This window comes from Streptomyces sp. NPDC001406 (genome assembly GCF_042895285.1).
Taxonomy (GTDB): domain Bacteria; phylum Actinomycetota; class Actinomycetes; order Streptomycetales; family Streptomycetaceae; genus Streptomyces.
On record NZ_JBIAWG010000022.1, the window covers coordinates 1 to 57,671 of the forward strand.

Here is a 57,671-nt window from a genome sequence, read left to right on the forward strand (position 1 = left end):
CCGGGCTCGCCCGCGGTGACCTCCGCGCCCCAGCGGTCGGTGCCCGGGGCGAGTTCACGCATCGGCGTCCACGGGCCGGGGCGGCCCTCGGGGTCCCGCAGTACGACATTGGCGGCCACGGCGTCGTGACCCTCACGGAACACCGTGGCCGAAACCTCGAACGTCTCTCCAGTGACCGCCTTGGCGGGCCTGGATCCGCGCTGGACGACCGGGCGGACGTCGAGGACGGGTATGCGGCCGGTCATGGTGGTCCCGCCCGCGAAGGACCGCTCCCGCGACGGGGGGCCGGAGTCGGCCGGGCGTACGGGCGGGGGCAGGGCGGCCGCTGTGCCGGCGGCCGCGCCGGCAGTGCCCTTCGAGCTGTTTCTGCTGCTTGTCGGGGGTACTGACGAGTGGTGCTTGGCGGGCATGACCGCTCCTGTCCGCGTCAACGTGGGTGTGGGCGGATGGATGTGGGGAGGTGGGTCCTGCAGGTGTATCCGTGGTGCTTCTGCGGGGTGTACCGGAGGAGCCTTCCCACCCTATTCGGGTGAGCAATCCGGCACTTTGTTAACTACTCACGCGTATGTCGGCGCACAAGACCGGCCCCGTCCGGTGCGAACGGGGCCGGCGGCGACACTCTGCCATCACGGCGGCGGAGCTTGCAGGAGTTTGTCCGGGGAGCCGAGTCCCGCACCGGACACCTTGCCGGTCACCGCGTGCCCCACCAGGGCCCTGGCGACCTGAGCGGGGCCGGCTCTGCGGTGCTCGGCCAGATAGAGGGCGGCCGCGCCCGCGGCGTGCGGGGCCGCCATCGACGTACCGGAGTAGGTCGCCCGCCCGGTGTCGCTCGTCCGAGACGCCGAGGTGATCGAGACACCCGGCGCGAACAGGTCCAGCGCGGCACCGAAGTTGGAGAAGGCGGCCCGCGTGTCCGTCCGGTCCGTGGCGCCGACGGTGATCGCCTCCGGCACGTCCGCGGGCGAGCAGAGACCGGCCGGAAGACCGTCGTTGCCCGCCGCGACGGTGTAGGTGACGCCGGATGCGATGGAGGCGCGTACGGCGGCGTCGAGCTGGTCGCTGTGGCTGCCGCCCAGGCTGAGGTTGGCGACCGCGGGCCGGTGCGCGTGCCGGGTCACCCAGTCGATGCCGGCGATGACCCGCGCGATGGTGCCCGAGCCCGCGTCGTCCAGCACGCGTACGGCGACGACCTCGGCCTTCTTGGCGACGCCGTACCGCGTTCCGGCGATGGTCCCGGCGACATGGGTGCCGTGCCCGTTGCCGTCCCCGGCGCTCCGGTCACCGTCGACGAAGTCCCAGCCGTAGCTCGCCCGTCCGCCGAAGTCGTGGTGGGTGATCCGGATGCCGGTGTCGATCACGTACACCGTCACTCCGGCGCCTGCGGAGTCCGGCCAGGCGTAGCGCCTGTCGAGCGGCAGGTTCCGCTGGTCCATGCGGTCCAGGCCCCAGGACGGCGGACTCTTCTGGGTGCGGTCGAGTGCCACGCGGCCGTCCTGGGCGACCGAGGCGACCCGGGAGTCGGCCGCGAGCAGCCTCGCCTGTCTCTCATTGGCCTTGACGGCATAGCCGTTGAGGACACTGCCGTAGGTATGGCTTATTTCGACCCCGTACTTCGCGGCGAGGCTCTTTCCCTCGTCCGACGGGGCCTCGATCCCCTTTCTCAGGGTCACCAGATAGCTTCCGCCGACGGAGCCGGGCTCGTCGGCGCCGAGTATGTTCCCCTCCGGTGCGGCGTGCGCGGGCAGGGTGGCGGCCGAGAGCACCGCGGCCGTGACGGCCGCGGTCAGGCCTCCCGCCCGGCGCAGACGCCCGGTTCGCGTCCGTGCCATGGTCCGAGTTCCCCTCCTCAACTCCAGTGGCAGCGTCTCGTGCGCGGCGGAGCGCCACAAGGACGCCTGGGTGCGCAGAATCGGCCATATCACCGGTTCGCGCCGCTGGGTCGTTCCGGTGTTCGAGGGCCAAGTTCGAGGGTCACGTTCGAGCGTGAAGTTTGACGGCGAGTTTGACGGCGAAGGCCCCAGCGGGGCTCAGGGCAACACCGGTACCGTGCTGTGTGACCGGACGCACAGTGCCGTGCGTCCATCCAGCGAACGCGCCGAGGTGGCTTGTGAAGGCGATCCGCCGGTTCACCGTCCGTCCCGTGCTCCCCGAACCCCTCCGGCCGCTGAGCGATCTGGCGCGCAATCTGCGCTGGTCCTGGCATACGGAAACGCGCGAACTCTTCCAGTCCGTCGACCCCGAACGCTGGGCCGCCTCGGAGGGCGACCCGGTCCGCCTGCTGGGCAGTGTGCGCCCCGGGCGGCTCGCCGAGCTCGCCGAGGACCGCCGTTTCCTGCGCCGCCTGACCGCGGTCGCGGACGACCTGGCCGACTATGTGACCGGCGACCGCTGGTACCAGACCCAGTCCGCCGAACTGCCCGCCGCCGTCGCCTACTTCTCCCCGGAGTTCGGCATCACGGCCGCCCTGCCCCAGTACTCCGGCGGCCTCGGCATCCTCGCCGGTGACCATCTGAAGGCCGCCAGCGACCTCGGCGTACCGCTGATCGGGGTCGGCCTCCTCTACCGGCACGGCTACTTCCGGCAGACCCTGTCCCGGGACGGCTGGCAGCAGGAGCACTACCCGGTGCTCGACCCCAACGAGCTGCCGGTGGCGTTCCTGAAGGACGCCGACGGCACCCCCGCCCAGGTCTCCCTCGCCCTGCCCGGCGGCCGGCAACTGCATGCCCGGATCTGGCTCGCCCAGGTCGGCCGCGTGCCGCTGCTGATGCTGGACTCGGACGTCGAGGAGAACGACCTCGGCGAACGCGGCGTCACCGACCGGCTCTACGGCGGCGGCAGCGAGCACCGGCTGCTGCAGGAGATGCTGCTCGGCATAGGAGGAGTGCGGGCCGTACGGACGTACTGCCGGCTCACCGGCCACCCGGAGCCCGAGGTCTTCCACACCAACGAGGGGCACGCCGGCTTCCTCGGCCTAGAGCGCATCGCCGAACTCTGCGACCAGGGACTGGACTTCGACGCGGGACTGGAAGCCGTCCGGGCCGGAACGGTGTTCACCACGCACACGCCCGTCCCGGCCGGCATCGACCGCTTCGACCGGGAGCTGGTCGCCCGCCACTTCGGCCCCGACGCCGAACTGCCGCGCATCGACGTCGAGCACATCCTGCGGCTCGGCATGGAGACCTACCCGGGCGGCGAGCCCAACCTCTTCAACATGGCCGTGATGGGCCTCAGGCTGGCCCAGCGCGCCAACGGCGTCTCCCTGCTGCACGGGAACGTCAGCCGTGAGATGTTCTCGGGACTGTGGCCGGGATTCGACCCCGACGAAGTCCCGATCACCTCCGTCACCAACGGTGTGCACGCCCCCACCTGGGTCGCCCCGGAGGTGTTCAGCCTCGGCGCACGCCAGCTCGGTGCCGAGCGTGCCGAGGACGAGCTGTCGGCCGGTGGCGCGGAGCGCTGGGACGTGGTCGCGGGCATCCCGGACCAGGAGATCTGGGAGCTGCGGCGCAATCTGCGCGAGCAGCTGGTCGTGGAGGTACGGCAGCGGCTGCGCGCCTCCTGGCGGCAACGCGGCGCGGGGACGGCCGAGTTGGGCTGGATCGACGGCGTCCTGGACCCCGACGTGCTGACCATCGGGTTCGCCCGCCGGGTCCCGTCGTACAAGCGCCTGACGCTCATGCTGCGCGACCGCGACCGGCTGATGGACCTGCTGCTGCACCCCGAACGCCCGATCCAGATCGTGGTCGCGGGCAAGGCGCACCCCGCGGACGACGGCGGCAAGCGGCTCGTCCAGGAGCTGGTCCGCTTCGCCGACGACCCGCGGGTCCGCCACCGCATCGTCTTCCTGCCGGACTACGGCATGGCGATGGCGCAGAAGCTCTACCCCGGCTGCGACATCTGGCTGAACAACCCCCTGCGCCCGCTGGAAGCCTGCGGGACCTCCGGTATGAAGGCGGCGCTCAACGGCTGTCTCAATCTCTCCGTCCTGGACGGCTGGTGGGACGAGTGGTTCCAGCCGGACTTCGGCTGGGCGATCCCGACGGCGGACGGTGCGGGCACGGACCCCGACCACCGCGACGACATCGAGGCCGCCGCCCTGTACGACCTCCTCGAACAGCGGGTGACCCCCCGCTTCTACGAGAGCGGCCAGGCGGGCCTGCCCGACCGCTGGATCGAGATGGTCCGCCAGACGCTGACGCTGCTCGGTCCGAAGGTGCTGGCGGGCCGCATGGTCCGGGAGTACGTCGAGCGTCTCTACACCCCCGCCGCCCAGGCCAACCGGGCGCTGACCCCGGACTCGGCGGGCGAACTGGCCCGCTGGAAGTCCCGGGTGCGCGCCGCGTGGCACGGGGTGACGGTCGACCACGTGGAGACGACGGCGGCCATGGCCACGGCGGAGCTGGGCACGACGCTGGGGCTGCGGGTCCGTGTCGGCCTCGGCGAACTCGGCCCGGACGACGTCGAGGTGCAGGTGGTCTCCGGCCGCGTCGACTCGGAGGACCGCATCACCGATGCGGAGACGGTCCCGCTGAAGCCGGCGGGAGGCGCCGACCTGGAGGGCCGCTGGGTCTACGAGGGCCCGCTGTCCCTCGACCGCACCGGCCCCTACGGCTATACGGTCCGCATCCTCCCCGCTCACCAACTGCTCGCGTCCGGTGCCGAGTTGGGTCTGGTCGCGGTGCCGTCGGATGAGGTCGTGGAGGGCGCGGGAGTCCTGATGCGCTAGTGATGTGGCTCGGCGGATTCCTGGAGTCCGCCGAGTCAACATTGAACGTTCATCTGTGTCGTTAATCACCCTCTTGGCTTTGCGGCCCCATGGGAAGCCCATGATCGTTTGACCGGTTTGGCCGCTCTGGACGCCGCTGCACGCTCCCCATAGATTCCCGAGCCGTCCGTGTCGTGAGTGACACGCGAGGTAACGGGGGAGGGATCGTGAAGGGGAGACGTCTGTCCGGACGCCGGTCGGTGCGCGGCCTTGGGGCATCGCTCGGAGTGCTTCTGGTCGCCGGACTGCTCACTGCGTCACCCGTGGCGGCGGCCGCGCACGCGGCGTCCGGCGCCGCCACGAAGACGGCCGGCAGTTCCGCCGGAGACGGGAACGGGGACGGGGACGGCAACGGGAACGGGGGCGCGGGCGGCGCGGAGGACGCGGCGCTGGCTCGGGCGAAGCGTTCCGGCAAGCGGGTCGAGGTCACCGCGCTGCGCAGCGAGACCAGCGAGGTCTTCGCACGGCCCGACGGCACGCTGGAGGCGGACGAGCACATGCGTCCCGTGCGGACGCGGGTGGGCGGCGCCTGGAAGGACATCGACACCACGCTGCACCGCCGGTCCGACGGCACGGTGACCCCGGGGGCCACGGCCGTCGCGATCGCGTTCTCCGGTGGCGGTGACCAGCCACTGATCAAACTGGACCAGGCCGGCCGCACGCTCGCCCTGTCCTGGCCCACCGCACTGCCCGAGCCCGTGCTCGACGGCTCCACCGCCACCTACCGCTCGGTCCTGCCGGACGTCGACCTGCGGGTACGCGCGGACGTCGACGGCATCTCGCAGGTGCTGGTCGTCAAGTCGGCCAAGGCGGCGGCCAACCCGAAGCTCGCCCGGCTGAAGCTGGCCATGAACGCGGACGGCATGACCGTGCGCGAGGGCGCCGACGGCAGCCTGGCCGCGCTCGACTCCGCCGCCGGAGGCACGGTGTTCGAGGCGCCCAAGCCCCTGATGTGGGACTCCAGCAAGGGCGGCCGCACCAAGGCGGCCGCCCGCGGCGCCCTGACCGGCTCCCGCCCCGCCACCGGCGAGCTCCCCGGTCCCGGCGAGTCCGCCAAGGTCGCCCCCCTCGGCGTGGACGTGCCGTCCCACGGCGGCCACCTCGTCCTGACCCCGGACCAGAAGCTGCTGAAGAACGCCACCTACCCCGTCTACATCGACCCCCAGTGGTACTCGCCCGGCGCGGGCAACTGGACGATGGTGTCGAAGTACTGGGCGTCATCCCCGCAGTGGCGCTTCAACGGCGACTCCGACGCCGGCATGGGCTACTGCGCGGGCGACGCGCGCTGCGCGCCCCAGGACGTCAAGCGGCTCTTCTACGCCGTGCCCACGTCGAGGTTCATCGGCAAGTCCATCCTGTCGGCCGAGTTCGTGGTGAAGGAGACCCACTCCTACAGCTGCGACAAGACGGACGTACAGCTCTACCGCACCAAGGGCATCTCGAAGTCGACGACCTGGAACTCCCAGGACAACGATGCCTTCTGGACCGACCTGCTGCAGACGCGCAGCGAGGCCAAGGGCTGGAGCGGCGACTGCCCCGGCGGCAACGTGGAGTTCTGGGCGCTGCGCGCGGTCCAGCAGGCGGCAGCCAACGGCTGGGCGACCACCACGTTCGGACTGCGGGCCAGGAGCGAGACCGACCCGTACGCCTGGAAGCGGTTCGCCGACGACGCCTGGCTGCGGGTGCAGTACAACCGGCCGCCCGGCCAGATCAGGATGTCCCAGCTCAGCCAGAAGCCCGGGGGTGACTGCTCGTCCACCGTCAAGCGGGCGCGGATCCTGCCGACGCTGCGCGCCGATGGGGTGAGCGACCCCGACAAGGACGACATCGCGGTGCAATTCCAGGCCTCCTGGGACAACGGGGACAGCAAGGGCTGGTCCCCCCGCTGGACCTCGTCCCTGTCGAAGTACAAGAGCTCCGGCTCGTCCTTCTCGGTGACCCTGCCGTCGAGCATCCCCAAGAACACCAAGATCGGCTGGCACGCGCGCTCGTACGACGGCGCCCAGTGGTCGCCGTGGTCCTACGAGGGTTCCGCCACGGACTGCGCGGTGCTCTACGACACCAGCGTGCCCGCCGAGCCGTCGATCGCCTCGGCGCAGTACACGGAGTCGGACCCGGAGAACCCCGACGACCCCTGGCTGGACGGCGTGGGCCGGTACGGCACCTTCACCATCGACTCCACCGCGACCGACGTCACCAAGTACTGGTTCGGTGTCAACGGCCCGCCCAGCAGCGCCAACACGCTGATCACCTCGGGCGGCGGCGCCAAGACGATGAAGTTCATGCCGACGAAGTCCGGCGTCAACTACATCACCGCGCAGGCCTTCGACGCCGCCGGCAACGGCAGCAGCATCGGCACCTACTACTTCCGGGTGCGCGCCGGACAGCCCGAGCGCATGTCCTGGCAGCTGGACGAGCCGTCCGGCAGCGGCGCGGTCGGCGGTCAGGGCGGCGCCATCGAGGCCACGCTGGCCGGCGGCGCCAAGGCAGGCGGTGAGGGCGTCACCGGCACCGGCCTGCACCTGGACGGCACCGACGACTACGCCGCCACCCAGTCCCCGGTGCTCAACACGTCCAACAGCTTCACCGTGTCGGCGTGGGCGAAGCTGCCCGCTACCGAACCCGGCGGCGCCGTCACCGTGCTCTCCCAGGCCGGCACCAACAACAGCGGCTTCGAGCTGTACTACTCCAGCGCCTCGCACGGCTGGGTCTTCCTGCGCGACACCGTCGACGCCTCCGGCACCGGCGTGGTCCGCGCGTCGCAGCCCGCCTGCGCGGCCGGCGACACCGCCTGCGTGGCCGGCCGTCTGGGCACCTGGACCCACCTGGTCGGCGCCTACAACGGCCCGAGCGGCAAGCTCAAGCTGTACGTCAACGGCTCGCTCGTCGCCACCAGTGACTACACCAGTCCGTGGGACGCGCGGGGACCGGTGCTGATCGGTGTCGCCCGCAACTACGGGCAGCTGCACGGGTTCTTCCCCGGTGACCTGGACGAGATCGAGATGTTCGACTACCAGCTGTCCGACAGCCAGGTCTCCACGCTGGCCGCCAAGAAGCCCGTACAGAGCGGTGGCCGGCCCGCGAAGGCAGTCTTCCCGCTGGACGAGTCGGCGGACCAGGCGGTGCTGACCGGCCGGGCCCAGTCGCTCGCGGCCGACCTGCACGGCGGAGCCGCCCTCGGCGGCACGGGCGCGGACGGCACGGCGCTCACCTTCGACGGCACCGACGACTACGCCGAGACCGGCCAGCCGCTGCTGAACACCAGCAACAGCTTCTCGGTGTCGATGTGGGCCAGGCTGCCGAAGGACAAGGAAGCCCGCGCCATGACGACGATCACCCAGAGCGGCACCAACGCCCGCGGGTTCGAGCTGTACCACTCCACGGCGCTGGGCGGCTGGGTCTTCATGCGGGAGACCGCGGACACGGCCGACGCCACCGTGGTGCGCGCCCAGGAGAACGCCTGCCCGGCGAACACCAACTGCGCCGCGGCCAACCTCGGCGAGTGGAGCCATGTGGTCGGCGTCTACGACTCCGACGCGCAGGTGCTGCGGCTGTACGTCAACGGCGTGCTCAAGGCGACCACCGCGTTCACCACGCCGTGGCTGGCCACCGGCCATGTCACGCTCGGCGCGGCGGGCAACGGCGCCGCCGCTCCGACCGGGTTCTTCCGGGGCGACATGGACGACGTCCGCATGTACGACCGGGTGATCTCGGGCGACGAGGTGAAGAACCTGTTCAAGCAGCACCCGGTGGTCAAGGGCCGCTGGAAGCTGGACGCCGCCACCGGCACCCCGGTCACCTCGCCGGACGCCTCCACCGGCAACCGCCCGGTCACCCTCTACAACGGGGCGGCCGCCGGCAGCGGCTGGGTGGACTCCGGGGCGCTCGTCCTGGACGGCACCAACGACTACGCGGCCACCGGCTCGGTCCCGATCGACACGAGCCAGAGCTTCACCGTCACGGCCTGGGCCCAGGCGTCGGCCGGACGCCCGCAGCAGCCGGGCGCGGTGCTCAGCCAGGAGGGCTCGGTCAACAGCGCCTTCGTCCTCGGCTACGAGCCGGGTCCGGACGACGGTGACCCGTCGACGCCGGTCACCACCGGCCGCTGGCGGATCACCATGCCGGACGCGGACACCACCTCGGCGAAGGAGTCGACGGCGCAGAGCACGCTCTTCGACGACTACAGCGCCAACGGCTGGAACCATCTCGCCCTGGTCTACGACGCGTTCGCCGACACGATGAAGCTCTACGTCAACGGCCAGCTGGAGCAGTTCGTCTGCGCCGACGACGACGCGGACGGCACCAAGGACGACCCGGCCTGCACCGACCACGTCTCCTGGTCCGACGACACGGTCGGCTTCAACGCCGCGAAGACGTTCCAGCTGGGCCGCGCGAAGACCGCCGGCACCTGGGGCGACAACTGGTCCGGTGCCATCGACGACGTGTGGGCGTTCCAGGGCGCGCTCGACCAGGACCAGATCCAGCAACTGTCGCTCGGCACGGCCGACCTGCCGACCGCGGTGCCCGGCAGCGGGACCGCGGGATGACGGCGGCGAGCGTGTGCACGGCGGCAGAGCGAAGTCGACGAGGGGTGGGGAAGTGAACGGGAAGCCGTGGCAGCGCGTCCGCAGACGGACGGCGCTGACGGTGTCGGCCACGCTGGTCGGCGCCCTGATCCAGGTGGTGACCGGCCAGTCCGCCGCCGCGGACCCCAGCGCGGGACGGCCCACCGTGCACCAGGCGGACAAGCCCGTCACCGGGCACGGCCGCAAGGTGAAGCCGCGCAAGCAGGACACGTCGCCGCTCACCCCGAAGGGTGAGCCGGCGGCGGCCTGGCCGGCCTCCGGGACGGCGACCGCCGCGGTGCCCGCCGCGCGCACCACGGCCAAGGGCCTTGCCGCCGGGAACCGGTTCGGCCGGCTGCCCCTGTCCGTGCGCGCGCCGAAGAGCGCGGTGAAAGCCGCCGACCGTGTCACCAAGGCCGGCGTGCGCGTCCTGGACCGCAAGGCGGCCCGGCGCGCCGGAGTCGGCCTGCTGCTCGCCGTCGACCGGGCCGACGCCGGAACCCGGGCGGGCAAGGTCGGCCTCCAGGTCGACTACGCCCGCTTCGCCGAGGCGTACGGCGGCGGCTACGGCTCCCGGCTGCACCTGGTGCGGCTGCCCGCCTGTGCCCTGACCACCCCGGACAAGGCGTCCTGCCGTACGGCGACTCCGCTCGCCGCCGTCAACGACACCGAGCACCGCACCCTGACGGCGGACACGGTGACCGTACCCGCCAAGCCGGCCGGGAGGACCGCGCTCGCGGCGGCGTCCTCGGCGACCGTCCTCGCGGTCACCGCGGCCGCCTCCGGCAGCCAGGGCGACTACACGGCGACCGCCCTGTCCCCGTCCGCGACCTGGCAGACCTCGCTCAACACCGGGGACTTCTCCTGGTCGTACGACATGGACGTGCCGGACGTGCCCGGCAGCCTCGTCCCGAACGTGGGCCTGACCTATTCGTCGGGCTCCATCGACGGCCGCACCACCACCAGCAACAACCAGTCCTCCTGGGTCGGTGACGGCTTCGACCTGTGGCCGGGCTCGATCGAGCGCTCGTACAAGTCCTGCGACGACGACGGCGTCAAGGTCGACGGCAACAAGCCCGGCGACCTGTGCTGGGGCTACGACAACGCCACGCTCAGCTTCAACGGCCACGGCGGCGAGCTGATCCAGGACTCCGACGGCAAGTGGCACCTGAAGAACGACGACGGCACCCGCGTCGAGCGGCTGACCGGCAGTTCGTCGGACGCGCGTGACAACGGTGACAACAACCAGGAGTACTGGAAGGTCACCACGACCGACGGCACCCAGTACTTCTTCGGCTACAACAAGCTGCCCGGCTGGGCCTCGGGCAAGGAGACCACGGACTCCACCTGGACGGTGCCGGTCTACGGCGACGACGCGGGCGAGCCCTGCCACGCGAGCACCTTCGCCGACTCCTGGTGCCAGCAGGCCTGGCGCTGGAACCTCGACTACGTCGTGGACCCCAACGGCAACGCCATGGCGTACTACTACGACCAGGAGACCAACAGCTACGGCCGCGCCCTCAAGGCCGCCGACGACACGCCGTACGTCCGCGGCGGCAGCCTCGACCGCATCGAGTACGGCCTGCGCAGCGACACCGTCTACTCCGCCAAGGCGCTCGGCAAGGTCGAGTTCACCTCCACCGAGCGGTGCATCCCCGAGACCGGGGTGACCTGCGCGGCGGACACGATCGACGACAAGTCCTTCTACTGGTACGACACGCCCTGGGACCAGAACTGCAAGGCCGGCACGGACTGCACGGGCCAGTACGCGCCCACGTTCTGGACCCGCAAGCGGCTGGCGAACGTCACCACACAGCTCCTCAAGTCCGACGGCACGTACGGTGACGTCGACTCCTGGGACCTGACCCAGCGCTGGGGCCAGGCCGACATCGACTACCAGTTGCTGCTGGACTCCATCCAGCACACGGGCAAGTCGGCCACCCCCGCCGTCACCCTGCCGAAGGTCACCTTCACCTACCACCAGGACGCCAACCGCCTCGACAGGACCGGCGACGGCACCGCGCCCTTCATCAAGGCGCGCGTGTCGAACATCTCGGACGAGTCCGGCGGCCAGATATCCGTCAACTACTCGGCGGCCGCCTGCTCCTGGGACAGCCTGCCGACTCCGGAGACCAACACCACCCGCTGCTATCCGCAGTACTACACGGCCTCCGGCGACGTCGACCCGAGCCTGCAGTGGTTCAACAAGTACGTGGTGACGTCGGTGACCCAGACCGACCGCACCGGCCAGTCGCCCGACTCGGTCACCGAGTACTCCTACCTGGACGGCGCGGCCTGGCACTACGACGACGACGAGGGCCTGACCAAGGAGAAGTACAAGACCTGGTCGCAGTGGCGCGGCTACCGGCATGTGCGCGTCGAGTCCGGCGGCACCTCCGGCATGACCACACAGGCCGACCACTACTTCCTGCGCGGCATGAACGGCGACCGGCTGAACAAGGACGGCGGCACCAAGGACGTCACCCTGGACGACGGGGAGGGCGCCACCATCGCCGACTGGGAGGCCCTGGCCGGATTCGAGTACCGGACGGAGAACTACTCGGGTCCGGGCGGCAGGCTGCTGAACAAGGCCGTCAACCACGGCTGGTTCCACGAGACCGCCAGGCGCACCCGCTCCTGGGGCACCTCGACCGCCAACCACTCCGGCACGGACTGGACGCACACCTACACCTCGCTGGACGACGGCGCGGGCGCCAAGTGGCGGGAGACCACCAGCTACACCACCTTCGACGACGCCACCGGCCGCGCCACCCAGGTGAACGACCTCGGGCAGACCGGTGACAGCACCGACGACCAATGCACCCGCACCACCTACGCGGACAACCCCTCGGCCAACATCTACTCGCTGGTCTCCCGGGTGGAGACGGTCTCCGTCAAGTGCGAGACCACCCCGCAGCGGGACAAGCAGGTCATCTCCGACGTCCGTACCGCCTACGACGGCACCGACTACGGCGCGGCGCCCACCAAGGGCGAGGCCCGCTACACCGCGACGCTGACCAAGCACGACGGCAGCACCGCGACCTACCTGGAGAAGGGCACCGGCTACGACACCTACGGCCGCGCGGTCAGCACGACCGACATCACCGCGGACGTGAAGGTCGACTCGGCCGGCAAGCTGACCCGCACCGCGCGCAGCGACGGCCACACCACGACGACCGTCTACACCCCCACCACCGGCATCCCGACCGGCTACAAGGTCACGGGCCCGCCGGCCAGGACCGGGGACAGCACCACCGCACAGTCCGTCACCACCTCGGTGGACCCGCTGCGCGGCGAGACGACGGCGGTGGTGGACACCAACGGCAAGCGCATCGACTACACCTACGACGGCCTCGGCCGCTCCCTGAAGGTCTGGCTGCCCAACCGATCCAAGGCCGGCAGCCAGACCCCCAACTACGAGTTCAGCTACACGATCGCCGACGCCAAGGCACCCGCCGTCGGCACCAGGACCCTGAAGAACGACGGCACCCAGGAGACCTCGTACGACCTGTACGACGGCTTCCTGCGGCCCACCCAGACGCAGGACCCTGGCCCGGCCGGCGGCCGGCTGCTCACCGACACCTTCTACGACGCCCGCGGCCTGACCGCGAAGACCTTCGCGAGCCACTACAACACCTCGCCGCCGTCCACGACCCCGCTGGTCCTGGACAACGCGCTCGCCGTGGAGACCCAGACCTGGTTCTCCTACGACGGGCTGGGCCGTGAGACGCAGCGCAAGGAGGTCGCCGGCAACGGCGACGGCGGCACGGTGCTGTCGACCACGACGACCGCGTACGGCGGCGACCGGGTGACGGTCACCCCGCCCAAGGGGCAGCCGGCCACCACGACGATCAGCGACGCCCGTGGCCGGACCAGTGAGCTGTGGCAGTACCACGGCAACACGCCCACCGGCGACCACGACGTGACCGCCTACGAGTACACGCCCGCCGGAAAGCTGTCCAAGGTCATCGACCCGGCCGGCAACAAGTGGACCGACGAGTACGACCTGCTCGGCCGCACGATCCGGGCGACCGACCCCGACAAGGGCACCACGGTCTCCACGTACGACGACCGGGGCAACCTGCTCACCGTCAAGGACGACCGCACCAAGGACGCCGGCAAGGTCACCCTCGCCTACGCCTACGACGACCTCGGCCGCAAGACCGAGGAGCGTTCCGGCGGCGCGAGCGGTCCGCTGCTGGCCAAGTGGACCTACGACACCGTCACCAACGCCAAGGGCCAACTGGGCTCCTGGACCCGCTACGACGGCACCAACGAGTACACGACCACGGTCAACGCCTACGACGGCCTGTACCGGCCGACCCGCACCACGACCACGATCCCCGCGTCCGAGGGCGCGCTGCAGGGCTCGTACCAGCAGGACACCAGCTACAACCTGGACGGCACGGTCAAGGGCGTCAGCTATCCGGCGGCCGGCTCGCTGCCCGGTGAGTCCTTCACCTACGGCTACGACGACACCCACCGCCAGATCACGGCGACCGGCACCAGCACCTACCTGACCAACGTCGACTACAGCTTCACCGGCAAGCCTGAGCAGGTCGAGACCGCCACCACCGGCGGCAAGAAGACCTGGTTGTCCAGCACCTACGAATGGGGCACCCAGCGCCTGAAGACGTCCCGGGTGGACCGCGAGGGCGTCTCCGGCGTCGACCGCTCCACCACCTACGGGTACGACGAGTCCGGCGACATCCTCTCCATCTCGGACGTCTCCCGTGACGGCACCGACAACCAGTGCTTCCAGTACGACTACCTCCAGCGCCTGACCGAGGCCTGGGCGCAGGGCACCACCGACTGCGCCGCGGCCCCCTCGACCTCGCTGCTCGGCGGACCGGCTCCGTACTGGCGCTCGTACACCTACGACAGGACGGCGAGCGGCGCCTCGGAGGGCAACCGGGCCACCGAGGTGGTGCACGACCCGAGCGGTGACACCGCCAAGGACGTCAAGCACGCCTACAGCTACCCGCCCGCCGGCACCACCCAGGCGCACACGCTGACCCAGGTGGACACCACCGGCCCCAGCGGCAACACCTCGCGGGACTCCTACAGCTACGACGAGATCGGCAACACCCACACCCGCACCATCGGCGGCAACACCCAGACCCTGGACTGGGACGCCGAGGGACACCTGGCCAAGGTCTCCGAGCCCGACGGCAACGGGGGCACGAAGACCACGACGTACCTGTACGACGTGGACGGCAACCGGCTCGTCCAGCGCACCCCGACCGAGACCACGCTCTACCTCGGCAGCAGCGAGATCACGCTCGCCAAGGGCGCCACGAAGGCCAAGTGCACGCGGTACTACGACCTCGGCAACGGCGTCGAGGCGGTCCGCGGCGACGACAACAAGGTCTCCTTCAGCGTTGCGGACCACCAGGGCACCGGCCAGCTGTCCGTGGACGCCGCGACCCAGGCGCTCCAGCAGCGCCGCACGACCCCCTTCGGCACACTGCGCGGCACCAAGCCGGCCGCCTGGCCGGGCACGGAGGGCTTCGTCGGCGGCACGCAGGACACCGCGACCGGGCTGACCCACCTCGGGGCCCGCGAGTACGACGAGTCCCTCGGCCGGTTCATCAGCGTCGACCCGCTCATGAACATGGACGACCCGCAGTCGTTCAACGGGTACGCCTACAGCGACAACAACCCGGTCACCCTGAGCGACCCCAACGGCACGACCCATTGCGACGTCGTCCCGGAGATGTGCCACCCGCAGAAGCCGACCGGCGGTTACTGCCCGAGCCTGACCAACCCGAAGTGCCCCGAGTACCAGGGCGGTGGCGGCAACGGCAACGGCGGTGGTGGCGGCGGTGGCTCCGTCGGCGGCCACGTGAACAACCAGGACGTCGCCAAGGCCAAGAAGATCCAGAAGACCAGCCTGATGGACGTGGCCAAGAACGTCGGCTGGGAGGTCTTCAAGTCCTTCATCGGCTGGGACGACTTCACGGGCTGTCTCAACGGCGGTGTCTCCAGCTGCGTGAGCCTGCTCATCGACGCCATCCCGTGGGGCACGATGTTCAAGAAGGGCGCCGAACTGATCAAGGGCGCCTGGAAGCTCTCCAAGGCCGCCATGAAGTTCCGCAAGGAACAGAAGTGGGCCCGCAAGATCATGCAGGAGGCGGAGGAGGCCGCCGAGGACGTCGGCAAGGTCTGCCCCGTCAAGCACAGCTTCCTGCCGGGCACCAAGGTCCTCATGGCGGACGGCTCCGTCGAGAACATCGAGGACGTCAGAACCGGTGACGAGGTCGTGGTCACCGATCCGGAGACCGGCAAGACGTCGACGAAGAAGGTCGTCGCCACCATCACCACGGAGGACGACAAGGACTTCACGACCCTGACGGTCGCGACCGGCAAGTACGGCATGACCACGTCCATGCTCACCGCCACGGACACGCACCCCTTCTGGGTTCCGGAGCTCCACGCCTGGATCCAGGCCGGCGAGCTGAAGCCGGGCGAGGGCCTGCGCACGAGCACGGGCACCCGCGTTCGGATCACCGCGGTCTCCCACTGGACGGAGCTCCACCGCACGCACGACCTCACGGTCGACGAGGTGCACGACTACTACGTCGTGACGGGCGATGTGGGCGTTCTGGTCCACAACATGGGGCGGAAGCCCGGCCAGCGGCCCAACTACAACGCCGAAGGACCGCACACCACGTTCGTGCGCCATGGCGGGACGGGACAGATCAAGAAGTACGCGGAGTGGGCGCCGCAGTCGAACCCTCGTAACCCGGCCCCGTTCGAACTCGTTAAGAGGTTCGACCTGGAGGGACCGGCCCACACGAACGCGGATGGCACAGTGGTGGAGACACCGCACATCAACTCGCCGAACGGGGGTGACGCGCGTGCACCAGAAGACTGGGAGAAGCCACTCGGATGCTCCTGATGAAGATCGCGGGATGCGTTTCATCCAATCCTGGTACGCGTCCAACTGCGACGGGGATTGGGAGCATGAGTTCGGCATCAAGATGGCCACGACGGACAACCCTGGCTGGCACATCAAGATCGATGTGAGCGAGACCGATCTGGAGGGCGTGCTCGTGGAGCGCGTGAGGCGTGATCTCCCGGGAGGAGGGTGGATGATGACCTGGAGCGACGGAAGCGTCTTCCAGGCAGCCTGCAGTCCGCTCGCACTCGGTGAGGTGGACGCGTTCTTCGAGACGGTGGTCGGCGAAGCCGCCGCCGGCTCGGGGGAGTCCCCCGCCTAGCTCACCGCCGTCACCCACGCTTCGGGGCTCACGGATCTTCCGTGGGCCCCGAAGTTCTTGCTGCCGACAGGCGGTCAGTCCGTCGCGAACTCGGCGCACAGCCGCCTGAGCACCACCCCGCAGCGGCGGGCGTACGCATGCTGAAGTCCCCGGGTGGCCGCCCCGCCCGCGCGGGCGTACCACTTTTCGGCGCGGCTGAACGCGGCGACCGTCAGCCACACCGTGCCGTCTCCCGTGCGGTCGACCACGAAGGCCTCCTCGCCGCATTCGGGGTGGCCGGTCAGGGTGCCGTAGGCCCAGCCGGCGCGACGGGGTTCCTCGACCGTCCAGACGATGCGGCAGGGGGCCTTGATCAGGCCGGCGAGGGTGACGGTGACGTCCACGTTCGGTGCCGCGCGGTCGGCGGTGGCGTCGATGCCGACGCCCATCGCGCGGTGCATCTCCCAGGTGAGAACGGCCTCGGCCGCCCGTTGGAACACCTCCTCGCCCTCGCCGATGCGCGTGCGCACGTGCAGGGGGTGGAAGCCGGGCGGGCAGACGGTGAGGTTCTCGCGGGTCGTGCCTACCGGCTCGTAGGTGAAGGACATGGGTCACAAGCGTAGGACGGCCCCCGGGGATGCCTTCGTCCCGGGGGCCGCTCCTGCCGACTACGAGGTGACTAGCTGACGTTGACCGCCGACCAGGCCGCCGCAACCGCCTTGTACTCGGTGCTGGTGGAGCCGTACAGGGCGGACGCCGCCGACAGGGTGCCGGTGCGGGCCGACTTGTAGTTGGTCGTCGACGTGAAGTACGTCGTCAGCGCCTTGTACCAGATCTGCAGCGCCTTGGCGCGGCCGATGCCGGTGACGGTGGAGCCGTTGTAGGTCGGCGAGTTGTAGGTGACGCCGTTGATCGTCTTCGAACCGCTGCCCTCCGAGAGGAGGTAGAAGAAGTGGTTCGCGACGCCGGACGAGTAGTGCACGTCCTTGTTGCCGACCGAGGAGGACCAGTAGTCCGCCGAGCCGCCGTCCTTGCTGGGCTTGTCCATGTAGCGCAGCGGCGAGCCGTCGCCGTTGATGTCGATCTTCTCGCCGATGAGGTAGTCGCCCACGTCGGAGGAGTTGTTGGCGTAGAACTCCACACCGGTGCCGAAGATGTCCGAGGTGGCCTCGTTCAGGCCGCCGGACTCGCCCGAGTAGTTCAGGCCCGCGGTGTTCGCGGTGACGCCGTGGCTCATCTCGTGGCCGGCCACGTCCAGCGAGGTCAGCGGGTGCGTGTTGGTCTCGCCGTCGCCGTAGGTCATGCAGAAGCAGTCGTCGTCCCAGAAGGCGTTGACGTACGAGCTGCCGTAGTGGACGCGCGAGTAGGCGCCGACACCGTCGTTCTTGATGCCGCTGCGGCCGAAGGTGCTCTTGTAGAAGTCCCAGGTCTCCTGCGCGCCGTAGGCGGCGTCGGCGGCCGCGGTCTGGTCGGTGGTGGAGCTGGAGGCGCTGCCGGTGCCCCAGACGTTGTCCGAGTCGGTGAACAGCGTGCCGGTGCCGGTGCTGGTGGTGTGCTTCAGGTTGTACGTCTTGTGCCCGCCGCGCGTGGTGTCGTACAGCTGGTACGTCGAGCCCGACAGGTTGGTGTTGAGGCTGACGGTGCCCGAGTACAGCGTCTTGCCGGTGCCGGTGGCGTTCTCGATGCCCTGGTACTCGAAGAGCTTCTTGCCCGTGGCCGCGTCGGTGATGACGTGCAGCCGGTTCGGGGTGCCGTCGTCCTGGAGGCCGCCGACGATGGTCTCGTAGGCGAGGACGGGCTTGCCGGAGCCGGCCCAGATGACCTTGCGCGCGCCGTCGGCCGAGGTCTTGGCGGAGCCCAGGGACTTGGCGGCGGTCAGCGCCTGCTTCTCGGCCTTGGCGGCGGCGATCTGCGGCTTGAGCGACGCCACCTTGATGGCGCTCTTCGTGGCTCTGGTGACGCCCTCGGCCTTGCCCGCCTTGGACGTGTGCACGACCAGGTCGCCACCGAGCACCGGAAGGCCCGCGTAGGTGCGCTCGTAGCGGGTGTGGACGGTGCCGTCGACGTCCTTGACGACGTCCTTGACGACCAGCTGCTCCTTGGCGCCGAGGCCTATGCTCCGGGCGGTCTCGGCGGCGCCGGCCTGCGCATGCTGGACCAGGGAGGTGCGGGCCGCGGCCGACAGCGCGGTCGGGGCGGCGGCCAGGGGCTTTGCGGAGGCGGACCCGATCGGGGTCTGCGCGGAGGCGCTGGTGGTCAGCCCGGTGGACAGCAGGGCTCCGGCTGCGACAGCGGTGGCGATGGCCAGAGTGGTGCGCTTGTGACGCGCGTAGAGGGGGCTCACTCAAGCTCCTTCTCGTGGGGGAGTCCGGGCAGCGTGGGGTTACTGACCGGAGTGGGAAGTGCTGCTGTGCGGCGGGTGAGGGAAGAGTGACATCAGGGACGCGTACATGTCAGGACCCTCAAGTGATGTTGGCCGAAAACCAGCTGTCCGGTAAATGTTGCGGCCATGTAAAACGGGCGCCGCCCGGGGGAGTCGAACCTCCCGGACGGCGCCCTGCCGACGAGCTCGTGACATGCGGTTTACGGGAACGTCAGCTTCCAGCTGTTGATCGTTCCGACGTCGTACGCCGCCTGGTCCTGGACCTTCAACTTCCAGGTGCCATTGGCCGATTCGGAGGATGCGTTGACCGTGTAGGTCGCGTTCACGTTGTCCGCGGAGTCGGACGAACTGAAGTTCTTCAGGCGGTACGCGGTGCCCGACGGGCCGACCAGGTCGATCACCAGGTCACCGCGCCAGGTGTGCGAGATGTCGACCGTCACCTGGAGGTTGTTCGGGGCGTTGCCGCTCCGCCCGGAGACGGTGATGTTCGAGGTGACCGCGGGCCCGTTGTCCGGGATCGACACGGGCGTGGTGTTCTCGTACGACGTACCGCCGCCGCCCCCGCCGCCGGACCGTGAGCCGACCGCCACGCCCGCCCAGGCGTCCTGCACCGCCTTGTACTCGGTGCTGGTGGTGCCGTACAGCTCACCCGCCGCCGCGAGGGTGCCGGTGCGGGCGCCCGCGTAGTTGGTGGTGGACGTCCACTTGGTGGTCAGTGCCCGGTACCAGATCTGCAGCGCCTTGTCCCGGCCGATGCCGGTGACCGGAAGCCCGTCCGCCGTGGGCGAGTTGTAGCTGACGCCGTTGATGACCTTGGCGCCGCTGCCCTCGCTCAGCAGGTAGATGAAGTGGTTCGCGGGGCCCGACGAGTAGTGCACGTCGATGCCGCCGATCCCGGAGTACCAGCTGTCCTTGGACGCGCCGTCCTTGCTGGGCTTGTCCATGTAGCGCAGCGGGGTGCCGTCGCCGTTGATGTCGATCTTCTCGCCGATGAGGTAGTCGCCGACGTCCGAGGTGTTGTTGGCGGCGAACTCCACGCCGGTGCCCATGATGTCGCTGGTGGCCTCGTTGAGGCCGCCGGACTCGCCGCTGTAGTTGAGGCGGGCGGTGTTGGCGGTGACGCCGTGGCTCATCTCGTGGCCCGCGACGTCGATCGCGGTCAGCGGCTTGCTGTTGCCTGAGCCGTCGCCGTATGTCATGCAGAAGCAGCTGTCGTCCCAGAAGGCGTTGACGTACGAGTTGCCGTAGTGGACGCGCGAGTAGGCGCCGACGCCGTCGTTCTTGATGCCGCTGCGGCCGAAGGTGTTCTTGTAGAAGTCCCAGGTGACGGCGGCGCCGTAGTGCGCGTCCGCGCCCGCGGTGGCCGCGTTCGACGTGGTGCCGTTGCCCCATGTGTCGTTGGTCTGCGAGAACAGCGTGCCGGTGCCGGACGTGCCGTGGTTCAGGTTGTACGTCTTGTGGCCGCCGCGCGCCCCGTCGGTGAGGGTGTAGTTCGACCCGGACTGGGTGGTGGTGAGCGTGACCTGGCCGCTGTACTGCGTGTTGCCGACGCCGGTCTCGATGCCCTGGTACTCGTAGAGCTTCTTGCCGGTGGCGGCGTCGGTGATGACGTGCAGCTGGTTCGGGGTGCCGTCGTCCTGCAGTCCGCCGACGACGGTCTCGTAGGCGAGCACGGGCTTGCCGGTGGCCGCCCAGATCACCTTGCGGGAGCTGTCGGCGGCGGACCGGGTGCCGCCGAGGGCCCGGGCGCGCTTGACGGCCTGCCGCTCGGCGGCCGCCTTCGTGACGCCCGGGGTGAGGCCGGCGACCTTGATGGTGGCGTTCGTGGCCTTGATGACGCGCTGGGTCGCACCCGACTTCGCGGTGTCGACGATCAGGTCGCCGCCGAGGACCGGGAGGCCGGCGTAGGTGCGCTCGTAGCGGGTGTGGAGGGTGCCGTCGGTGTCCTTGACGACGTCACGGGCGACGAGCTGCTCCTGCGACCCGAGGCCTATCGCCTTGGCGGTGTCCGCCTTGGCGGCACCGGCGTCGCGGATCAGTTCGGCGCGCTGCGAGGGGGTGAGCCGGACCGCCGAGTGGGCCGGATTGCCCTTGGCCGACGGCGCCTGGGACGCCGGGGCGGCGCTGGCCGCGCCGGACTGGACGGCGGCGGCGATCAGCGCGGTGACGCCCGCGAGGGCGACGGCTGCGGTGCGGCGGTGCATGGTGTGGGAGGTGCGTCCGCGAGAGGAACTGCTTCTCAACACTGACTCCTTCTGCATGGCCGCGGGTCGCGCGGCCAGGGGAGATCCGGACGGTGGGTTGGGGCGTCCGGGCAGAACTGGGCGTAACGCGGAACCATGTGCCTGTGCGGGGCCGGCTCGTGCAGAGCAGATGTAGCTGTGGGGTTGCTGTGAGTCGGCCGTGGGAAGAGTGACAGGGGATCAAGCCATCTGTCAGGACCGCGTCAGAAATTTGGCCGGAAATGGTCCGTTGACCGGATGTTCATGTTCGCTATGCGGACCGTTGGCCCGGGATGCGACCGGCCGGGGCGCACGTCCATGCGGAAAGCAGGCGGAGGCCCTCATGGCCCGTCTGTCCACCGGTCCGGTCGCGTCGGTCGTCGGATTCGCCGAACAGCTGTCGTGGGCGCTGTACCGGTCGGACCGGCGGGAGTTCGTGGAGGGGGTGTCGGGACGCCACCTGTTCACCTGTGCCACCGTCGTTCACGCGCAGGCGCTGTTGTCGCCGACGGCCGCCGACTGTATGAGGCCCTCCTCCCGGACCCGCCCCTCTTCGAGTCGTACGCCCCCGGCCTCGTCCGGGCGGAGCCCCTGCTCCAGGTGCCCGACACGGTGTACGCACACATCAACTGTGCGCCCTGGGACCAGGCGTGTCCCCGTGCCACGTTCGCCACAGGGCCGCGTAGGCGCCCTCCGCTGCCACCAGGGCTTCGTGGGTGCCCAGTTCGGTGAGGCGGCCGTTCTCCATCACCGCCACCCGGTCGGCGTCGTGGGCGGTGTGCAGGCGGTGGGCGATGGCGATGACGGTGCGGCCCTCCAGTACGGCGGCCAGGGCGCGCTCGGTGTGCCGGGCGGTCGTCGGGTCCAGCAGGGCCGTGGCCTCGTCCAGGATCAGGGTGTGCGGATCGGCCAGCACCACCCGGGCGAGGGCGAGTTGCTGGGCCTGTGAGCCGTCCGTGGGGCAACCGCCCGTACCGAGGGTGGTGTTGAGGTCTTCCGGCAGGTCGCGTACCCAGTCCTCGGCGCCCACCGCCGCCAGCGCCGTCCACAACTCCTCGTCCGTGGCCGCCGGTTCGGCGATCAGCAGGTTGTCGCGGACCGTGCCCAGGAAGACATGGTGCTCCTGGGTGACCAGCACCACCTGGCGGCGCAGCCGTTCCGGCTCCAGCGAGGCGATCGGCACCCCGCCCACCGTCACCGTGCCCGCGCCCGGCGCGTCGACGCCCGCGAGCAGCCGGCTCAGCGTCGTCTTGCCCGCGCCGGAGGGACCCACCACGGCCAGCCGCTCCCCGGGCCGCACCGTCAGATCGACCCCGCGCAGCACCTCGCCGCCACGCTCATAGGCGTACCGCACCCCGCACACGTCGATCCGGTCGTCCGAGGGAGCCGGGGAGCCGCCGTCCTCCCGCGCCCGCGGGGCCCGCGCCAGCCCCTCCACCCGGGCGAACGAGGCCCCGCTGCTCTGGAGTTGCTCCACCCGCATCAGGATCTGGTCCAGCGGCTCGGTGAACTGCCGCAGATACAGCGCGGCCGCCACCACCGCACCCAGGCCCACCCGCCCGTGTGCGTGCAGCACCCCGCCGATCAGCAGCACCCCGGCGACCGGCACCGTGTACGACACCTCGACCGCGGGGAAGAACACGCTCCGCAGATACAGCGTGTACAGCCGGGTCCTGCGGGACGTCTCCAGCGCGTCCCGGCTCGCCGCGGTCCGCCGCTCCCCGAGCCGGAACGCCTCCACCGTGCGGGCCCCGGACGCGGTCGCCGCGAAGATCTCCGCGACCTGCGAGGTGGCCGCGCCCTCGGCCAGATACCCGTCCCGGGCCCGGCGCAGATACCAGCGCAGGGCGAACCAGATCGGCGTCAGCCCGAGCACCCCGAAGAGCCCGAGCAGCGGGTCGAGCGCGAACACCGCGCCCAGCACGAACAGCGCCTGCACCGAGCAGACCAGCAGCTCGGGCCCGATGTCCCGCAGCGTGGTGCCCACCGCGCCCACGTCGGCGGTGCCGCGCGCGGTCAGATCACCGGCGCCGGCCCGCTCCACCACCGACGCCGGCAGCGCCAGCGCCCGGTCGACGAACTCCTCACGGACCCGGGCCAGGGTCCGCTCCCCGAAGCGGTGACCCACGTACCGGGCCCAGCGGGCCAGCAGCAACTGGGCCAGCGCACACGCCAGGATCCACAGCGCCAGCCGGTCAACGGCCCCGGTCCCGTGCCCGGCCCGCACCTCGTCCACGATCCGCCCGAGCAGCCACGGCCCGGCCAGAGCGGACCCGGCGGCCAGCGCGTTCAGGGCCAGTACGGCGGCGAAGGACCCTCGGTCGGCCTTCACCAGGCGGACGGCCGCCCGGCGTACGTCGGCCCGTTCGGCGACGGGCAGTTGACCCGCGGCAGGCTGCGTCACCGTACGACCTCCTCCGTGTCCCGTGCGACCAGCGCCCGGTAGCCGGGCTCGTACTCCAGCAGCCCGCGGTGCGTGCCGCTCGCCGCGACCTTGCCGTCGACCAGGTAGTGGACGGTGTCCGCGCGGTCCAGGACCAGCGGGGAGGTGGTGGTCACCACGGTCGTACGGCCCACGCGGGCGGCGCGCAGCCGGTGGGCGACCGTGGACTCCGTGTGGGCGTCCAGGGCCGAGGTGGGTTCCACGGCGAGCAGCACCTCCGGGTCGGCGAGCAGCGCCCGCACCAGCCGCACCCGCTGCCGCTGGCCCCCGGAGAGGCTGCGGCCCTGGGCGGCCACGCCCGAGTCCAGGCCGTCCGGCAGGCCCTGCACGATGTCGTCGGCGGCCGCCGCGCGCACCGCCCGCCCGACGGCGGCGTCGCCGCGGTCCCGGTGCCCGCTCACCACCTCCCGCAACGGGCCCGCGAACAGATCGGCCTCGTTGTCGGCGACCAGGATCCGCGACCGCACCTCCACCAGCGGGATCGCGTCGAGCCGTACCTCGCCCCAGGTGGCGGCCGACGGCGTGTACCGGCCGAGGCGGTCGACCACCGCGGCGGTGTCGGCGGGGCGGGCGCCGACCAGGGCGGTGAGCCGTCCCGGCAGCACCCGCACCCCCGACTCGGGGTCGTGCAGCGCGGCCGGTTCCGCGGGCGCGGGCAGCGTGCCGTCGTCCGGCTCCGGCTCCAGCCGCAGCAGCCGTACGACCCGGCGCGCGGCCACCACGCCACGGCTGAGCTGGTAGCCCATCTCCAGGAAGAACGCCACCGGCCCCACCAGCACGGCCACATAGCCGTACACCGACACCAACTCGCCGATGGTGAGCTGCCCCTGGGCGGCCAGCCGGGCCGCCAGCCAGGTCACCACCGCAAGGAACAGCGTCGGCAGCCCGACCCCGAGTGCCTGCACCCAACTGGCCACCGCGCCGACCCGGTAGCCCTGCGCCCGCAGCCGCTGCGAGTCCCGCCGGAAGGCGTCCGCGAACAGCCCCTTCCCGCCCAGGCCGTTGAGGACGCGAAGGCCGCCCGCGAGGTCGCCGATGCGCGCGGTCAGCACGCCCTGCCGCTCCCGGTACTCGGTCTCCTCACCCTGCAACCGCACCGTCAGCGGCCCGGCGACCAGCACGATCACCGGCACCCCGAGCAGGACCACCGCGGCCAGCGGCGCCGAGATCGACAACAGCACCCCGGCCACCACCGCGTAGACGACCACGGCGCCCACCCCGGGCCCGACGACGGTCAGGGACTGGGCGATCGTCTGCACGTCTCCGACGCCGATCGTGACGACCTCCCCGGCCCCCGCCCGGCGCGGCAGCGCGGCACCCAGCCGCACGGCCTGCCCGACGACCACCTTGACCGTGCGGAAGTTGGCGTCCATCCGCACCCTCGTCATGGTGCGGTGGCGCATGATGCTCACCCATGAGTTGACGGCCCCGACCAGGAACAACACCAGCGTCCACCAGGCCAGCCGGCCCAAGTGCCCCGGCACCAGCCCGTCGTCGACCGCCCGGGACATCAGATAGGGCGCCGTCGCCATCAGCACCATCCAGACGCTGGCCAGCAGCGCCCCGCACAGCGACCGGCCCGGCTGCCGCAGCACCAGCCACCACAGGAAGCGCCAGCCGCCACGGCAGTCGGGTGTCCCCGGATCCTCGTACGCGTCGATCATCCTCAGCCCCCGTTTCCGCCCGCTACGCCAGACTGTCCCGCCAGGCCCGGTGCAGATCGGCGAACCGGCCCGTGCCGGCGATCAGTTCGTCCGGCCGGCCGTCCTCGACGATCCGCCCGTGCTCCATCACCAGTACCCGGTCGGCGATCTCCACGGTCGACAGCCGGTGTGCGATCACCACGGCCGTACGGCCCCGCAGCACCGTCGACATCGCGCGCTGCACCGCCCGTTCGCCGGGGACGTCCAGCGAGCTGGTCGCCTCGTCGAGGATCAGCACCGCCGGGTCGGCGAGCAAGGCCCTTGCAAAGGCGACCAGTTGGCGCTGCCCCGCGGAGATGCGGCCACCGCGCTTGCGTACGTCCGTGTCGTACCCGTCGGGCAGCTCGCTGATGAACTCGTGCGCGCCGATCGCCTTGGCCGCCCGCTCGATCTCCGCACGGCTCGCGTCCGGGCGCCCGATCGCGATGTTCTCGGCGACCGTGCCGGAGAACAGGAACGCCTCCTGGGTCACCATGACCACCCCGCGCCGCAGTTCGCGCACGGCCAGCTCGCGCAGGTCGACTCCGTCGAGCAGGACCCGGCCGTCGGACGGGTCGTAGAAGCGGGCGAGCAGCTTGGCCAGCGTCGACTTGCCCGCGCCCGTCGAGCCGACGACGGCGACCGTCTGCCCGGCCGGGAGCGTGAGGTCGAAGCGGGGGAGCACCTCGCCGCCGGTGCGGTAGGCGAACCGCACGCCGTCGAAGACGACCTCGCGGCCGGGGCGGTCCGCCGATTCGAGCGCCGGGAGTTCCTTGGGAGCCGAGGGTTCCGGCACGGACGGGGTCTGGGCGAGCAGCCCGGCGATCTTCTCCAGGGAGGCGGCCGCCGACTGGTACGAGTTGAGGAACATGCCCAGCCGGTCGATCGGGTCGTACAGCCGCCGCAGATACAGCACCGCGGCCGCCAGCACACCGAGTTCCAGCGAGCCGGACGCCACCCGGTGGGCGCCCCACAGCACGATCACCGCGACCGCCGTGTTGGCGACCAGCCGGGAGCCGACCACATAGCGGGCCATCTCCAACAGCGCGTCGCCGTTGGTGCGTTCGTGGCGCCGGTTCAGGACGCGGAAGTCGGCGTCGTTCGCGGACTCCCGGCGGAAGGTGCGCACCGGCCGGATGCCGTTCATCGTCTCCACGAACTTCACGATCACGGCCGCGATCGCCGTGGACCGCGCCGTGAACACCCGTCCCGCACGCCGCTGGTACAGCCGTACGAGGAGGTAGAGCGGCATGAACGAGACCACCGCGACCGCGCCCAGGCCGAGGTCGAGCCAGAGCAGCATCGCCGAGATGTAGACGAACGACAGGACGACCGTGACCAGTTCCTGGAGCCCCTCGCTGAGCAGCTCCCGCAGCGACTCGACGTCGGTGGTGGAGCGGGAGATCAGGCGGCCGCTCGTGTATCGCTCATGGAAGTCGACGCTCAGCGCCTGGGCGTGCCGGAAGATCCGGCCGCGCAGATCGAGCAGCACGTCCTGGTTGACGCGCGCGGAGGCCTCGATGAACGCGAACTGGAGCACGCCGGAGACGAGCGCGCACAGCCCGTAGCCGACGGCCACCGCGATCAGCGGACCGTGGTCGTGGTGCCGGAACGCCGGTACGGCGCGGTCGATGGCGTACGCCACCAGCAGCGGGCCCGCCTGGACGGCCGCCTGCTGGAGCAGCAGCAGAAGGGTGGTGACGGCGACGCGGGCCTTCATCGGGGTGAGCAGTGAGCGCAGCAGGGCGGCCGTCGCGCCGGGCCGGGTGGGCAGGACGTCGCGGTCGAAGGGGTCGGTGCCGTCGGGAGGGCGGGGGAGTTCGCCCTCGTCGCCGGTCGCGGGGGTGGTGGAGGCGGAGGTGGAGGTGGTGGGGGCGGTCAACGGTCGTCCTCCGCTTCGTCGGTCGGCTGCCCGCCCGCTTCCTCGGTCGGCTGTCCGCCCGGTTCCCCGGCCGGATCCCCGGTCGGCTCCCTCGTCGGTTCGCCAGACATCAGGTGGGCGTATTCGGCGTTCGTGCGCAGCAGTTCGTGGTGGGTGCCGACCGCGGTGATGCGGCCCTCACGGAGCAGGGCGACGCGGTCGGCGAGCAGCACCGTGGAGGGCCGGTGGGCCACGATGAGCGCGGTGGTGTCCGCGAGGACCTGCCGCAGCGCCGCCTCCACGGCGGCCTCGGTGTGCACGTCCAGCGCGGACAGCGGGTCGTCGAGGACCAGGAACCCGGGCCGGCCGACGACGGCCCGGGCGAGGGCCAGCCGCTGCCGCTGCCCGCCGGACAGGCTCAGCCCCTGCTCGCCGACCTGTGTCCCCGTGCCCTGCGGCAGCCCGTGCGCGAACTCGGCCTGCGCGACGGCGAGCGCCCGCTCCAGCTCCGGCGCACCGGCGCCGTCGCCCGCCCCCATGAGCACGTTCTCCCCGACGCTCGCCGAGAACAGCGTGGGCTCCTCGAAGGCGACCGCCACCTTGGAGCGCAGTTCCTCGCGGGACATCGCGGTGATGTCCTCGCCGTCCAGCGTGATCCGCCCGGAGGTCACCTCGTGCAGCCGGGGGACGAGCGCGGTGAGCGTGGTCTTGCCGCTGCCCGTGGCCCCGACCAGGGCCATGGACTCGCCGGGGCGGATGTGGAGGTCGATGCGGTCGAGGACGGGCGGGGAGCCGGGCGGGGCGTCGGGGTAGCGGAACGTGACGCCGTCGAACCGCAGACCGGTCCGTGCGGCCGCCGGTCTCCCGGTCCGCTCGGTGACGTGCGGGTCCTCCGGCCGCGCGTCCATCACCTCGAAGTACCGCTCCGTCGCGGTCGCCGCCTCCTGGGTCATCGCCAGCAGGAACCCGATGGAGTCCACGGGCCAGCGCAGCGCAAGTGCCGTACTCAGAAAGGCGACCAGGGTCCCCGTCGACAGGTCCCCGTCCGCCACCTGCACCGCCCCCAGCACCAGCGCCGCGCCGATCGCCAGCTCCGGCAGGGTCACGATGACGCCCCAGATGGTCGCCAGCAGGCGGGCCTTGCGCAGCTCGGTGCCGCGCAGCGTCCACGACAGCGTGCGGAACACCCGCGCCTGGCTGCGGTGCCGGCCGAACCCCTTGATGATGCGGATCCCGAGCACGCTCTCCTCGACGACCGTCGTCAGGTCGCCGACCTGGTCCTGGGCGAGCCGGGCCACCTCGGCGTACCGCCGCTCGAAGACGACGCAGGTCCACATCACGGGCACGGCGGGACCCAGGACGACCAGTCCCAGGGTCCAGTCCTGCTGCAGCATGATGACCAGGCCGACGACAATCGTCACCCCGTTGACCAGCAGGAACGTCAGCGGAAAGGCGAGGAACATGCGCAGCAGCATCAGATCGGTCGTGGCCCGCGAGAGCAACTGGCCGGAGGCCCACCGGTCGTGGAAGGCCACCGGCAGCCGTTGCAGATGCCGGTACAGGCCCGCCCGCATCTCCGCCTCGACGTTCGACAGCGGCCGCGCGACCAGCCACCGCCGCAGCCCGAACAGCCCCGCCTCCGCGACCCCGAGCAGCAGCAGATACAGCGCGCCGAGCCACACCCCGCCCGGATCCCGGTCGGCCACCGGCCCGTCCACCATCCACTTCAGGACGAGCGGGATCACCAGCCCCAGACAGGAGGCGACGACCGCGACGAACGCGGCGGTGAACAACCGCACCCGCACCGGCCGGACGTACGGCCACAGCCGCAACAGGATGCGTACAGTTGAGCGATCGCTGGTGGTTGCACGTGTCGTGGGCATCACCCGCGAGCCTACGGACCGCCACTGACAACGCCCACAGAGTTTTGGCCGGACCCGGGTCCGGACCCGGGTCCGCGGGGTCTCAGTCCAGATCCATGGTGTGGGTCTCCCGGCCGTAGGGCTGCGACATGATGGCCGGCCGGGCGGGCCGCCACAGGTCGTCGTCCTCGTGGAGCGTCAGCTCTCCGCCTCGGCGCAGGAGCCAGACTTCCTCGAACTGGAAGTGCCACCAACGACTTCGGAATCGTCCCGACGGTCGACGTGGGATTCCGGCTCGGCAAGGAGAACGAGTCCCCGGACCATGGCGTTCCATGGCTGCGGGGGCTTTGGCTCGATCACACGAATCCACGTGCCCAGCCCCGTCTCGGCCCCCTCCGTCACCAGTCGGGCGCCCGTGACCGATGCGTCGAGGATTCCGGTCTCCGAGCCGACCTCCGCCAGCTGCATCGCGACCTCGTCGACGGACAACCGCGTCGCGAATTCGAGGTCGTATTCGATCGCCAACTACCCGCTCGCTTCCTTCTCCATCAGACGGGCATGACCTGTGCATGCTGATCCCGAAGCGCCGTCCAGGCCCGTTCCTGATCCGGGCCGGGCATCATGGGGGCGGGGTGACCGGACCGCTCGATCAGCACGAGCGAGGTCGGTATGAACCCGAGTGTGAGGGACCGCAGGATGCCCTGGTCCGACGCGCTGAAGCCATGCACCGCCGTGGCGGCCAACTGCGTGAACTCCGCGAAGTCGATGATGCATTCGCCGTCGACGATGTCACCGACGCCGGAGCCTATGCCGTAGATCCCGGCGCACATGTGCGCACTGCCCGTGAACGCGCGGGCCACATCGGCCGGCGGGCACCAGATGTAGCGTCCCGGTATGCCCTCCGAGCGGAACTTGACCCTCACTGTCATCTCAGTGCAACACCATGGTGAGCGTTTCGCGTCACTCAGTCGATTTTGAAAGTGGCGCGGTCGTATTCCTGTGAGATCAGGGAAAGACGGTATGGCGTCCACAACTCCGCATCGTCACTCAGGCTTGTCTTCCCGGCCCGACGCACGAGTTTTGTCAGGAGATCCGCTGCGGGCGGTGGAGAAGATGGCAGGAGTTGCGCATTACGCGCCGCGTCGGCGAGTTTTTCTGCCACGCGCAGAGCGGAGTCTGATGTCGCAATGTCCAGGGTGTAAGAAAAAGCCACGACGATGAATCTCCAGCCCAGTCCGCGACGCTGTCCTGCCGGACACGCGTGCCCATGGCGCTCGCGGCCTTGTCGTACCGGTGATACGCCTTGCGGAGGGGCTCGAGAGTGTCGTGCGCCGTCTCGCGGAACGCGTCGGCCGCTTTCGACTTCCACGACTCGAATCCGCAGAGCGCCTCCACGTCGCCCGCTTCACGCTTGATGTCGTTCGCGACCTCGCGCAGCGACTGGCCGAGCAGGGCGATGATGCCGGGATCGCCGGGCACGGGGTCGCCCTCCTCGTCGAGAACGGCCCACTCGTGGACGGGGGGACGCCTCACTTCGCCCCTCCGTCTCGCTTCGCCCGCTTGTCCTGCTCACGCAGGGCCTGCGCGAGCTTCTCGTCGACGGCGTCGTAACTCTTCGCGGCTTCCAGGGTGATGACCCCGAGCTTCCTGATCTGCGTCGCGAGATCCTTGCGGTGGATCTTCCAGTTGTCGGCGAAGTCGTCGAAAGCGTCGATGATCAGGCTGTCGCCCAACTCGGCCGCCGACAGGTCCTCGGCCGGATTCGCCCGGTCGGTGAAGGAGTCGTAAATCCTTTGCGGTGCGCGCGAGCACTCGCGTATGCGCTTGGTGTCCGCGCTCAGATCACTCATCGACGTCCCGCACCGACATGTGGTGTTGCCCCCGAATGCCATGGCCATTTCGCGTGCATGTCAAGCAGACGATCTTAGCCGGTGCGCTTATGGCGCAGGTATGCCGGACGTATGCGAAAGCTATTGCGATCTTCAAGAGCGTGTGAAGGCTCCAGGTCGTGACCCCCTCACCCCGTCACCCCGTCACCCGCAACAACACCACCGACCGCCCCTCCACCATCAGCCCCGCCCCCGCCCGATGCACCACTCCCGGCGCCTCCCCCTGTTCCTCGCGCGAGGTGTCGACCACGACCTCGTAGCGCTCCGCCCACGGCGGGCCCGGCAGGGTGAAGGTCGTCGGGGCGTCGCCGGCGTGGAGGATCGCGAGGAAGCTGTCGTCGGTGATGGGGGCGCCCTGTTCGTCGCGGCCCGGTATGTCCCGGCCGGAGAGGTACATGCCGAGCGTGGCCGCGGGGGCGTACCAGTCGCCCTCGGTCATCTCCTCGCCGTGTGCCGTGAACCAGGCCAGGTCCCGCAGGCCGTCCGCCGAGTGGGCGCGGCCGGAGAAGAAGGCGCGGCGGCGCAGGACCGGGTGGCGGTGACGCAGGGCGATGAGACGGGAGGTCAGGTCGAACAGGGGGCGCCAGGACGGGTCGTCCAGCAGGGTCCAGTCCAGCCAGCTGATCTCGTTGTCCTGGCAGTACGCGTTGTTGTTGCCGCGCTGTGTGCGGCCCAGCTCGTCGCCCGCCACCAGCATCGGCACACCGGTCGAGAGCAGGAGCGTGGTCAGCAGGTTGCGCAGTTGGCGGCGGCGCAGCGCACGTACCGGCTCCTCGTTCGTCTCGCCTTCCGCGCCACCGTTCCAGGAGCGGTTGTCGTTCGAGCCGTCGCGGTTGTTCTCGCCGTTCGCCTCGTTGTGCTTGCCCTCGTAGGAGACCAGGTCGCGCAGGGTGAAACCGTCGTGGGCGGTGATGAAGTTGACCGAGGCGTAGGGGCGGCGGCCGCCCCAGGCGTACAGGTCGCTGGAGCCCGAGATGCGGTAGCCGAGGTCGCGCACATCGGGGAGCGCGCCGCGCCAGAAGTCGCGGATCGCGTTGCGGTAGCGGTCGTTCCACTCCGTCCAGAGCGGGGGGAAGGCCCCCACCTGATAGCCGCCGGAGCCGATGTCCCAGGGCTCGGCGATCAGCTTCACCCGGCGCAGCACCGGGTCCTGGGCGATCACCGCGAGGAAGGGGGAGAGCATGTCGACGTCGTGCATGGAGCGCGCCAGCGCCGCCGCCAGGTCGAAGCGGAAGCCGTCCACGCCCATCTCCGTCACCCAGTAGCGCAGCGAGTCGGTGATGAGGCGTAGGACCTGTGGCTGGACCACGTGCAGCGTGTTGCCGCAGCCGGTGTAGTCGGCGTAGCGGCGGGCGTCGTCCTGGAGGCGGTAGTAGCCGCGGTTGTCGATGCCCTTCAGGGAGAGCGTCGGGCCCAGTTCGCCCGCCTCCGCGGTGTGGTTGTAGACCACGTCCAGGATGACCTCGATGCCCGCCGCGTGCAGGGCGCGGACCATCCGCTTGAACTCGCCGACCTGCTGGCCCGTCGTACCGGAGGCCGCGTAGGCCGCGTGCGGGGCGAAGTACCCGATCGAGTTGTAGCCCCAGTAGTTCTTCAGACCGCGGCGCAGCAGATGGTCCTCGTGGGCGAACTGGTGCACCGGGAGCAGCTCGACCGCCGTCACGCCCAGCTTCACCAGGTGCTCGATCGCCGCCGGGTGCGCCAGGCCCGCGTATGTGCCGCGCAGCTCGGGCGGGATGTCCGGGTGCAGTTGCGTGAAGCCGCGCACATGCAGCTCGTAGATGACCGAGTCGGCCCACGGCGTCTTGGGCCGGCGGTCGTCCGCCCAGTCGTCGTCATCGTGGACCACCACGCCCTTCGGGACGTGCGGCGCCGAGTCCCGGTCGTCGCGCACCGTGTCCGCGACATGCTGCTCCGGCCAGTCGCGGACATGCCCGTACACCTCCGGCGGCAGGCTGAACTCTCCGTCCACCGCGCGCGCGTACGGGTCGAGGAGCAGCTTCGCCGGGTTCCAGCGGGCGCCGATCCACGGGTCCCAGCGGCCGTCCACCCGATAGCCGTAGCGCTGGCCTGGCATCACGCCCGGCACGAAGCCGTGCCAGATCTCGTGCGTCAGCTCGGTCAGCCGCACCCGCGTCTCCCGGCCCTGCTCGTCGAACAGACACAGCTGGACCGCCTCCGCCCCGGCCGCCCACAACGCGAAGTTGGTGCCCGCCACCCCGTCCGGACCGGCCCGGAAACGGGCGCCCAGCGGCGTGGGCGCGCCCGGCCAAACGGGTGGAGTCGGCGCGGTGGCGCGCTCAGCGCCGTTCACCGCGGAGGCCGGGCGGCCGCCGTCGAGGGCCCGCTCCTGGGCCACTGTCTGCTGCTCGGCTGCGCTCGTCACCTTGCGGCCCCTTTGTGTCGGCTCGTTCGCCTTCGGAGCGCTCTCAGCCAGCGCCGGGGCGGCCGACGCGCCCGGCCCCCGGCGGGGCCCGCTGCGCGCACGACCTCCCGGCACCGGCGTCCCCGCGGCTCACGGGCGCGGCTCCCCATCGCGTCGTCCTCCCACTGTTCTGCCCAGCGCTTGCGTCGCACTCACGTTTCCCCAGGGCGGGCCCGGTCGTTGAGCCGCTCGTGAGGTATGCACAAGGGCGCGCACGGCGCGCGGGGGCCGTGCTGGCCGCCGTACTGACATGGGCAGGACTGCTGGCGGGAGCCGCCGGCTGCACCGGGGACGGCTCGGGCGGCGACGCCCTCGACCGGATCTTCGGCAAACCCCCGGCAGCCGGGGACATCATCCGCATCTCCCCGGACGACGGCAGCAAGGCCGTCCGCTCCGGCGAGCCGCTGCGGGTACGGGTGTCCGACGGACGACTCGAATCGGTGAGCGTGGTCCGGGTCCAGGACGCCCAGGACACCCCGGTGGCCGGGCACATCACCGACGACGGCAGGACCTGGCAACCCGACGAGCGGAAGCTGGCGCTCGCCGCCAAGTACACCGTCGACGCGGTGGCGCTGGACGGGCACGGGCGCCGCTCGGCCCGGCACGCCACCTTCACGACGTACGTCCCCGACAAGCGGTTCATCGGGTACGTCACCCCCGAGAACCGCTCCACCGTCGGCACCGGAATGATCGTCTCGCTGGCCTTCAACCGGCCGATCCAGAACCGCGCCGCCGTCGAACGCGCCGTCCGCGTCACGGCGAAGCCCCCCGTCGAGATCAGCCCGCACTGGTTCGGCGAGGACCGCCTCGACTTCCGCCCCCAGCAGTACTGGAAGCCCGGCACCCGGGTCACCGTCGAGCTGCGGCTGCGCGACGTCGAGGGGGCGCGCGGCGTCTACGGACTCCAGTACAAGACGGTGACCTTCACCGTGGGCCGCAGCCAGGTCTCCGTGGTGGACGCGGCCGCGCACACCATGGAGGTCAAGCGCGACGGCCGGCTGCTCACCACCGTGCCCATCACCGCGGGTGCCCCGAAGACCACCACCTACAACGGCAAGATGGTGGTGATGGAGATGCTGGAGGTCACCCGGATGAACAGCCAGACCGTCGGTTTCGGCGGCGAGTACGACATCCCCGACGTGCCGCACGCCATCAAGCTCACCGACTCCGGGACCTTCCTGCATGGCAACTACTGGGCGGGGGACGCCTTCGGGAACAGCAATGTCAGCCACGGCTGCGTGGGCCTGATGGACATCAAGGGGGGCAGTTCGGACACGCCCGCGGGCTGGTTCTTCGACCGGACCCTGATCGGGGACGTCGTCGAAGTCGTCAACAGTAATGACAAAAAGGTCTCTCCCGACAATGGGTTCGGAGGGTGGAACATGGGGTGGAACGAGTGGAAGGCGGGCAGCGCGGTCAAGTAACCAGGAGGGGGACGGGATTCGGGGCGCCGACCGACGGCCGAAGTTGCGACGGAACGGTGACCTTTGCCTGACACGAAGCTCAAAACCCTGCGGTTAATATGCGCCAGTGGGTGCGCGGGACGCGCCGGGGAGCGGGCCTGACCAGGCCCCGCGAGGGGAGAGAACGTGAACGTGCGGCCGATATCGGGGGCGTCGGTTGACGCGCGGGGGCGGGGCCGGAAGGGGATGCCGGTGCTCATAGCCGGCGTCCTGCTCATGGCCGTGACCGCGTGCGGCGGGGGAGGGACGGACTCGGGTTCCGGCTCCGGTGCCGGGAAGGGCAAGGACTCGACGCAGCAGGGCAAGCAGTCCGAAGCCGTCGTCAGCATCGCGCCCAAGGACGGCGCGAAGTCGGTGCGGACCAGCGGGGCGCTCAAGGTGACCGCCGGCCAGGGCAAGTTGACCGCGGTCGAGGTCAAGGACGCCAAGGGCGGCAAGATAGACGGGAAGATAACCGACGGGGGCGCCACCTGGACGCCCTCGTCCCACCTGGCCGCCTCCACCAAGTACACGGTGCACGCGGTCGCCAAGGACTCCGCGGGCCGCGAGGCGGCCGAGGACTCCAGCTTCACCACCCTCACTCCGCAGAACACCTTCGCCGGTTACTTCACTCCCGAGGACGGTTCCACCGTCGGCGTCGGTATGCCGTTCTCCATCCGCTTCACCCGGGGCATCACGCACCCCGAGGACGTCGAGAAGGCCATCACCGTCAAGACCGAGCCGGCCGTCGACGTCGAGGGCCACTGGTTCGGCAACGACCGCCTGGACTTCCGCCCCGAGAAGTACTGGGCGGCGGGCACGAAGGTCACCGTCGACCTCAACCTCGACGGCGTCGAGGGCCGCGCCGGGGTCTACGGCAAGCAGGCCAAGACGGTGAAGTTCACCATCGGCCGCAACCAGGTCTCCGTCGTGGACGCCAAGAAGCACACGATGAAGGTCACCCAGGACGGCAAGGTCATCAAGACCATCCCGGTCACCACCGGCAAGCCCGGCTACGAGACCTGGAACGGCCAGATGGTCATGAGTGAGAAGCTCACGGTGACCCGGATGAACGGCGACACCGTCGGCTACGGCGGCGAGTACGACATCAAGGACGTCCCGCACGCCATCCGCCTGACCGACTCCGGCACCTTCGTGCACGGCAACTACTGGGGCGGCGGCGCCTTCGGCAACTACAACGCCAGCCACGGCTGCGTGGGCCTGCGGGACGTGCGCGGCGGCTGGAGCAAGAGCGTCCCGGCGGCCTGGTTCTTCAACCACTCGATGATCGGCGACGTACTGGTCGTCAAGAACGCCCACGACGCCACCGTGGCCCCGGACAACGGCCTCAACGGCTGGAACATGTCCTGGGAGAAGTGGAAGTCGTAAGAGGACGGGCGCGCCCGCGCCCCGTCAGGGGCGCGGGGCTCTGCCGACATGCGGCTCCGCCGCGGGGCGCGAGCAACCCACCACGGCCGGTGGTCGACGACGTACCGATGTCCCACGGCGCGTGAACGCCCGCTAACCTGCGGAGCATGACCGTCTCTCTCGAAGTCGCCGAAGGCGTCGGTACGCTGCGGCTGGACCGGCCGCCCATGAACGCGTTGGACGTCGCCACCCAGGACCGGCTCAAGGAACTCGCCGAGGAGGCCACGCGGCGCGACGACGTGCGCGCCGTGGTGATCTACGGCGGCGAGAAGGTGTTCGCGGCGGGCGCGGACATCAAGGAGATGCAGGCCATGGACCACACCGCGATGGTCCTGCGCGCCCGCGCCCTGCAGGACTCCTTCACCGCCGTGGCCCGCATCCCCAAGCCCGTCGTCGCCGCCGTCACCGGCTACGCGTTGGGCGGGGGCTGCGAACTGGCCCTGTGCGCCGACTACCGCATCGCCGGCGACAACGCCAAGCTGGGCCAGCCGGAGATCCTGCTCGGCCTCATCCCGGGCGCGGGCGGCACCCAGCGGCTGCCCCGGCTCGTCGGCCCCTCCAAGGCCAAGGACCTGATCTTCACGGGCCGGATGGTGAAGGCCGACGAGGCCCTGGCGATCGGCCTGGTGGACCGGGTCGTCCCGGCCGCCGACGTGTACACCGAGGCCCATGCCTGGGCGGCCCGGCTGGCGCAGGGCCCGGCGATCGCGCTGCGTGCGGCGAAGGAGTCGATCGACACCGGAGTGGAGACGGACCTCGACACCGGCCTCGCCGTCGAACGGAACTGGTTCGCGGGCCTGTTCGCCACCGAGGACCGCGAGCGGGGCATGAAGAGCTTTGTGGAGGAAGGGCCCGGCAAGGCCAAGTTCCTCTGAGTTCCCCCGGGTTCCCGTACTTCGCCAGGTTTTCCGCGGAACCCCTTGCAATTGACACGGTGTCTCACCCGGGTCCCTCGATGGGGCGGTTTATGGAAACCTTAAGGCAACCTTAAGCCTGTCTTGTCGAGGCGGCCCGTCCCATGCCCGGATTCGGGCCGTCCGCGCAGGTGGGGTGGGCCGCCGGGGGCACCGAAATGCCATCGGCATATGCCGACCGGATGGCCCGGAATAGGGGTTTCCGGGGGGCGTATTCCTCAGGAACGCCCACGGAGGGCGCTCCGGGCGGCCATGATGGGGGGCATGGCGGGGCTGGAGGGCATCGAACAGCCGCGGGGACACAGCCGTGCGGCCGCGGCACGCTGGTCGCCCGCGGTCGAGGACGAACGGGCACTCAAGGCACTGGAACTGTTCGGCAATCCGACGGAGGCCGAAGTCCCGCTGCCGTCCCGCCCCGAGTCCGCGGCCACCGCGCGCCGGCTCGCCCAGGTAGTCGTTCTGCGCCAGTGGGGACTCACCCCGAAGATGACGGAGGACGCGGTCCTGCTCGTCTCCGAACTCGTCGGCAACGCCGTACGGCACACCGGCGCCCGCGTCTTCGGACTCCGCATGCGCCGCCGCCGTGGCTGGATCCGTGTCGAGATCCGCGACCCCTCCCGTGGGCTGCCCTGTCTGATGCCGGTTCAGGAGCTGGACATCAGCGGCCGGGGGCTGTTCCTGGTGGACAAGCTGTCCGACCGATGGGGCGTCGATCTGCTGCCGCGAGGCAAGACGACATGGTTCGAGATGAGGGTCGCCGACCGCTGAGCGAACGTTCGCGGAGGTGACGACCCGTACGGATCCACCCATCGGGTCAATCGGCTGTTTTCTTACCCAATCACCCTTAAATGGTGCGGGTGACCACGACCGACCGCCGCGGGGCGTTGCGGGCGGGGGCCGGGCTCGTCGCCGGGGGCGCCCTCGCCGGCGGATGCTCGTCCGCCACCGGCTCCGTCGCGCAGCCCACCCCCGCGCGAGCCACGCCCTCGCGCACCCCCGCGAAGCCCGCCCCCCTCGCCGCCCCCGCCCCGCGCACCTTCCCCCGGCAGCCCGCGCAGATCACCCACGGCCCCCGTGACCGCCCCCGTGTCGCACTCACCTTCCACGGCCAGGGCGACCCCGCGCTGGCCCACGCCCTGCTCACCGAGGCCGAGCGGCACGGCGCCCGGATCACCGTGCTCGCCGTGGGCACCTGGCTGGACGAACAGCCGGACATCGCCCGCCGGATCCTTGACGGCGGCCACGACCTGGGCAACCACACCCAGCGGCACGTGGCTGTCAACGCCATGTCAGAGACCGGTGCCCGCGCCGAGATCACCGAGTGCGCGGACCGGCTGAGACGGCTCACCGGTTCGATCGGCACCTGGTTCCGGCCCTCCCGTGCCCCGACGGCCTCCCCGCTCGTTGTCCGGCTGGCCCGCGCAGCGGGCTACCCCCATGTGCTGTCGTACGACGTCGACTCGCTCGACTACACCCGGCCGGGCGCCCCCGCCGTCACCCGGAAGGTCCTGGCCGAGGTCCGGGGCGGGTCCGTGGTGAGCATGCACTTCGGATACCCGGACACGGTCGCCGCCCTTCCCGCCGTACTCCAAGAACTCGACAGCCGCGGACTGCACGCGGTCACCACCACGGAGCTGCTGAGCTGATGCGTCCCACCAAAGCCGTCCGCGTCCTGGCCGCCGGCGCCGCCCTCGCCGCCCTGACGCTGCTGCCCGCGTGCAGCAGCGGGTCCGAGCACCGCGAGAACGAGGCCCTCGGCAGCAAGGCGCCCGCACCGCCCCGGAAGAAGCAACTGGTCGACGGACTGCCCGGGATGCCGCCCGTGCTCGACCCCCACGACGTCTACGCCGCCGACCGCCCCAACCTGTTCTCCCCGGCGGTGAAGGACTTCCCGTCCCGGGTCTACGTGCCCAACACCAACTCCAACACGGTCTCCGTGATCGACCCGAAGACGTACCGGGTCGTCGAGACGATCCCGGTCGGCTGGCAGCCCCAGCACGTCGTGCCCTCCTGGGACCTGCAGACGCTGTGGGTCAACAACGACAAGGGCAACACCCTCACCCCCATCGACCCGAGGACCGGGAAGGCCGGTAGGACGGTCTCCGTCCACGACCCGTACAACCTCTACTTCACGCCCGACGGCAAGTACGCCGTCGTCATGGCCTCCCTCGACCGCGAGCTCGTCTTCCGCGACGCGCACACCATGAAGCGCGTGAAGACCGTGCCCGTCAGCTGCTACGGCGTCAACCACGCCGACTTCTCCCTCGACGGGCGCTACTTCATCGTCTCCTGCGAGTTCAGCGGCGAACTGCTCAAGGTCGACACCGCGCGGATGAAGGTCGTCGCCCAGGAGAAGCTGCCGTTCCAGGGCGCGATGCCGCAGGACGTCAAGGTGTCGCCCGACGGCAAGCGGTTCTACATCGCCGACATGATGGCCGACGGCGTGTGGATCCTGGACGGCGACCGGTTCACCAGACCCTCCCTCCTGCCCACCGGCAAGGGGGCCCACGGTCTGTACGTCAGCCGCGACTCCCGCGAGATGTACATCTCCAACCGGGGCGAGGGCACCATCTCCGTCTTCGACTTCGCCCAGAACGGGCTCACCAAGAAGTGGCACCTGCCGGGCGGCGGCAGCCCCGACATGGGCGGGGTCTCGGCCGACGGCAAGGTCCTGTGGCTGTCCGGCCGCTACAACTCCGAGGTGTACGCCATCGACACCGGCACCGGGGCCGAACTGGCCCGCATCAAGGTCGGCAGCGGCCCGCACGGTCTCGCCGTCTACCCGCAGCCGGGCCGCTACTCGCTGGGCCACACCGGCATCTTCCGCTAGGCCCGGTCGTCACCCTGCCGTCAGTTTGTCGTCAGGGCGCGAGGAGCAGCGCCTCCGCCCCCACCGGCAGGTATCCGGCCGCCTGGAACGCCCGCAGGCTGCGGGCGTTCCCCGGGGAGACCTGGGCCCACACCGGCTCCCCGGCGAGGTGCCGGGCGGCCGTCACCAGCCGGCGTCCCAGCCCCCGGTGCCGTACCCCCTCGTCCACCTCGACCGCGACCTCCAGCCGGCCCGCGACCCCGCGTCCCAGGACGACCACACCGCCGTCCGCCTCCCACAGCCGCACGTCGTCACGGCGCGCACGGGCCCGCACGGCGCGCGGATGGCCGGGGTCGGCGATCTTTGTGAGCACGAGCGGCGGCCGGCCCGGCAGGGGCGAACCCACCACGAGGGCGTCGATGGTGTCGGTCGTACGGCCCGTACGCTCCACGAAGGCGGCGAGGAACCGCGCGTTCATCGTCGCGGAGAGCGCGTCGCAGTCGCCCGCCACCGCCCGCAGCGTCTCGCGCACCCACCGCGGATCCTCGTCCGTGAAGACGACCGAGTGTGCCGTGAAGGCGATGACCCCGGCGTCCCGGTGCGTGTGCTGGGGCACGACCGTCGTACCGCCGTCGTCCGGCGGGAAGACACCGCGCGCGGCCGCGTCGAGAATGTCCCGCAGGGTCTCCGCCACGACCGCACCCCTTGAGTCTCCACCTACTGGAAGCCCCAGACTCGCAGACATGATCGACGACGGCACCGGACTTTTCACCATCGGCGAGCTGGCCGGGAGCACCGGACTCACGGTCCGCACCATCCGGTACTGGTCCGACGAGGGCGTGCTGTCCCCCGTGACCCGCTCCGCGGGCGGCTACCGCCTGTACGACGCCGGGTCCGTCGCCCGCCTGGAGCTGATCCGCACCCTGCGCGAGCTGGGCCTCGGCCTGGACGACGTGCGCGCGGTGCTGGCGGGCGAGGCGACGGTGGCGCAGGTGGCGGCCGCTCATGTGGCCGCTCTGGACGCGCAGATCGGTTCGCTGAGGCTGACCCGGGCGGTGCTGTCGACCGTGGCGCGACGCGGTTCGACCGCAGAGGAGATGACCCTGATGAACAAGCTGGCGCGGCTGTCGGCGGCCGAGCGGAGGCGGATCCTGGAGGAGTTCGTGGACGAGATGTTCCACGGACTGGACACGGCGGACCCGGACATCCGCGAGCGCATGCGGAACACCGCGCTCTCGCTGCCGGACGACCCGACGCCCGAGCAGGTCGACGCCTGGGTGGAGCTGGCCGAGCTGATCCAGGACCCCGAGTTCCGGGCGCTGATGCGCGGCGCGGCCGAGTTCAACGCCGCCGACCGGGGGCACGATTCGCGTGCCGGGGCGTCGATGTGGTTCTTCAAGCGGCTCGTCGAGTTGGTGGGGCGGGCCCGCGAGCGTGGCATCGCACCGGAGTCGCCTCAGGCCGAGCCCGTACTGCGGGACCTGCTCGGCACGGCCGACCGCGGCGACGTGCTCGCCCGTATGAAGGCGACCCACAACATCAGGGCCGCCCGCTACCGGGAACTGCTCGGCATTCTCAAGGGGACGGCCCAGCCCGCCCACGAGGAGGACTTCGCCTGGGTGGTCGCCGCACTGGAGTTCCGGGTGGGCCGTTAGTCTGACCTGCGGCAGTACGCCTGTATGACCTAGAAAACGCGACAAAAAGGGGCGGATCGGTGGCGGACATCGAGGAAGCACGCAAGCAGTTCCAGCGGATCGATGCGGACGGTGACGGTTTCATCACCGCCGCCGAGCTCAAGTCCGCCCTGGCCCAGGAAGGTGACTGGAACGTCACCGAGGCGGTGGCCGAGGCCATCATCAAGACCCGCGACCTGAACGGCGACAAGGTTCTGTCGTTCGACGAGTTCTGGGCCTACCTGAACAGGTGACGCCCGCGGAGAAGGGGGGCACCCGGCCCGGGTGCCCCCCTTCTGCATGTCCCCTTCCGTATGCCCGACGAGATCGTCGTACGGGTGGTCGGTCCCCGGAATAGTCCGCCGGCCCCCGGGGTTGACGCCGCACAGCAGACGCATGCGCATGCATCGATCCCGGAAGGGCCTGTCATGAAGATCGGCATCATCGGCGCGGGCAACATCGGCGGCAACCTCACCCGGCGGCTCACCGCCCTCGGTCACGACGTCTCGGTCGCCAACTCCCGTGGCCCGCACACGCTCACCGAACTCGCCCAGGAGACGGGCGCGACTCCCGTACCCGTCGAGGAGGCGGCGCGCGGCGCGCAGGTCGTCGTGGTCACGGTCCCGCTGAAGGCGGTCCCGGACCTTCCGTCCGGGCTGCTGGACGGCGCGGCCGAGGGGGTCGCCGTGATCGACACCGGCAACTACTACCCCCAGCGCGACGGCAGGATCGCGGGGATCGAGGACGAGGGCCTCACCGAGAGCCGCTGGACCGAGCGGCACATCGGGCACCCCGTGATCAAGGCCTTCAACGGCACCTATGCCCAGGACATCCTGGACGGCCCCCGTCCGGCCGGCGACCCCGACCGGCTGGCCCTCCCGGTGGCCGGCGACGACGAGGCCGCCAAGCGGGTCGTACGCGACCTGATCGACGAGCTGGGCTTCGACACGGTCGACTCGGGCGGTATCGACGACTCCTGGCACCAGCAGCCCGGCACCCCGGTGTACGGCCTGCGCGCGGGCGTCGACGGCGTGACCGAGGCACTGGCCGAGGCGCCGAAGGACAGGCCGGCGGACTTCAGGGGGTAGAGGCGGGGACCGGTCCTCAGCCGAGCGCCCTTGCCACGAACGTGTCCAGGACCCCCGCCCCCACTTCGACCGCGCGGACGCGCCCCTGCCAGTCGGTGATCGTGTGGGAGCGGGCCGCCGTGCGCAGGGACCGGACCCGTGCCCGGGTGCCCTTGCCGTCCCGCAGGTCGAGCGCGGCGAGGGCGGCGCGGGCCCAGTCCCGGGTGGACGCCAGCCAGGGGGCGGCCGAGGCGCGCAGCGGCGCGGGGACCGTGTCCGGCACCCCGGCCAGGACGGTGAGCCGCTCCCGCAGGGCCGGTTCGGCCTTCGCGCCGCTGCGCCAGTAGGCCGCCGTGAGCGTCGCGAGTTGCGGTGCCTGTGCGGTGTTCAGCCGGGAGGCGCGGTTGACGTCGGCGAAGGCGCGCAGGGCGGTGAGCGCGCGCCGGTCGCCGGCGGCCAGTGCGGACAGGCCCGCGTCGAGTGCCGCGGCCGGCCGGTACGCGGTGGGGTTCCAGGCGTACGCGGCCATCGAGAACAGCGCCGGGTCGGAGGCTGCCGCCTGGTTCATCGGGTTGGCCAGGAGACCCGCGACCGCGCCGGGCAGGCCGTCCTCGCGTCCCGTGTAGGGGCCGAGCAGCAGATGGTCCGCCGTGTAGTCGTTGACCGGGTAGTTGTCCCACACCAGCAGCGGGTGCCCGTACAGCCGACCGGCCTCACGGGCCTGCTCGGTGCGCAGCGCCGGGGAGACGACCAGCGGCCCGGTCCACATGACGCGGACGTCCCGGTCCAGCCGCCCGGCCAGCGCGGTCTTGTACGCGCTCGCCCGCGCCCCGTCGTACTCCGTGGGCACGGTGATCAGCGGAGCGGCACCGCTGCGGGCGTCGAGGAACTCGCGCTGCACCTTGTTCAGCAGATCCGCCTGCGCCCGCCCGACCGCGCCCCGCCCGCTGCCGTACACGGCGGCGTCGCGCGCGCAGTTCCAGTGGTCGATCTCGATGTCGTCGAGCGGCACGCCGAAGGACCGCACCCCGGCGCCGTCCCACAGCTGCCGGAACTTGCGCACCAGCGCCGCGGTGTCCGAGGCAGACGAGTAGCAGATGGAAGGGCCGGGGGAGAGCGCGTACACGAAGGAGATGTGGTCGGCCGCGGCCCGGGCGGCCAGGGTGCGCAGTTCGGAGAGCCGGGGCTCGGGGTACGGGTCGCGCCAGCGGCCGCGCAGATAGGGGTCGTCCTTCGGGCTGTACATGTATGTGTCGAGCTTCCAGCGTGCCGCGAAGTCCAGTTGCTCCAGGCGCTCTCGCTGGGACCAGGGTGTGCCGTAGAAGCCCTCGACGATCCCGCGGGCGGCAGTGGCCGGCCAGTCCCGGATGCGGACGGCGGGCAGCGCGGTGCGCACGGCCCGGGAACCGACGGGGCGCACCAGCTGGGCGAGGGTCTGCGCGGCGTGGAAGGCACCGTCCGGATCGACCCCGGCGAGGACCGCCCGGGGCTGCCCGTGGTCGGTGCCGACGGCGAGGACGTACCCTCCCGCGGCGAGACCGGTGGGCGGGGCGGCACGCAGCGGAGCCAGGGCGGCCGACGTGCCGCCCGACGCCACCGTGACCAGCAGCTCGCCGGACTTCGGCGCGTCCCCCAGGCGTATCTCGTCCGCGCCGCCCGCGCGCAGCGCCCGGGTGACGGCGTCCAGGGTGGCCGCGTCCGTCCCGGCGTCCGCGCGCACGGCCACGCTGCGCCCGATCCGCACCGAACCCGCGTCCCGGCGCACGCCGCGCGGTGCGGGCCACAGGGCGGGCACCTGTGCCGGAGCGCTTCCGGCGCGGGTGGTCCGCGCCTTGCCGTCGGCCGCCGAGGGGGCCGCCGCCGCGGCGCCGTCCGGGCCGGCGGGTCCGTCCCCGCAGGAGCGGGCGAACACCACGACCACCAGGCCGAGGACGAACCCGATCAACAGCTGTGGCGGGACGCGGAACTGGCGCACCCGGAGCCCCCTCCACCATCCGTCTGCGCGTGAGGTAGTCGGTCAACTACCATCTGTCGCATCGATTATGACGGAACGGCAGTTTCCGTTCGGGGAGTTACGTGAACGTCGTCGAGGCATGTCGCACAGCCGTGTGACGTTCCGTCGGAAACGGCGGCGAAGGCGTCGACAAGAGGGCACTGTGCGCCAGTTGGCGTAGACACTGCCGACAGCAGGTTCTATCCAGAGATGCGTGGGGCGGACGCGGCCCCTGCTACAGGCACGGGGGAGGTCGCACATGGTGGTGGTTCCGGAAGATCCGCACAGCCACTGGATCGTGCTCCTCGACATCGAGGACTTCAGTCTGCGCGCGGAGACCACCCAGGCGACGCTGCACGACGACCTGTACCACGTGGTCGAGTTCGCGTTACGGCGGGCCGGGCTCGGCCTGGACGGATGCGAGGTGCAGGACCGCGGGGACGGCATGCTGCTGCTGGCCCCGCCGGACACCAGACCCACCCTGCTGCTCAGGGAGTTGGTGCGGGGCCTGGAGGACGCGCTGGTCCACCACCGGGACACCTACAACCACGACCACCGGATGCGGCTGCGGGTCGGGTTCGAGCAGGGGCTGGTCAGCAGGCGCGGCGAGCGGTGGACGAGCAACGCCGTCAACGACCTCTCCCGGCTGGTCGACGCCGGCCCCGTCAAGCAGGTGCTCGCCCGGGCCGGCCGGGCCCATCTGGTGGTGGTCGTCTCCGAGGACATCCACCGCAAGGTGGTGCTGGGCCGCTACCCGGGCATCGACCCGGCGGCGTATCTGCCCGCCGACTTCGTCACCAAGCACGGCGAACCGCGCCGGGGCTGGGTCACCGTACCCGGCTATCCGGCGCCACCCGGACTTCCCGCGGACTCGGGGGAGCCGCCACGTGGCAGAACGAGACCGGGGGCGGACCCCGGCACGGGCGGTACCGCGGGAGGAGCGGGCGGTGGGACCGAACCGGGGAGCCCGGTCCTGCCGCCCTCGCTCCGCATCGGCGATGTGACGAACAGTCAGATCGCATTGGGGGACGGGGCGATGGCCGTGGGCGGTGACTATGTGCACGGCAACAAGATCGAGCATCACCACGGCTCCCGCGACGTGCCCCGCCGCGGCACCTCGGCGGACGGCTCATGACCACACCGCCCGCCGGCGGCGCCCCCGCCCCTGCCCCCACCCCCACGACGACGGCGCCCACCGGGGGAGGGGCGCCGTCCCCGCAGGGCGCGGCGCCGCCCGGCGGCGGCACACCCGCGCAGGGCGGCGCCGGGGGCAGCGGCGGCAACGGCGGCTCGCCCCAGCCCGGCACCGCAGGCGGCGCGGACGGCGGGACGCCCCAGCCGGGCGGCACACCACAACCGGCGGCCCCCGACAACACCGTCGGCGGCAGCGACAGCGCCAGCCAGGCCACCGCCCGTACCGGACAGGGCAGTCTGCGCGCCGGGCTGCTGCGCACCGCCTGGACCCACATCGGCGGCGACCGGGTCGAGGGCGACAAGATCGTCATCCATGCGGGGGGCGAACACCGAGTCGTGCTGCGTACCCTGGCCGCCGCGGACGTGGCAGCCGTCCAGCACACCTTCCGGGCCCCGCCCCGCTGGGACGACGTCGTCGTCGACGCCTGGCAGCGCCGCTCGGTCGTACTGCGCGGCCCCGGCGGCGCGGGCAAGACCGCGGCCGCCGTGCGCCTGCTGATATCCGCCCGGGCCACGGCCTTCTACCTGATCGACTCGGTGGCCGAACTGACCCGGCTGACCGACCTCAGACAGATCGCAGGCGCCGGCCTGCTGCTCGACCGGCCCGTCGACCTCGGCCTGCTGCGCGGCCCCCAGCTGGCCGGCCTGGAGAGCCTGCTGCGGGACGCCGACGCCCATGTCGTGGTGACCGCGGGACCGGAGGCCGAACTCGACCGCGACCTCGGCGAGTACGTGCAGCGCATCGCCCACCCCGAGGCCCTGGACACCGTGCTCGCCGCCCATCTCTCCCACCGGATCGGCGAATCGGAGGCCGAACTCGTCCTCGCCACGGACGGCGTCGCCGAACTCACCGCCGAACTGCTGGACCAGGGTGCCGCCTGCCGGATCGCCGCCCAGCTGGCCTGGATCCTCGAACAGGAACACCGCGACGGCGCCGTCGACCCGCGGCGGATCCGCTCCCGCATGGAACAGACCGGTGGAGAGGGCCCCGAGGAGTGGTTCGAGGGACTCGGCGACATGGGACTGCGCACCCAGGCCATCGCCCTCGCCGTCCTCGGCGGACTCCCCCAGGAGTATGTGTCCCTCGCCGCGAGCTCCCTCCTCGACCGGTTCCGCAGTGACCGCGGCGTCCTTGCCGCCAGCGTCGAGCAAGGACCCGTACCCCTGCGCCAGGACCCCTTCAGCCAGTCCCGCCGGCAGTTCGCCGAGAAACTGCGGGCGCGCACCTACTCCGCCGTCACCCGGGGCGACTTCGGCTGGCTGCCCTGCACCGTCGCCGAGTACCGCAACCTCGACTACCCGGCACGGATCATCCGGCACGTCTGGTCGGAGTACCGCATCCAGCAGGAACTCATCGCCTGGCTCGGCGAGTTGGTCGACCGGCCCTCCCAACAGGTGCGCAGCTTCGCCGGAACCGCGCTCGGCCTGATCGCCACCGAGTCCTTCGACCACATCGCCACCCAGATCTTCCCCGCCTGGGTCATGGACGAGGGCACCGGCTCACTGCGCCGCGAGGCCATCGCCTACGCCCTGCGCGTGTGCGCCCGCGACCCCGCGCTGCGCACCGGCGTACGCAACCTCGTCGACGGCTGGTACATGAGCGGCACCTGGCAGTTCCAGGCCGCGGCCGCCCGCGCCTACGGCCTCTGTCTGGGCGGCGCCGACCTCCCGACGGCCCTGCAGACCCTCACCCGGCTCGGCACCGTCGACCACATCCAGGTCGCCATCGAGATCGGCGACGCCTTCGCCGACCTGATGGAGGAGGACGTCGACACCCACGCCCCCGTGGTGCTGCGCGCCATCGCCGAGATGTCGCACGAACCCGCCAGCCGCCCCTCCGGCCACCTCGCGTTCCTCATCCTCGCCGACGCCCTGGCCACCGACGAGCCGGCGGCGGGCGGCGCCCCTCCGCGCAGCCGCCCCACCCTGCTCCGGCTGGCCGCGGATGCCCAGCCCGGCGGCGAACTGCGCCGGCTGCTCGGCTATCTGTGGTCCGAGGCGATCAGCGGCGAACTCTTCGCCGACCAGGCCGGGACCGTGCTGGAGGCCTGGGCCGCCCAGGCCGAGGCCGACCCCCAGCTCCTCGACGACCTGGTCCGCATCCTCGTGGAGGACGTGGCGGCGCGCAGTCCCCGGGCCGGAATGCTCCTGGAGCGCTACGCCCGGCACTGGACCGACCGCGACCGCTTCCGCCCGCTGCCCCGCTCCGCCCGGGTCCTCGGTGCCCGTCTGCACAGCGCCCCACCCGCCCGACCCACTCAGCCAGGAGGTGGCCGGTGACCGAGCCGGTCTCATTGATCGTCAACCGGAGTCCGGTGCCCCGCATGGCGGTGGGGCCCACCAAGGCGACCCAGCCGCACCTTGCGGTCGTGTACGCCACCGCCGCCGGCGAGGTGGAGTGCTTCGAGGGCCGCCCCATGACCCCCTCGCAGCAGGTCTTCTCCAAGTACCGCACGCGCTACGAGGTCGACCTGCGCGGCTACCGGCGCAGCGCCGTCCTCGGCCGCAACCCGCTGGTCTCCCGGGACGGCGTGCACGCCTTCGAGGTGAAGGTCGACTTCGCCTTCCGCGTCGACGGCTGGGACGGCGCCAAGGCCCTGGTCCGCTCCGGCATCGACAACCCGCTGCCCCTGGTGCACACCTACCTCACCAGCCTGTTCCACGCCGCCGGACAGCGCTTCGCCATCGAGGACTCCTTCGGCCTCCAGCACTACCTCAACCAGCGGTGCGGGCAGCAGGTGACCCTCGCCGAAGGGCTGGTCGTCTACGGCTGCCAGGTGTCGGTGCAGCCCGACGCCAAGTCCAAGGCCTACCTGGAGTCCCTGATCGAGGCGGGCCGCCGGGAGACGCTGGGCCAGGCCGAACACGTGCCCAACATGGGCGATGTGCTGCGCGAGGGCCAGATCGCGGCCAAGAAGCAGGAACAGGAGATGGAGGCCGCCGCCCGCCAGGCCGAGGCCCTCAGGCATGTCGCCATGGACAGCGAGGGTCTGATCCGGCAGTACATGAACACGCACCCGGAGGACGCCGCGGGCGCGTTCGACATGCTGCGCAAGCTGGAGGAGGCCCGCTTCGCCACCGCCGAGCTGCAGAACCAGCGCGCGCTGGCCCTGTTCCAGGCGATGGCCGACAAGAACCTGGTGCAGGCCGGCGACCTGGAGGTGATGCGGCAGCTGCTGACCGACGTGGTCGGCCGCGCCACCGGCGGCGCCACCCAGCTCCCCTCCGCGACGACCCCGCAGCTTCCCGGCGCCCGGCCCTGGGACGCCCCGGCCGCCCAGCTCCCCTCGGCGTCCACCGCCGGATCCGCCCAGACACAGACCCAGGCCCAGGCCCCGCCGCCCCGGCCCGCGGACCAGGGCCCCGGGTTCACCGTCGTGGGCGACTCCCTCCCTCCGTACGCCGGACGGCCCGCCGTCCCCACCTACGCCGCCCTGATCTACCTGGTGCTCGACGAGTCTCTCGACCGCGACAGCCTGCAGGAGCTCAACCGCGGCCTGAACGACCTGCACTCCGCGCTCTCCGGCGCACCGGAGGTCGCCAGGTCCCTGCGGCTGTCCGTGCTCGGCATGGCCGCCACCGCGGAACCCCGCCTCCAGCTGGAGACCGTCACCCACGGCACCCGGACGCCGATCCTCACCGGCCGCCCGGGGCTGTCGTACAGCAGCGCCTTCCAGCTGCTGAAGACCGTCGTCGGGCAGGACGTCGCCGTCGTCAAGGCCGAGGGCGTCCAGGTGCTGCGGCCGATCGTGTACTTCCTCACCGGCGGCGTCCCCGACGAGGGCAACGGCTGGCGCGAGGCCCACCAGCGGCTGACCGACATCGGCGGCAACCCGGCCGCGCCGAACGTGATCGCCCTCGGCCTGGGCCGGGCCGACGCCTTCGCGGTCCGTGCCGTCGCCACCCGGCCCGAGTTCGGCTTCATGGCACCGCCGAACCAGGACGCCGTGTCGGCCGCCCACAGCTGTGCCGGGTTCCTGCGCGACAGCGTCGTCGGCTACGCCCGGCGCCTCGCCTCCGGCGACCCGCAGTTCTCGGTCAACCCGCCCGACGGCTTCCGGCGGGCCGAGGACGCCTACTGATCCGCACCACCTCCCACGCAGTCAGTCCCACCACGCAAGAACGGAAAGACGATGATGGAAAGCAATCGGGGGCACTTGCTCCCCATCTACGTCCTGGCCGACGAGTCGGGCTCGATGACCGAGCACATAGACGACCTCAACGACGGTCTGCGCTCACTGCACCAGGCGCTGCTCGGCGAGCCGATGGCCGCGGCCAAGGTGCGCTTCTCGGTCCTGGGCTTCTCGGACGACGTGGTCGAACGGGTCCACCTGGTCGACCTGCGCAGCGCCAATGAGTTCCCGCTGCTGCGCACCCGCGGCATGACCAGCTACCTCGCCGCCTTCGAGGACCTGATCAACCGCATCCCGGGCGATGTCAACGCCCTCAAGAGCGAGGGCTACCAGGTGCACCGGCCCGCCGTGTTCTTCCTCAGCGACGGGCTGCCCAACCACGGTGAGGACTGGCAGGACGCGCACCGCAGGCTCACCGACCGCTCGGTCACGCTCGGCGCGCCGAACATCATCGCGTGCGGCATCGTGGACGCCGACGCGCAGACCATCAACCAGGTGGCCACGGAACCGCAGTTCGGGTTCGTCGCCAACAAGGGCGTCGATGTGGGCGGTGCCATCGCGAAGTTCTGCACCGCCCTCACCAAGAGCGTGATCTCCTCAGGTCGTTCGCTGGGCTCGGCGTCCCCGCAGCTGGTGGTCGACAAGCCGGAAGGCTTCACCGTCGCGATCGATGTGATCTGACGTGACCTGGTTCCCCAACCGGCACCCCGACGACGACCGGGAGGGGCAGCGGCCCGTGCCGCCGCCTCCCCGGCCCGCGCCCGAGCTGTACCCGCAGCAACCGGCCGAGTCCTACGACCGGCCGGAACCGGCGGGCTCCTACGCCCACGACTGGCAGCCGGGCCGGCCGTGGCCGCCCGTCGCCCAGCCCGCCCAGTCGCCCGCGCACCCCGCCCCGGCGCCGGCTTCCCCTCCCCGGTCGGACGCCTTCGCCGAGGGATGGCAGACGATCAGCGTGGACGGCGCCGTTCCCGAGTTCGACCCGAGACCGCCGATCGGCGCCCTGTCGTACCGCCCCGACACCGTCTGCGACGGCTGGTCCACCGAGGCGCTCGACCTGCGGCTCGCCTCGGTGCGCGGCTACGCCCACCGGGCCGAGGGCCGGCCGCGGGAGGACGACGCGGCCGCGGCCTGGGACGAGCACACCCGCACCGTGGTGTTCGCCGTCGCCGACGGTGTCTCCGACGCCCGCCAGCCGCACATCGGCTCCCAGCTCGCCTGCCGCAGCGCGGTCGACGAGATGCTCGCCCAGGTGCGCGCGAGCGGCGGGCTCGTCACCGACTGGCCCAAGCTGCTGAGCACCGTCCACTGGCAGCTGCGGGTGCAGGCCCGCCGGCTGCTCCACCAGGAGGACGCCACCGTCGACGAGACGGCCGACCTGCTGGCCACCACCCTGGTCGCCGGGGCGGCCACGCCCACCCCGGCGGGGGTACGGGTGGCGCTGGTGTCGGTCGGCGACTCCGGGGTGTGGCTGATCAAGAACCGGAGTCTGTATCCGCTCCAGGGCGGCAAGGCGGTCGGCGCGGACGGCCTGGTCTCCTCCGCCGTACGGCCCATGCCCTACGTGCCAGCCGAGGTCGTCCCGTTCGAGTACGTCCTGGAGCCGACCGGTGTGCTGCTGATCGGCACGGACGGATTCGGCGACCCGGTCGGCGACGGGCGGGGCGTGGTGGCCCAGCTGTTCTGCCGTGAACTGGAACGCCCGGTACCGCCGTTGGGCTTCGCCCATCTGCTCGACTTCTACCGGGAGACCTTCGACGACGACCGCACGCTGGTCGCCCTGTGGCCGCGCGGGGGCGCGGCGGGGGGCCCGCGATGAGCGAGGTCACGGTGCCCTGGGTACTGCCGGACAAGCTGGGCACCTACACCGCGCACAAGCTGGGCGACGGCGGGCAGGGCATCGTGTACGGGGTGCCCGACCCGCCGGGCAAGTTCGCGGGCGAGTATCTGGCGTACAAGGAGTACCGGCCCACGGAGGCGTACGACAGCGACGTCCTGTACGACATGGTCTGCTTCCGCCAGCGGCTGTCCACGGCCGACCGCGCCTATCTGGACGAGCGGCTGACCTGGCCGCTCGCCCTGGTCTACCTGGGCGACACCCCGACGGACCCCCGCCCGTCGCGCAACCCGCGCAGCAGGGTGGTCGGCTTCCTCATGCGGCGCGTGACCCAGGACTACGAACTGCGCATGCCGGGCGGCGAGGTGAAGCTGCAGGCGCTGGAGTTCCTGCTCAACCCGGACGGCTATATGACCCGGGTCGGCCTGTACGTCGACGACGCGCACCGCGTGGAGCTGCTGCTCGACCAGGCCCGCACCCTCGACTGGCTGCACCGGCGCGGGGTGACGGTGGGCGACCTCTCGCCGAAGAACGTCCTGTTCACCCTGCGGGGGCAGGCCCGCTGCCGGTTCATCGACTGCGACTCGATGCGCTACACCGGCAAGGACGTGCTCAAGCAGGTGGAGACCACCGGCTGGGAGGTGCCGGAGCCGGAGAAGGCCACGGTCGCCTCGGACTCCTGGAAGTTCGGTCTGCTCGCCGCGCGGGTGTTCAACCGGGACCAGGACAGTCCCGACCTCGGCCCGCTGCGGGCCGTGTCCACCGAGCTCGCCCAGCTCGCCAGCCTCGCCCAGAACCGGGACCCGCAGCGACGGCCGCCGATGTCCGAGTGGCTGACCAGGCTGGAGCTGGCGCACAACCGGGTCAAGCGCACCCGGCGCGCCACGGCGCACACCACTCAGCCGCCGGCCCCGAACCCGACGCCCGCGGGCCCCTACCGGCCCCAGCCGCAGCCGGCGCCCCCTCCCCAGGGGTTCACCTTCCCCGCCCAGCCTCAGCCGCGCCGCCCGGCCCGGAGCGGCTCGACGGGCAACAGGGTGGCCGGCTGGCTGCTGGGCGCGGTCCTGGTGGGCGGCCTCGTCGGCTATGCGGCGACCCATATGGACTCCACGGGCGCCTCGGCGTCACCGTCCGCGGGCGGGCCCTCGGCGACGGCCACCGGTGACGTCCACACCAGCGGTGACTCGGACACCGGCGTCAGCACCCCGGACTCCGGCGAGGACACCCCGTCCGACCGGGCCGTGGCCCCCGGAGCCACCGTCGACTACTCGCAGGTCGCGGACGACCCCGAGGCCGAGGACGTGGCCGCCATGTTCGCCCGCTTCTTCGGCGCGATCAACAAGCACGACTACGACACGGCCCTGGACCACTACGACCCCGGCACCTCGGTGGTGAACCTCGGCTCCAAGTCGGCCCGGAACCAGTGGAAGGACGTCATGTCCACCACCCAAGACAGCGACTTCGTCCTGAGCGACCTGTCCTCGGACGGTACCTACACGCTGGCCACCGTGAACTTCACCAGCCACCAGGACGCCGGATACGGCCCCGCCTCCAGCCCGTCCGACACCTGTGACCAGTGGACGGTCACCTATCAGCTGACCGACTCGAACGGCTACCGGATCTACAAGGCGCCGAGGGACGGGGTGAGTTACACCTCCTGCTGACCCTCACCCGCCGAAGGCCTGCGCCTTCAGCTGATCCACCGACCGGACCGACAGATGCTGACGCCCCGTCACGATAAAGCCCTGGGCCCGCCATTGCTCCAGCACACGGCTCACCGTGCGCCGGGAGGTCAGCAGCAGGCCGGCCAGGTCGTCCTGGGACAGGGCGAGGGCGAGACGGCGGCCGGTGCCGTCCGGCTCCGGCATGCCGCACCGCTCCACGAGGTCGAGCAGGAGCGCGGCGAGCCGGGCGGGCACCGGCTCGGTGATGCCGACGCGCTGGAGATCGGCCTCGCGCAGCCGCCGCGACAGGGTCTGTTCCAGGGCGGCGGCAATGCCCGGCCGGGCGCGGGCGAGCACGTGGAAGCGGGTGGCGGGCAGCTGCAGCAGTTCGGCCGGAGTCGCCGTGACGAGCGAGGCCGAGCGCCGCCCGCTCTCCATCGAGGCCTGTTCGCCGAGGAGTTCACCGGGACCGCGCAGCGCGAGCAGGGCCCGATATCCGGCGTGCGACTGGGCGATCACCTTGACCCAGCCGCGCACCAGCACGACCAGATGGTCCGAGTCCTCGCCCTGCGTCAGGAACTGCCGCTCGGCCTCCACCACGACCCGGGTCGCCGCCCGGAGCAACGCGGCCCGGTCATCGGCGTGGAGCGCCTCCCAGAAGGGGGCGGGGCGAAGAGCCACGGCGGTCAGCCAGGCGGCCGCACGGCCAGGGACCCGAGCGCGGACGACCGCCGCACCCACCGTCTCCCGACCCGTATCGAACCCGTCTTCGTCACGCCCCGTCCTCCCGTCCTCGGGCCACCGTACCGGGACCCCACCAGTGTGACCCGAATCAGACGTCGCTCGCCCACTCCCGGAGCGCGGCCCTGCTCTCGAAGGCGGCGACGTTCTTGTCGTGCGGATCGCTGGTGTACTGGTGGAAGAGCCACTTGGCCTTGATGCGGGGCTTGCCCGCGGTGACGTAGTCGGCGATCCAGAGGCCGTCACCGGCGTACGAGGTGACGTCGACGTCCAGCCAGTAGTTCCGGTTGGTGTACAGCACGACCTTGTTGTGCGGCCGGAGTTCCTTGACCTTCCGGATGAACAGGTCCTTCTCCGCGTTGCTCGCGTGCGTTCCGTCGCTCGTCGTCTCCCAGTCGACGGCGAGGATGTCGCCCGCCCGCTCGGGGGCGTGCCTGACGAAGTACTCGGCCTGCGCGGTGAGATGGCCGGGCCACAGGAAGTGGTAGAAGCCGACGACCAGTCCGGCGTCACGGGCGGTCTTGGTCTGGGCGGTGAGCCTCGGGTTGATGTACGAACGCCCCTCCGTCGCCTTGATGAAGGCGAAGGAGAGGCCGTCCGTGTCGTACGAGGCGGACTGGAACGCGCTCACGTCGATGCCGTGCAGCATGCGGAACTCCCTGAAGTGCCAGTGGGGTGACAGGAGCTGATGTGTTGTCAGTCCCACCTTTGCACGCGTGATCCGTTCGCGCGCCTGGATTGTCAGCTCCGGGTCGTCACCGACCCCAGTACCGTGGCCGACTTGGCCGACCAGTCGGAGGTGATCACGCTCGCGTGGTCCCCCGCCAGCAGCGACAGCCGGGCGGCGACCTCCGCGTCCGTGGGGGCGGTCGACGAGATCGCCGGGGGTACGCCGTCCGCTCCCGTCATGATCAGGAAGTAGTGGTTCGTGGCGTAGAAGGACGTGTCGTAGGCGTTGTTCACATAGGTCGCCGCGTCACCGTCGAAGAACACGAACCAGGGGCGGATCGAGGCGTCGTAGCGGCTGGTGCGCGGGTCGCCGTTCGCCGCGCCGAGCACCGCCGGGAAGGCCTGGGCCGCCGAGATGTTCCCGGCCGCGTACAGGTCGCGGAGATGGTCGCCGTACTCCTCGTCCGTCCAGTAGCTGTCGAAGGGGTTGGCCTGCTCGACCGTGCCCGGGATCAGCTCGAAGAGGAACTTGCCCTTGAGCGCGTCACGAGCGGGCCAGGCGTTCGCCCTCGACGCCGCGTCGAGCGTGGAGTAGTCCGAGCCCAGCAGGTCGGACGGCTTGTAGACGCTGCTGCCCAGCTTCTGCGACACCAGTGCGTCGAAGGCGGCCGGGCCCATGCCCGCCCTGCCGTTGAAGCCCACCTTCATCTCCACCTTGAACACGATGGGCGGGTGGTCCGGGTGGAGCTGGTTCCAGGCCGCGATGTTGTCCAGGCAGGAGCCGAAGTCCTGGTTGCGGGCCTTGCTGTACAGCTCGCCCGGGGTCTTCGCGGCCTCGCAGTTGTTGTCGTTCCCCAGCGGGTTGCTGTGGCTGACCCGCCAGCGGTGCGTGAGGCTGTCGACGTAGACGTCGAGTTCGAGCAGCGAGGCGCCGGAGTCCAACGCCTGGGCGAAGTAGGTGTACTTGGCCTTGTCGTACGCGTTGTGCGTGCCGATGGCCGTCGTCTCGGAGAACTTCGGCGCCGCCGCGCGGGCGTTCGCCGGAACTGCCAGCAGCAGGGCGGCGGCACCCAGCAGCGCCGCCGCCCGTCTCACCACACCAACCGAGCGCACGTGTCAACTCCCCTTCGTCGTCGCCGAGTTGGCGGCAGCGTAGGGGAATGCGATTACTGCCCGGTAGCCCCGGGAGGAACATCAAAAAGAGGAGAGGGGGCCGGTCGTCTGCCGGCCCCGAGCGATGCTTTTACAGACTTGCTGGCAAGTGTTAAATTCGTAGCCATGCCCAAGGTTCCCACCGCGCAGCTCGTGCTCGACGCCGCCTACCGCTGCTTCTGTCGCAACGGGTACCGCCGCACCACGATCACCGACATCGTCGAAGAGGCACAGCTGTCGCGCCCGACCGTCTACAAGTACGTCGGGACCAAGGAAGACGCAGTCACCAAGGTCGTCCAGTCCCTGCTGGAGCAGGCCCTCGGTGCGGCGCGGGCGGCGGCCTCCGCCCCGGGCACGCCCGAGGAGCAGGTCCTCGCCGTGCTCACGGTGAAGCTGGAGGTCGCCATCCGGCTGTGGCACGACAGCCCCGCACACGCCCAGGAACTGCTGTCGGCCGCCACCGCCCAGGCGCCCGACCTGGTCACCGACTACACCGACGGCCTGGCCGGGCTCCTGACATCGGCCCTGGCGGACGTCGTCCCGGACGCCGCGCGGCAGGCCGCCGCCGTCCTGCTCACCTTCACCCGGGGCCTGGAGGACGAGCTGCGCGACGCCGACGCCGTCCGCCGCGAACTCCGGGCCGGCGTGCAGATGATCACTCGCGGGGCACTCGCCCGCCCCGCACCGTCCCCGGCCTGACCCACCGGCAGGCCACAGGCGAAAGGACCACGATGAGCAGCACCGCCCCCACGTACTACCGTGACCAACAGGCCTGGCGCGACCTGCAGGAGTTCCTGCCCTCCCGGCTGCGCCTGACCGGCGCCACCGCGCCGGAGGAGGAGTTCTGGGACTGGCGCGGACACCGCGTCCACCTCGACCGCTACCGCGATCCCGGGGCGAGGGCGAAGGTCGTCCTGCACCACGGCGTGGGCACCAACGGCCGCCAGATGTCCCTGATCCTGGGCGCCCCGCTGGCCCGGCGCGGCTTCGAGACCGTCGCCCTGGACAACCTCGGCTACGGCCTCACCCAGGTCAAGGCCGGCACCACCCCGTCCTACGACGACTGGGTCGATCTGGTCGTCGACTTCCTCGCCCACGAGCGCTCCCGCGACGACCGCCCGGTCGTGCTCTACGGCCTCAGCGCGGGCGGCATGCTCGCCTACCACGTCGCCGCGAAAGCCCCCCGCTCCACCCTGGCCGGCCTCGTCGGCATGACCTTCATCGACCAGCGCAGCCAGCAGGTACGCGACGAGACCGCCCACGACAGGCTCACCGCCCGCACGGGCGGCGCGCTCATGGGTCTGCTGGCCAGGACCCCGGCCGCCTCCCTGAAGTACCCGATGAGCCTGGCCTGCAAGATGTCGGCCCTGGCCAACGACCCGGCCGCCATGAAGGTCTTCATGAAGGACCGCACCTCCGCCGGCAACCGGGTCAGCTTCCGCTTCCTGGGCAGTTACCTGAGCTATGCCCCGGCGGTCGAACCCGAGGACTTCGACGCCTGCCCGGTCCTGCTGACCCAGCCCGCCGAGGACCGCTGGACCCCGCTCCATCTGAGCCGGCCCTTCCTGTCCCGCATCACCAAGGTCCCGGTCGACACCGTCATGCTCGACAACGCCGGCCACTACCCCCTCGAGGAGCCGGGGCTGACGCAGATGC

The 57,671-nt window shown here is 71.1% G+C and carries 40 protein-coding genes (1 of these 40 running past the window's edge); 21 read left to right on the forward strand and 19 right to left on the reverse strand.

The annotated features are described in order from the left end of the window. On the reverse strand, positions 1–410 hold a 410-nt coding region (locus ACFY1J_RS39355), incomplete at its 3' end, for a maltotransferase domain-containing protein (RefSeq protein WP_390732907.1). Positions 411–626: 216 nt separating this feature from the next. Further along, entirely contained in the window at positions 627–1,829 is a 1,203-nt protein-coding gene (locus ACFY1J_RS39360; RefSeq protein ID WP_390712028.1) for a S8 family peptidase, read from the reverse strand. Between the two features lie 278 nt (positions 1,830–2,107). On the opposite strand from ACFY1J_RS39360, the gene ACFY1J_RS39365 reads away from it, so the two are divergent. From ACFY1J_RS39365 to ACFY1J_RS39380, 4 genes are all read left to right on the forward strand, one after another. Continuing rightward, positions 2,108–4,726 carry a glycosyltransferase family 1 protein gene (locus ACFY1J_RS39365; RefSeq protein WP_390732908.1) on the forward strand — a complete coding sequence of 873 codons (2,619 nt, stop codon included), beginning with the start codon at positions 2,108–2,110 and terminating at the stop codon, positions 4,724–4,726. 206 nt (positions 4,727–4,932) lie between these two features. After that, on the forward strand, positions 4,933–9,312 hold the full coding sequence (locus tag ACFY1J_RS39370; protein WP_390732909.1) for a LamG domain-containing protein: 4,380 nt from the start codon (positions 4,933–4,935) through the stop codon (positions 9,310–9,312). A gap of 52 nt (positions 9,313–9,364) precedes the next feature. Further along, positions 9,365–16,231: an RHS repeat-associated core domain-containing protein gene (locus tag ACFY1J_RS39375; protein ID WP_390732910.1), complete on the forward strand. Its 6,867-nt coding sequence runs from the start codon at positions 9,365–9,367 to the stop codon at positions 16,229–16,231. Between the two features lie 13 nt (positions 16,232–16,244). Further along, positions 16,245–16,553 (forward strand): Imm53 family immunity protein, encoded by a 309-nt coding sequence (locus tag ACFY1J_RS39380; RefSeq protein WP_390732911.1) that lies wholly within the window; start codon positions 16,245–16,247, stop codon positions 16,551–16,553. A gap of 74 nt (positions 16,554–16,627) precedes the next feature. Here the strand turns inward: ACFY1J_RS39380 and ACFY1J_RS39385 are convergent, their stop codons facing one another. The 12 genes from ACFY1J_RS39385 to glgX all read right to left on the reverse strand — a co-directional run bounded on the left by ACFY1J_RS39385 (position 16,628) and on the right by glgX (position 33,260). Next, complete coding sequence (locus ACFY1J_RS39385; protein ID WP_390712023.1) at positions 16,628–17,140, reverse strand: DUF1990 domain-containing protein; 513 nt, start codon at positions 17,138–17,140, stop codon at positions 16,628–16,630. Between the two features lie 71 nt (positions 17,141–17,211). Further along, a complete protein-coding gene (locus ACFY1J_RS39390; protein WP_390712022.1) occupies positions 17,212–18,876 on the reverse strand; it encodes a M4 family metallopeptidase in 1,665 nt (554 codons plus the stop codon). Positions 18,877–19,115: 239 nt separating this feature from the next. Beyond that, the gene (locus ACFY1J_RS39395; RefSeq protein WP_390732912.1) at positions 19,116–21,158 is read right to left on the reverse strand and encodes a M4 family metallopeptidase; all 2,043 of its coding nucleotides are present in this window, start codon (positions 21,156–21,158) and stop codon (positions 19,116–19,118) included. 604 nt (positions 21,159–21,762) lie between these two features. Continuing rightward, complete coding sequence (locus tag ACFY1J_RS39400) at positions 21,763–23,541, reverse strand: ABC transporter ATP-binding protein (RefSeq protein WP_390732913.1); 1,779 nt, start codon at positions 23,539–23,541, stop codon at positions 21,763–21,765. Further along, on the reverse strand, positions 23,538–25,244 hold the full coding sequence (locus ACFY1J_RS39405; RefSeq protein ID WP_390712019.1) for an ABC transporter transmembrane domain-containing protein: 1,707 nt from the start codon (positions 25,242–25,244) through the stop codon (positions 23,538–23,540). Before ACFY1J_RS39405 ends, ACFY1J_RS39400 begins: the two co-directional genes overlap by 4 nt. Before the next feature lie 22 nt (positions 25,245–25,266). Next, on the reverse strand, positions 25,267–27,144 hold the full coding sequence (locus ACFY1J_RS39410) for an ABC transporter ATP-binding protein (protein ID WP_390712018.1): 1,878 nt from the start codon (positions 27,142–27,144) through the stop codon (positions 25,267–25,269). Continuing rightward, complete coding sequence (locus ACFY1J_RS39415) at positions 27,141–29,006, reverse strand: ABC transporter transmembrane domain-containing protein (protein ID WP_390712017.1); 1,866 nt, start codon at positions 29,004–29,006, stop codon at positions 27,141–27,143. Before ACFY1J_RS39415 ends, ACFY1J_RS39410 begins: the two co-directional genes overlap by 4 nt. A 177-nt stretch (positions 29,007–29,183) precedes the next feature. After that, positions 29,184–29,510: a SitI3 family protein gene (locus ACFY1J_RS39420; protein ID WP_390732914.1), complete on the reverse strand. Its 327-nt coding sequence runs from the start codon at positions 29,508–29,510 to the stop codon at positions 29,184–29,186. Positions 29,511–29,533: 23 nt separating this feature from the next. Further along, complete coding sequence (locus ACFY1J_RS39425; protein WP_390732915.1) at positions 29,534–29,914, reverse strand: DUF6086 family protein; 381 nt, start codon at positions 29,912–29,914, stop codon at positions 29,534–29,536. 154 nt (positions 29,915–30,068) lie between these two features. Then, positions 30,069–30,464: a hypothetical protein gene (locus ACFY1J_RS39430; RefSeq protein ID WP_390732916.1), complete on the reverse strand. Its 396-nt coding sequence runs from the start codon at positions 30,462–30,464 to the stop codon at positions 30,069–30,071. A 50-nt stretch (positions 30,465–30,514) separates the two neighbouring features. Next, complete coding sequence (locus ACFY1J_RS39435; RefSeq protein ID WP_390732917.1) at positions 30,515–30,835, reverse strand: hypothetical protein; 321 nt, start codon at positions 30,833–30,835, stop codon at positions 30,515–30,517. Between the two features lie 175 nt (positions 30,836–31,010). Beyond that, positions 31,011–33,260, reverse strand: a complete 2,250-nt coding sequence (gene glgX, locus ACFY1J_RS39440; protein ID WP_390712012.1) for a glycogen debranching protein GlgX — start codon at positions 33,258–33,260, stop codon at positions 31,011–31,013. A gap of 230 nt (positions 33,261–33,490) precedes the next feature. Here glgX and ACFY1J_RS39445 point away from each other — a divergent pair, with 230 nt between their 5' ends. The 6 genes from ACFY1J_RS39445 (at position 33,491) to ACFY1J_RS39470 (ending at position 39,913) form a co-directional block, all read left to right on the forward strand. Beyond that, complete coding sequence (locus ACFY1J_RS39445) at positions 33,491–34,723, forward strand: Ig-like domain-containing protein (protein ID WP_390712011.1); 1,233 nt, start codon at positions 33,491–33,493, stop codon at positions 34,721–34,723. A gap of 165 nt (positions 34,724–34,888) precedes the next feature. Next, positions 34,889–36,130, forward strand: a complete 1,242-nt coding sequence (locus tag ACFY1J_RS39450) for an Ig-like domain-containing protein (RefSeq protein ID WP_390712010.1) — start codon at positions 34,889–34,891, stop codon at positions 36,128–36,130. Between the two features lie 146 nt (positions 36,131–36,276). Beyond that, on the forward strand, positions 36,277–37,044 hold the full coding sequence (locus tag ACFY1J_RS39455; protein ID WP_363301595.1) for an enoyl-CoA hydratase-related protein: 768 nt from the start codon (positions 36,277–36,279) through the stop codon (positions 37,042–37,044). Positions 37,045–37,347: 303 nt separating this feature from the next. Beyond that, a complete protein-coding gene (locus ACFY1J_RS39460; RefSeq protein ID WP_390712009.1) occupies positions 37,348–37,851 on the forward strand; it encodes an ATP-binding protein in 504 nt (167 codons plus the stop codon). Positions 37,852–37,931: 80 nt separating this feature from the next. Beyond that, a complete protein-coding gene (locus ACFY1J_RS39465; RefSeq protein WP_390732918.1) occupies positions 37,932–38,729 on the forward strand; it encodes a polysaccharide deacetylase family protein in 798 nt (265 codons plus the stop codon). Then, entirely contained in the window at positions 38,729–39,913 is a 1,185-nt protein-coding gene (locus ACFY1J_RS39470) for a YncE family protein (protein ID WP_390712007.1), read from the forward strand. Before ACFY1J_RS39465 ends, ACFY1J_RS39470 begins: the two co-directional genes overlap by 1 nt. Before the next feature lie 31 nt (positions 39,914–39,944). Here the strand turns inward: ACFY1J_RS39470 and ACFY1J_RS39475 are convergent, their stop codons facing one another. After that, on the reverse strand, positions 39,945–40,637 hold the full coding sequence (locus ACFY1J_RS39475) for a GNAT family N-acetyltransferase (RefSeq protein WP_390712006.1): 693 nt from the start codon (positions 40,635–40,637) through the stop codon (positions 39,945–39,947). On the opposite strand from ACFY1J_RS39475, the gene ACFY1J_RS39480 reads away from it, so the two are divergent. From ACFY1J_RS39480 to ACFY1J_RS39490, 3 genes are all read left to right on the forward strand, one after another. Then, positions 40,636–41,547, forward strand: coding sequence for a MerR family transcriptional regulator (locus ACFY1J_RS39480; protein ID WP_390712005.1), 912 nt, complete (start codon positions 40,636–40,638; stop codon positions 41,545–41,547). The genes ACFY1J_RS39475 and ACFY1J_RS39480 overlap by 2 nt on opposite strands. Positions 41,548–41,606: 59 nt before the next feature. Continuing rightward, positions 41,607–41,819, forward strand: coding sequence for an EF-hand domain-containing protein (locus ACFY1J_RS39485; RefSeq protein ID WP_390712004.1), 213 nt, complete (start codon positions 41,607–41,609; stop codon positions 41,817–41,819). A 174-nt stretch (positions 41,820–41,993) separates the two neighbouring features. Beyond that, a complete protein-coding gene (locus ACFY1J_RS39490) occupies positions 41,994–42,653 on the forward strand; it encodes an NADPH-dependent F420 reductase (protein WP_390712003.1) in 660 nt (219 codons plus the stop codon). 16 nt (positions 42,654–42,669) lie between these two features. On the opposite strand, the gene ACFY1J_RS39495 is transcribed toward ACFY1J_RS39490, so the two are convergent. Continuing rightward, entirely contained in the window at positions 42,670–44,607 is a 1,938-nt protein-coding gene (locus tag ACFY1J_RS39495) for a beta-N-acetylglucosaminidase domain-containing protein (protein ID WP_390732919.1), read from the reverse strand. A 277-nt stretch (positions 44,608–44,884) separates the two neighbouring features. Here ACFY1J_RS39495 and ACFY1J_RS39500 point away from each other — a divergent pair, with 277 nt between their 5' ends. The 6 genes from ACFY1J_RS39500 to ACFY1J_RS39525 are packed head-to-tail and all read left to right on the forward strand — an operon-like array spanning position 44,885 to position 53,453. Continuing rightward, the gene (locus ACFY1J_RS39500) at positions 44,885–45,760 is read left to right on the forward strand and encodes a hypothetical protein (RefSeq protein WP_390732920.1); all 876 of its coding nucleotides are present in this window, start codon (positions 44,885–44,887) and stop codon (positions 45,758–45,760) included. Next, positions 45,757–48,099 carry a hypothetical protein gene (locus ACFY1J_RS39505; RefSeq protein WP_390732921.1) on the forward strand — a complete coding sequence of 781 codons (2,343 nt, stop codon included), beginning with the start codon at positions 45,757–45,759 and terminating at the stop codon, positions 48,097–48,099. Before ACFY1J_RS39500 ends, ACFY1J_RS39505 begins: the two co-directional genes overlap by 4 nt. Next, positions 48,096–49,901 (forward strand): hypothetical protein, encoded by a 1,806-nt coding sequence (locus ACFY1J_RS39510; protein ID WP_390711999.1) that lies wholly within the window; start codon positions 48,096–48,098, stop codon positions 49,899–49,901. The genes ACFY1J_RS39505 and ACFY1J_RS39510 overlap by 4 nt, the downstream gene beginning before the upstream one ends. Positions 49,902–49,952: 51 nt before the next feature. Beyond that, positions 49,953–50,633: a hypothetical protein gene (locus tag ACFY1J_RS39515; RefSeq protein ID WP_363301581.1), complete on the forward strand. Its 681-nt coding sequence runs from the start codon at positions 49,953–49,955 to the stop codon at positions 50,631–50,633. 1 nt (position 50,634) lies between these two features. Beyond that, positions 50,635–51,771, forward strand: coding sequence for a protein phosphatase 2C domain-containing protein (locus ACFY1J_RS39520; protein WP_390711998.1), 1,137 nt, complete (start codon positions 50,635–50,637; stop codon positions 51,769–51,771). Further along, entirely contained in the window at positions 51,768–53,453 is a 1,686-nt protein-coding gene (locus ACFY1J_RS39525; RefSeq protein WP_390732922.1) for a hypothetical protein, read from the forward strand. Before ACFY1J_RS39520 ends, ACFY1J_RS39525 begins: the two co-directional genes overlap by 4 nt. Positions 53,454–53,456: 3 nt before the next feature. Here the strand turns inward: ACFY1J_RS39525 and ACFY1J_RS39530 are convergent, their stop codons facing one another. From ACFY1J_RS39530 to ACFY1J_RS39540, 3 genes are all read right to left on the reverse strand, one after another. Then, positions 53,457–54,134 carry a Crp/Fnr family transcriptional regulator gene (locus ACFY1J_RS39530; RefSeq protein WP_390732923.1) on the reverse strand — a complete coding sequence of 226 codons (678 nt, stop codon included), beginning with the start codon at positions 54,132–54,134 and terminating at the stop codon, positions 53,457–53,459. 151 nt (positions 54,135–54,285) lie between these two features. After that, positions 54,286–54,843, reverse strand: a complete 558-nt coding sequence (locus ACFY1J_RS39535; protein WP_390711995.1) for a GH25 family lysozyme — start codon at positions 54,841–54,843, stop codon at positions 54,286–54,288. A gap of 92 nt (positions 54,844–54,935) precedes the next feature. Next, the gene (locus ACFY1J_RS39540; RefSeq protein ID WP_390732924.1) at positions 54,936–55,976 is read right to left on the reverse strand and encodes a phosphatidylinositol-specific phospholipase C domain-containing protein; all 1,041 of its coding nucleotides are present in this window, start codon (positions 55,974–55,976) and stop codon (positions 54,936–54,938) included. A 165-nt stretch (positions 55,977–56,141) separates the two neighbouring features. Between ACFY1J_RS39540 and ACFY1J_RS39545 the strand changes: the two genes are divergently transcribed. After that, complete coding sequence (locus ACFY1J_RS39545; protein WP_390711993.1) at positions 56,142–56,714, forward strand: TetR/AcrR family transcriptional regulator; 573 nt, start codon at positions 56,142–56,144, stop codon at positions 56,712–56,714. A gap of 32 nt (positions 56,715–56,746) precedes the next feature. After that, positions 56,747–57,671, forward strand: the 5' portion of a protein-coding gene (locus ACFY1J_RS39550) for an alpha/beta hydrolase (RefSeq protein WP_390711992.1). The gene runs 41 nt beyond the window's last position; 925 of the gene's 966 nt are visible here — the first part of the coding sequence; its start codon is at positions 56,747–56,749; its stop codon lies beyond the right edge, outside the window.

Bases quoted from the DNA above. Each gene is read 5' to 3' on its own strand.
- ACFY1J_RS39535 (WP_390711995.1), bottom strand. From the start codon at position 54,843: ATGCTGCACGGCATCGACGTGAGCGCGTTCCAGTCCGCCTCGTACGAC.
- ACFY1J_RS39405 (WP_390712019.1), bottom strand. From the start codon at position 25,244: ATGATCGACGCGTACGAGGATCCGGGGACACCCGACTGCCGTGGCGGC.
- ACFY1J_RS39505 (WP_390732921.1), top strand. From the start codon at position 45,757: ATGACCACACCGCCCGCCGGCGGCGCCCCCGCCCCTGCCCCCACCCCC.
- ACFY1J_RS39480 (WP_390712005.1), top strand. From the start codon at position 40,636: ATGATCGACGACGGCACCGGACTTTTCACCATCGGCGAGCTGGCCGGG.
- ACFY1J_RS39380 (WP_390732911.1), top strand. From the start codon at position 16,245: ATGCGTTTCATCCAATCCTGGTACGCGTCCAACTGCGACGGGGATTGG.
- ACFY1J_RS39475 (WP_390712006.1), bottom strand. From the start codon at position 40,637: ATGTCTGCGAGTCTGGGGCTTCCAGTAGGTGGAGACTCAAGGGGTGCG.
- ACFY1J_RS39465 (WP_390732918.1), top strand. From the start codon at position 37,932: ATGGTGCGGGTGACCACGACCGACCGCCGCGGGGCGTTGCGGGCGGGG.
- ACFY1J_RS39490 (WP_390712003.1), top strand. From the start codon at position 41,994: ATGAAGATCGGCATCATCGGCGCGGGCAACATCGGCGGCAACCTCACC.
- ACFY1J_RS39425 (WP_390732915.1), bottom strand. From the start codon at position 29,914: ATGACAGTGAGGGTCAAGTTCCGCTCGGAGGGCATACCGGGACGCTAC.
- ACFY1J_RS39455 (WP_363301595.1), top strand. From the start codon at position 36,277: ATGACCGTCTCTCTCGAAGTCGCCGAAGGCGTCGGTACGCTGCGGCTG.
- ACFY1J_RS39460 (WP_390712009.1), top strand. From the start codon at position 37,348: ATGGCGGGGCTGGAGGGCATCGAACAGCCGCGGGGACACAGCCGTGCG.
- ACFY1J_RS39545 (WP_390711993.1), top strand. From the start codon at position 56,142: ATGCCCAAGGTTCCCACCGCGCAGCTCGTGCTCGACGCCGCCTACCGC.
- ACFY1J_RS39525 (WP_390732922.1), top strand. From the start codon at position 51,768: ATGAGCGAGGTCACGGTGCCCTGGGTACTGCCGGACAAGCTGGGCACC.
- ACFY1J_RS39500 (WP_390732920.1), top strand. From the start codon at position 44,885: ATGGTGGTGGTTCCGGAAGATCCGCACAGCCACTGGATCGTGCTCCTC.
- ACFY1J_RS39360 (WP_390712028.1), bottom strand. From the start codon at position 1,829: ATGGCACGGACGCGAACCGGGCGTCTGCGCCGGGCGGGAGGCCTGACC.
- ACFY1J_RS39435 (WP_390732917.1), bottom strand. From the start codon at position 30,835: ATGAGTGATCTGAGCGCGGACACCAAGCGCATACGCGAGTGCTCGCGC.
- ACFY1J_RS39515 (WP_363301581.1), top strand. From the start codon at position 49,953: ATGATGGAAAGCAATCGGGGGCACTTGCTCCCCATCTACGTCCTGGCC.
- ACFY1J_RS39470 (WP_390712007.1), top strand. From the start codon at position 38,729: ATGCGTCCCACCAAAGCCGTCCGCGTCCTGGCCGCCGGCGCCGCCCTC.
- ACFY1J_RS39385 (WP_390712023.1), bottom strand. From the start codon at position 17,140: ATGTCCTTCACCTACGAGCCGGTAGGCACGACCCGCGAGAACCTCACC.
- ACFY1J_RS39415 (WP_390712017.1), bottom strand. From the start codon at position 29,006: ATGCCCACGACACGTGCAACCACCAGCGATCGCTCAACTGTACGCATC.